This window comes from Curtobacterium sp. S6, assembly GCF_000710345.2.
In the GTDB taxonomy this organism is placed as follows: Bacteria; Actinomycetota; Actinomycetes; order Actinomycetales; family Micrococcaceae; genus Rothia.
In genome coordinates this window covers 228,516-270,928 of record NZ_JHEL01000010.1, presented here as the reverse complement: position 1 = coordinate 270,928, position 42,413 = coordinate 228,516, and the positions used below count along the sequence as shown (strand labels likewise).

37 protein-coding genes and 1 riboswitch (1 of these 38 only partly in view) are annotated in these 42,413 nt (G+C 64.4%); of the genes, 26 read left to right on the top strand and 11 right to left on the bottom strand.

Going from position 1 to position 42,413, the window contains the following annotated elements:
- The first annotated feature begins 512 nt into the window (after nt 1-512).
- From CURSPS6_RS02285 to purU, 5 genes are all read left to right on the top strand, one after another.
- Nucleotides 513-1,259 (top strand): DUF4870 domain-containing protein, encoded by a 747-nt coding sequence (locus CURSPS6_RS02285; protein ID WP_235503656.1) that lies wholly within the window; start codon nt 513-515, stop codon nt 1,257-1,259.
- Between the two features lie 171 nt (nt 1,260-1,430).
- Nucleotides 1,431-2,717 carry an adenylosuccinate synthase gene (locus tag CURSPS6_RS02280; protein ID WP_030013827.1) on the top strand — a complete coding sequence of 429 codons (1,287 nt, stop codon included), beginning with the start codon at nt 1,431-1,433 and terminating at the stop codon, nt 2,715-2,717.
- Between the two features lie 46 nt (nt 2,718-2,763).
- Complete coding sequence (corA, locus tag CURSPS6_RS02275) at nt 2,764-3,744, top strand: magnesium/cobalt transporter CorA (RefSeq protein ID WP_030013824.1); 981 nt, start codon at nt 2,764-2,766, stop codon at nt 3,742-3,744.
- A 76-nt stretch (nt 3,745-3,820) separates the two neighbouring features.
- Complete coding sequence (locus tag CURSPS6_RS02270; protein WP_030013822.1) at nt 3,821-5,008, top strand: acetyl-CoA C-acetyltransferase; 1,188 nt, start codon at nt 3,821-3,823, stop codon at nt 5,006-5,008.
- Between the two features lie 120 nt (nt 5,009-5,128).
- On the top strand, nt 5,129-6,001 hold the full coding sequence (gene purU, locus CURSPS6_RS02265; protein ID WP_030013821.1) for a formyltetrahydrofolate deformylase: 873 nt from the start codon (nt 5,129-5,131) through the stop codon (nt 5,999-6,001).
- A gap of 27 nt (nt 6,002-6,028) precedes the next feature.
- Here the strand turns inward: purU and CURSPS6_RS02260 are convergent, their stop codons facing one another.
- The 3 genes from CURSPS6_RS02260 to CURSPS6_RS02250 form a co-directional block, all read right to left on the bottom strand.
- Entirely contained in the window at nt 6,029-8,122 is a 2,094-nt protein-coding gene (locus CURSPS6_RS02260) for a glucose PTS transporter subunit IIA (RefSeq protein WP_030013819.1), read from the bottom strand.
- Between the two features lie 128 nt (nt 8,123-8,250).
- Complete coding sequence (locus tag CURSPS6_RS02255) at nt 8,251-8,763, bottom strand: PTS sugar transporter subunit IIA (RefSeq protein ID WP_051687534.1); 513 nt, start codon at nt 8,761-8,763, stop codon at nt 8,251-8,253.
- 43 nt (nt 8,764-8,806) lie between these two features.
- The gene (locus CURSPS6_RS02250; RefSeq protein WP_030013816.1) at nt 8,807-10,000 is read right to left on the bottom strand and encodes a cobalamin-independent methionine synthase II family protein; all 1,194 of its coding nucleotides are present in this window, start codon (nt 9,998-10,000) and stop codon (nt 8,807-8,809) included.
- 4 nt (nt 10,001-10,004) lie between these two features.
- Nucleotides 10,005-10,101, bottom strand: a riboswitch (SAM riboswitch).
- 303 nt (nt 10,102-10,404) lie between these two features.
- Here CURSPS6_RS02250 and CURSPS6_RS02245 point away from each other — a divergent pair.
- The 3 genes from CURSPS6_RS02245 to CURSPS6_RS02235 all read left to right on the top strand — a co-directional run bounded on the left by CURSPS6_RS02245 (nt 10,405) and on the right by CURSPS6_RS02235 (nt 15,736).
- Nucleotides 10,405-11,973: an amino acid permease gene (locus tag CURSPS6_RS02245; RefSeq protein ID WP_030013814.1), complete on the top strand. Its 1,569-nt coding sequence runs from the start codon at nt 10,405-10,407 to the stop codon at nt 11,971-11,973.
- Nucleotides 11,974-12,137: 164 nt separating this feature from the next.
- Complete coding sequence (gene ilvD / locus CURSPS6_RS02240; RefSeq protein WP_030013813.1) at nt 12,138-13,979, top strand: dihydroxy-acid dehydratase; 1,842 nt, start codon at nt 12,138-12,140, stop codon at nt 13,977-13,979.
- A 185-nt stretch (nt 13,980-14,164) separates the two neighbouring features.
- A complete protein-coding gene (locus CURSPS6_RS02235) occupies nt 14,165-15,736 on the top strand; it encodes an amino acid permease (RefSeq protein WP_051687533.1) in 1,572 nt (523 codons plus the stop codon).
- Nucleotides 15,737-15,809: 73 nt separating this feature from the next.
- On the opposite strand, the gene CURSPS6_RS02230 is transcribed toward CURSPS6_RS02235, so the two are convergent.
- Nucleotides 15,810-16,397, bottom strand: a complete 588-nt coding sequence (locus tag CURSPS6_RS02230) for a PIN domain-containing protein (protein WP_035810020.1) — start codon at nt 16,395-16,397, stop codon at nt 15,810-15,812.
- Nucleotides 16,398-16,399: 2 nt separating this feature from the next.
- A complete protein-coding gene (locus CURSPS6_RS02225) occupies nt 16,400-16,888 on the bottom strand; it encodes a helix-turn-helix domain-containing protein (protein ID WP_030013810.1) in 489 nt (162 codons plus the stop codon).
- A gap of 487 nt (nt 16,889-17,375) precedes the next feature.
- Here CURSPS6_RS02225 and CURSPS6_RS02220 point away from each other — a divergent pair, with 487 nt between their 5' ends.
- A complete protein-coding gene (locus CURSPS6_RS02220) occupies nt 17,376-18,920 on the top strand; it encodes an amino acid permease (protein WP_051687532.1) in 1,545 nt (514 codons plus the stop codon).
- Between the two features lie 48 nt (nt 18,921-18,968).
- Here the strand turns inward: CURSPS6_RS02220 and CURSPS6_RS02215 are convergent, their stop codons facing one another.
- The gene (locus CURSPS6_RS02215) at nt 18,969-19,400 is read right to left on the bottom strand and encodes an Lrp/AsnC family transcriptional regulator (RefSeq protein WP_030013805.1); all 432 of its coding nucleotides are present in this window, start codon (nt 19,398-19,400) and stop codon (nt 18,969-18,971) included.
- Nucleotides 19,401-19,559: 159 nt separating this feature from the next.
- On the opposite strand from CURSPS6_RS02215, the gene CURSPS6_RS02210 reads away from it, so the two are divergent.
- The 6 genes from CURSPS6_RS02210 (at nt 19,560) to CURSPS6_RS02185 (ending at nt 26,372) form a co-directional block, all read left to right on the top strand.
- Nucleotides 19,560-20,588, top strand: a complete 1,029-nt coding sequence (locus tag CURSPS6_RS02210) for an ornithine cyclodeaminase (RefSeq protein WP_030013804.1) — start codon at nt 19,560-19,562, stop codon at nt 20,586-20,588.
- 145 nt (nt 20,589-20,733) lie between these two features.
- Nucleotides 20,734-22,254, top strand: coding sequence for an amino acid permease (locus tag CURSPS6_RS02205; protein ID WP_030013802.1), 1,521 nt, complete (start codon nt 20,734-20,736; stop codon nt 22,252-22,254).
- A gap of 115 nt (nt 22,255-22,369) precedes the next feature.
- Nucleotides 22,370-23,065, top strand: a complete 696-nt coding sequence (locus tag CURSPS6_RS02200; protein WP_030013800.1) for a GNAT family N-acetyltransferase — start codon at nt 22,370-22,372, stop codon at nt 23,063-23,065.
- Between the two features lie 236 nt (nt 23,066-23,301).
- On the top strand, nt 23,302-24,345 hold the full coding sequence (locus tag CURSPS6_RS02195) for a CAP domain-containing protein (protein ID WP_152978031.1): 1,044 nt from the start codon (nt 23,302-23,304) through the stop codon (nt 24,343-24,345).
- A gap of 28 nt (nt 24,346-24,373) precedes the next feature.
- Complete coding sequence (locus CURSPS6_RS02190) at nt 24,374-25,573, top strand: MFS transporter (protein ID WP_030013797.1); 1,200 nt, start codon at nt 24,374-24,376, stop codon at nt 25,571-25,573.
- 85 nt (nt 25,574-25,658) lie between these two features.
- Entirely contained in the window at nt 25,659-26,372 is a 714-nt protein-coding gene (locus CURSPS6_RS02185) for a hypothetical protein (RefSeq protein WP_030013795.1), read from the top strand.
- 90 nt (nt 26,373-26,462) lie between these two features.
- Here CURSPS6_RS02185 and CURSPS6_RS02180 read toward each other — a convergent pair whose 3' ends face one another.
- Entirely contained in the window at nt 26,463-26,978 is a 516-nt protein-coding gene (locus CURSPS6_RS02180) for a CoA-binding protein (protein ID WP_030013794.1), read from the bottom strand.
- A complete protein-coding gene (locus CURSPS6_RS02175) occupies nt 26,975-28,315 on the bottom strand; it encodes an O-acetylhomoserine aminocarboxypropyltransferase/cysteine synthase family protein (RefSeq protein WP_035810018.1) in 1,341 nt (446 codons plus the stop codon). The genes CURSPS6_RS02180 and CURSPS6_RS02175 overlap by 4 nt, the downstream gene beginning before the upstream one ends.
- A 261-nt stretch (nt 28,316-28,576) precedes the next feature.
- On the opposite strand from CURSPS6_RS02175, the gene CURSPS6_RS02170 reads away from it, so the two are divergent.
- The 4 genes from CURSPS6_RS02170 (at nt 28,577) to CURSPS6_RS02155 (ending at nt 32,319) form a co-directional block, all read left to right on the top strand.
- Nucleotides 28,577-29,218, top strand: a complete 642-nt coding sequence (locus CURSPS6_RS02170) for an ABC transporter permease (RefSeq protein ID WP_030013788.1) — start codon at nt 28,577-28,579, stop codon at nt 29,216-29,218.
- A 115-nt stretch (nt 29,219-29,333) separates the two neighbouring features.
- On the top strand, nt 29,334-30,572 hold the full coding sequence (locus tag CURSPS6_RS02165) for an ABC transporter ATP-binding protein (RefSeq protein ID WP_051687543.1): 1,239 nt from the start codon (nt 29,334-29,336) through the stop codon (nt 30,570-30,572).
- A complete protein-coding gene (locus tag CURSPS6_RS02160; protein WP_030013784.1) occupies nt 30,569-31,330 on the top strand; it encodes an ABC transporter permease in 762 nt (253 codons plus the stop codon). Before CURSPS6_RS02165 ends, CURSPS6_RS02160 begins: the two co-directional genes overlap by 4 nt.
- A gap of 2 nt (nt 31,331-31,332) precedes the next feature.
- Nucleotides 31,333-32,319 (top strand): glycine betaine ABC transporter substrate-binding protein, encoded by a 987-nt coding sequence (locus CURSPS6_RS02155; RefSeq protein WP_030013783.1) that lies wholly within the window; start codon nt 31,333-31,335, stop codon nt 32,317-32,319.
- A gap of 67 nt (nt 32,320-32,386) precedes the next feature.
- Here the strand turns inward: CURSPS6_RS02155 and CURSPS6_RS02150 are convergent, their stop codons facing one another.
- From CURSPS6_RS02150 to CURSPS6_RS02140, 3 genes are all read right to left on the bottom strand, one after another.
- Nucleotides 32,387-32,596 carry a hypothetical protein gene (locus tag CURSPS6_RS02150; RefSeq protein WP_152978030.1) on the bottom strand — a complete coding sequence of 70 codons (210 nt, stop codon included), beginning with the start codon at nt 32,594-32,596 and terminating at the stop codon, nt 32,387-32,389.
- Nucleotides 32,597-33,096: 500 nt separating this feature from the next.
- Nucleotides 33,097-33,678 carry a hypothetical protein gene (locus CURSPS6_RS02145; protein WP_051687529.1) on the bottom strand — a complete coding sequence of 194 codons (582 nt, stop codon included), beginning with the start codon at nt 33,676-33,678 and terminating at the stop codon, nt 33,097-33,099.
- A 54-nt stretch (nt 33,679-33,732) separates the two neighbouring features.
- Nucleotides 33,733-34,500 carry a FadR/GntR family transcriptional regulator gene (locus CURSPS6_RS02140; RefSeq protein ID WP_235503655.1) on the bottom strand — a complete coding sequence of 256 codons (768 nt, stop codon included), beginning with the start codon at nt 34,498-34,500 and terminating at the stop codon, nt 33,733-33,735.
- 120 nt (nt 34,501-34,620) lie between these two features.
- On the opposite strand from CURSPS6_RS02140, the gene CURSPS6_RS02135 reads away from it, so the two are divergent.
- From CURSPS6_RS02135 to CURSPS6_RS02105, 7 genes are all read left to right on the top strand, one after another.
- Nucleotides 34,621-36,219 carry an ABC transporter substrate-binding protein gene (locus tag CURSPS6_RS02135; RefSeq protein ID WP_200910816.1) on the top strand — a complete coding sequence of 533 codons (1,599 nt, stop codon included), beginning with the start codon at nt 34,621-34,623 and terminating at the stop codon, nt 36,217-36,219.
- A gap of 41 nt (nt 36,220-36,260) precedes the next feature.
- On the top strand, nt 36,261-37,214 hold the full coding sequence (locus CURSPS6_RS02130; protein WP_035810016.1) for an ABC transporter permease: 954 nt from the start codon (nt 36,261-36,263) through the stop codon (nt 37,212-37,214).
- A gap of 2 nt (nt 37,215-37,216) precedes the next feature.
- A complete protein-coding gene (locus CURSPS6_RS02125) occupies nt 37,217-39,280 on the top strand; it encodes a dipeptide/oligopeptide/nickel ABC transporter permease/ATP-binding protein (protein ID WP_030013775.1) in 2,064 nt (687 codons plus the stop codon).
- The gene (locus tag CURSPS6_RS02120) at nt 39,277-40,092 is read left to right on the top strand and encodes an ATP-binding cassette domain-containing protein (RefSeq protein WP_030013773.1); all 816 of its coding nucleotides are present in this window, start codon (nt 39,277-39,279) and stop codon (nt 40,090-40,092) included. The genes CURSPS6_RS02125 and CURSPS6_RS02120 overlap by 4 nt, the downstream gene beginning before the upstream one ends.
- A gap of 88 nt (nt 40,093-40,180) precedes the next feature.
- The gene (locus tag CURSPS6_RS02115) at nt 40,181-41,107 is read left to right on the top strand and encodes a dihydrodipicolinate synthase family protein (protein WP_030013772.1); all 927 of its coding nucleotides are present in this window, start codon (nt 40,181-40,183) and stop codon (nt 41,105-41,107) included.
- Nucleotides 41,104-42,093 carry an ROK family protein gene (locus CURSPS6_RS02110; RefSeq protein WP_030013771.1) on the top strand — a complete coding sequence of 330 codons (990 nt, stop codon included), beginning with the start codon at nt 41,104-41,106 and terminating at the stop codon, nt 42,091-42,093. Before CURSPS6_RS02115 ends, CURSPS6_RS02110 begins: the two co-directional genes overlap by 4 nt.
- Nucleotides 42,094-42,145: 52 nt before the next feature.
- Nucleotides 42,146-42,413: the start of an N-acetylmannosamine-6-phosphate 2-epimerase gene (locus CURSPS6_RS02105; protein WP_030013769.1), read on the top strand. Its footprint extends 416 nt past the window's final position; 268 of the gene's 684 nt are visible here — the first part of the coding sequence; its start codon is at nt 42,146-42,148; the stop codon falls past the right edge of the window.

Below are 42,413 nucleotides of genomic sequence, written 5' to 3'. Positions count from 1 at the left end.
CATGCGATGAGCCCCTCACCTGCCGACCTGTCGCCACAGGTAACACCCACCCGAGCCTCCGTTGCGTGTAAACAACGTCATGACCCGCAACACCTAGACCTAAGGTCGCCGCCGTCCACGTCGCGAGGGCCCGCCGCCCACGTCGGTGAAGTGATGCTTTCATGATGTTCTGATCCAATGGTGTGAAGGGTTCCGAGTGATACGGAGTGCAAAAATAAAATGTCTGGCCGATCACAACCGTGTCAATGCCCGAATGAACCCGTTATCGCGTGATTTTTCGGCGTCACAGGCCCCCGATGGAGTGTTTTCCCTAACGACGCGAAAATGGCGGGATGCCGGCTATAGATTGATCATCAATGTTTTCCCCGTAATGTGAATTCGTTCGAGAGCGTTACCGCCGGTAGCGGACTCCGCGGACGGTCCCTCGACCGAGGTGGTGGCGGCGTCATAGCCTAGGAGAAAGCCCTTGTGAGGGGTCATGTCGGAACGATCGACGCGAAATGGAGCTCGCCATGACGAATCAACAGCCCGAGAACTCGATGCCCGACGACTCCTCCGGCGAGCGTCGGCACGGGGCCGACTACGGCCGTGGCGACGCCCAGCTCGGTCCCTCAGGCCAGCCGGGCCCTTCCGGCCAGTCCGGTGGCCCGGGGTACCCCGGAGGTCACGAGGACTCGAGAAGTCAGGGCCAGCCTGGCGGTCAGGGCCACCCGGGCTGGCAAGGTCAGCCCGGCAATCAGGGATATCCCGGAGCCCAGGGACATCCGGGTGCTCAGTGGCAACCCGGTGCCCAGGGCTATCCCGGCGGGCAGGGCCCGGGCGGGCCGCGGGATGGTCGGCCGAACCCCGGATACGGCGAACCGGCGTCCTTCGACGCCTATGGAAACCCCATCCCACACGACGCCCGGACGCTCGCGCTCCTATCTCACCTCTCCACGGTGATCGCCCTCGTGGTGTCCGTGGGCTCCCTGAGTTTCCTCGGCCCGCTGATCTTCTGGCTGATCTACAAGGACAAGCCGGGTTACCAGTTCGTGCGCGTCAGCTCCGCCGAGGCCTTCAATTTCAACGCCATCGTGTGGATCGTGAATATTGCGGGCCTCCTGCTGACCATCGTCACGTTCGGCATCGGCGGCATCATCGCGATTCCGGTGATGATCATCGTCAGCATCCTGGCCCTGATTTGCCACATCATCGGGGCCGTCGAGGCCAACCGGGGCAAGATCTATCGCTATCCGATGCGTATTCGCATCCTGAGCTAGCGGCATCGGGGCCTCCCACCGAGCCTCGGGACACGTAAAACAGAAGATCACTGGGGAACTCGTGACCTCCAGCGGGTATCCTGGACCCTGGCCCGCGGGGAGGACTCCCGGCGCGCTGTTGTCCGCCGTGAAACCCGGCGGAAACCTGTCTACAGGAGTGGATGTTCCCAAATGCCCGCAATCGTAATCGTTGGTGCCCAGTGGGGCGACGAAGGCAAAGGCAAAGCCACCGACCTCCTCGGCGGACGCGTGGACTACGTGGTCAAGCCGAACGGCGGCAATAACGCCGGACACACCGTCGTCGTCGGGGGCGAGAAGTTCGAGCTGAAGCTCCTTCCCGCCGGCATCTTGAGCCCCAATGCGACGCCGATCATCGGCAACGGCGTCGTGGTCAACCCCGAGGCTCTGTTCGAGGAGATCGACGGGCTCGAAGCGCGCGGCGCGGATACCTCGAAGCTCCGCATCTCTGCCAACGCGCACCTGGTGGCGCCCTTCCATCAGACCATGGACAAGGTCACCGAACGTTTCCTGGGCAAGCGAGCCATCGGAACCACCGGGCGCGGCATCGGCCCCGCGTACATGGATAAGATCGGCCGCCTGGGCATCCGCGTGCAGGACATCATGGACGAGTCCATCCTGCGGCAAAAGGTCGAAGGTTCGCTGCGCCAGAAGAACCAGCTCTTGGTCAAGGTGTACAACCGCCATCACGTGGACGCCGACGAGATCGTCGACTACTTCCTCTCCTTCGCCGAGCGCCTCAAGCCGATGATCGTCGATTCGACGCTGGTGCTGAATCAGGCCCTGGACCGGGGGAAGACAATCCTCATGGAGGGCGGCCAGGCCACCTTCCTGGACGTCGACCACGGCACGTACCCGTTCGTGACCTCGTCCAACCCGACGGCCGGCGGCGCATCGGTCGGTTCCGGCATCGGCCCCACCCGCATATCCCGTGTGGTCGGTATCCAAAAGGCTTACACGACGCGCGTCGGCGCGGGGCCTTTTCCCACGGAGCTCTTCGACGAGTGGGGCGAATTCCTGCAGCGGACCGGCGGGGAATTCGGCGTCAACACCGGCCGCCCGAGGCGTTGCGGTTGGTACGACTCCGTGCTCGCGCGCCAGGCCGTGCGGATCAATGGCTTCACCGATCTCTTCCTGACCAAGATGGACGTGCTGACCGGTCTCGAGAAGATCCCCGTCTGCGTGGCCTACGACGTCGACGGCGTGCGCCACGACGAGATCCCCATGACCCAGACCGAATTCCACCACGCGAAGCCGATTTACGAGTACTTCGACGGCTGGACCGAGGATATTTCCCAGGCGACCTCGCTCGAGGACCTGCCGCAGAATGCGCGCGCCTACGTGGAGAAGCTCGAGGAGCTCTCCGGGTGCCGCATCTCGGCGATCGGCGTGGGGCCGGGCCGCGAGAACACCATCGTGGTGCGTGACCTGATCGACTAGTCGGGCGGGGTCCGGAGTCCATTGCGTGCCTCTATAGTTGGTCCTCATGGCCTACCTGATGAATACGCTGATCGACTCCGACGACCGCGTCATGACCCACGATTCAGCGGAGGAGACGGTCTCGGCGTTGCGAGAGCACCCGGGCTCCTCCGCGTGCATCGTGCTGGAAGGCCCCACCGAGGACGAGCTGAAGCACCTGGGGGAGGCTTTCGATCTGCATCCCCTGGCCCTCGAGGACGCCTCCCACGGCCATCAGCGGCCCAAGCTCGAGCGTTACGGGGATTCCCTGTTCCTGGCCGTGCACCCGATCGCCTACACGGATCGCACCGAGAAGCTGACGCTTAACGAGGTGCACGCCTTCACCGGGCCGAACTACTTTTTGGTGACCATGCCCGAGGGAGGTCCGGGGGAGACGGTGGTGCGTCAGATGCAGCGGGCGTTCCGGCGCCCGCACCTGGATCCGCACAATCCGCAGACGCTGCTGTACTTCCTCCTCGACGGCGTCGTGGACGGCTACGAGCCGGTCATCATGGACCTCGAAGAAGATCTGGACAATATCGAAGAGGACCTCTTCGCCGGGGGCAATACCTCGCAACGCATCTACGAGCTGTTCAACGAGGTCGTGAAGTTCCAGCGGGCCACCCGGCCCCTGAGCTACATGTTGGAGTTGCTGATGCGCGGGGCCGAGAAGTACGAGACGCCCGAACAGTTGCACCCACACTTCCGTGACGTGCGCGATCACGTCCTGCGCGCCCTCGAGCACCTCGATAGCCTGCGTTCGGCCCTGCAGAACGCGCTGACGGTCGACGCCACGCTCGTCGGCCAGCGACAGAACGACGCCATGAAGAAGCTCTCCAGCTGGGCGGCGATCCTCGTGGTGCCCACGATCATCGCGGGGATCTACGGAATGAACTTCGAGAACATGCCCGAGCTGAACTGGCCGTTGGGCTATCCGTTCGCCCTGGGGCTGATGGTCGTCATCGCCGGGGGCCTCTACGGGATCTTCAAGAAGAAAAACTGGCTGTAAAGATCTCGGTACCCGTGGTATCGCTTACAGTACGATAAGTGGTGAATTATCAGGGGTCCTAGCGAAGGAGCAAGTCGTGAGCCAGTTGAACGACGTCGTCATCGTGGGCGGCGCTCGCACGCCGCAGGGGAAGATCATGGGTCAGCTCTCGAGCCTCACAGCGGTGGACCTCGGGGCTCACGCCATCCGTGCCGCCGTGGAACGTTCGGGTCTCGAGGCGAGGCATGTGGACCAGGTCTACATGGGTCACGTGATCCAGGCCGGATGCGGGCAGAACCCGGCCAAACAGTCGGCCATGGCGGCCGGCATTTCGCGGGACGTTCCCGCGATGAGCCTGAATAAGGTCTGCCTCTCGGGGCTGGCCGCCGTGACCGAGGCGGCGCGACTGATCCGTTTGGGCGAGGCGCAGGTCGTCGTCGCTGGCGGTCAGGAGTCCATGTCCTCGGCGCCGCACGTCGCCCCCGGGGTGAGGGCCGGCAAATCCTACGGCGACCTACGGCTCGTTGACGCCGTGGCCCGTGACGGCCTGACCGACGCGGAGGACGGCCGCGCGATGGGCGAGATGACCGAAGAGGACAACCTCGCCCGTGGCATCGGCCGGGCCGAGCAGGACGAGATCGCCGCCGCCTCCCACCGGCGTGCCGGATCAGCCGCGAGCTCCGGAATCTTCGCGCAGGAGATCGCGCCGATCACGATCCCCCAGCGTCGAGGAGAGCCGGTCGTGGTCTCCGAGGACCAGGGCATTCGCCCCGATTCGACCCAGGAAACCTTGGGGAAGCTACGCCCCGCGTTCGCTCAGGAAGGCACCATCACCGCCGGTAATTCCTCGCCCCTGTCGGACGGCGCCGCCGCCCTGGTGTTGACCTCCAAGGAATTCGCCGAGGCCCACGGGCTGAGCATATGGGCCGAGGTGGGCGCGGCCGGTCAGACCGCCGGTCCCGACGCGTCCCTGCACTCGCAGCCCTCGCAGGCCACACGATCGGCCCTCGATAAGGCAGGATGGGAAGCTGCCGAGCTTGATTTTTGGGAGATCAACGAGGCCTTCGCCGCGGTGTCCCTGCAATCGGGCCGCGACCTCGGCGTCGAGCAGGAAAAGATCAATATCCACGGCGGAGCTATCGCGCTGGGGCATCCCATTGGCGCCTCGGGCGCGCGTTTGGCCCTGCATGCCGCGCTGGAGCTGAGCCGGCGGGGCAGCGGCAGGGCCGCCGTGTCCCTGTGCGGCGGTGGCGGTCAGGGCGAGGCCCTCCTGTTGTTCCGCTGAAGCCACCCGCGCACCCAGGTCGGCCCCCCCGGGAGCCGGAGGGTGCCGCACCACGACCATGAGCCATCGCGCCGCCCGTCGGGGATCCGACGGGCGGCGCGCCACGAGTACGGAGAACATATGACGCAACCCATCGAGCACCTGAAGGACCAGGCCTGCCTGGTGGTCAAGGGGCCCGATCGCCCCGGCATCGTCGCGGCGGTGGGCACCGCGATCGCGCGCAACGGCGGGAACATCCTGCAAAGCGACCAGTTCACGAGCATCGACGCGGAACCCGTTTTTTACCAGCGCACCGTTTTTCATCGCGTGAATTTCACCGAGTCCATCCGGGACATCGAGGAAGACCTCCACGAGCAGCTCGCCCACGTGGGCCTCGAATGGACGCTGATCGACCGGTCCCGGCCCAAACGCATGATCGTCCTGGCGCCGAAGTCCGATCACTGCCTCCTGGATCTGCTCTGGCGTCAGCAACGCGGCGAGCTCCCGGTCGAGATCCCCATGGTGATCTCCAACCACCCCGACCTGCGCGACGAGGTCGAATACTTCGGCATCGAGTTTCACCATGTGCCGTCGCGGGGCGCGGACAAGTCCGAGGCGGAAGCCGAGATCCTGAACCTGGTGAAGGGGCAGGCCGACTTCATCGTGCTCGCGCGCTACATGCAGATCCTCTCCGAGGACTTCCTGCGCGCGGTCGAGGTCCCGATCATCAACATCCACCACTCCTTCCTTCCGGCCTTTGTGGGCGCCGGCCCGTATCGCATGGCGTGGGAGCGGGGGGTCAAGCTGATCGGCGCGACGGCTCACTACGTGACCCCGGAGCTGGACGCCGGCCCCATCATCGAACAAGACGTCACCCGGGTGAACCACACCTTCTCCCCGGCGGACCTGCAAAAACACGGTGCCTACGTCGAGCGGGCGACGCTCTCGCGGGCCGTCCAGGCCCACGCCGAGGATCGGGTGTTCTGGCACGGGAACCACGCGATCGTCTTCTGACCGACGCCCCACCCGGCGACCCGGCGGTTAAACCCCCGCCGGGTCCCGCTTGCCCAGGCGCACCTTCTTGACCTCGCGTCCCTTCTCGACGTCCGCGTCCCGGAAGCCGAAGAACCAGGTCAGGGCGAAGGAGAGGGCCAGGGCGACGGCCGAGGAGATGAGGTACCCCCAGAAGCTGAAGTCCAGGCCGTCCGGGTTCACGAAGGACGTGAACCCGATCAGTGACCCGGTGAAGCCCCACATGTTTACCTGGAAGATGCCCGTCAGCAGGCCGCCCGCCGCCGCGGCGATCGAGGCCATGATGAAGACCCGGCCGTACTTCAGGTTGATGCCGTACATCGCCGGTTCGGTGATGCCGCAGAAGGCCGAGATAGCCGCCGGTCCGGAAAGCTGCTTGATCTTCTGAATGCGCGAGCGAATGAAGACCGCCGTGACCGCGCCGCCCTGGGCCACCATCGTGACCGAAATCAGGGCGTTGAGCTGCGAATGGCCGCTCGCGGAGAGGTCCTGGGCGACCAGCGGGATCACCGCCCAGTGCAGGCCGAAGATCACCAGGCACTGGTACAGGCCGCCGATGATGAGCCCGGAGATGGCCGGCGAGAGGTCGTAGAGGAACTGGATCCCCTGGGCGATGCCCGAGGAGATCAGGGTGACGATGGGCCCCAGGATCAGGATGATCGCCAGCGATACCACGACGACCTCGATCAAGGGCACCAGGATCATACGGAGGGTTACCGGGATGATCTTTTTGAGCCAGGGCTCGACGATCGACGCGAGCCAGGCCGCGACGATGATCGGGAAGATCGTCGAGGAATAGTCGGCCATGTGGTACGGCAGTCCGAAAAATTCGCCGTTGAGCGACATCCCAGCGACGGATCCGCTTCCCTCGCCCTTGGCCATGTCGATGAGGCTGGGGTAGGTCAGCACGCCACCGACGATCGCGACGATGATCGGGTCCGATCCCAGCCGCCGGGCTGCCGTGTAGCCGACGAAGATCGGCAGGAAGAAGAACACCGCCCCCGACATGGCGTCGATCAGGGTGTAGGTCTGGGAGTCCTCGGTCGTGACGTCGAAGGTCAGCAGCAGCGACAGGATCCCCTTGAGGATTCCGGCCGCGGCGAGCAGGCCGATGATCGGGATCATGGACCCGGTGATCACGCCGATGAGCGAGCTGAACCCCTGTTTGACCCAGCCCCAGGCGGAATCGGGGCGCTCGCCGGCGGGCTCGCTCGCCTGGTCCTCGGCCGCCCCGGCCCCTCCGAGTTGGGCCTCGATCGCGGAGTAAACGTCCTCGACCGCGGGCCCGATGACCACCTGATACTGTCCGGCGCCCTGGACAACGTCGATCACGCCGTCCAGGTCGGCGACCGTGGCGTCGTCCGCCTTCCCGTTGTCCACGAGGTAGAACCGGACGCGGGTGATGCAGTGGGTGACGCTGCGGATGTTTTCGGGCCCACCGACGTTGTGGATGATGTCCCAGGCCAGAGCGTCGTATCCGGTGAGGTCGGTGGGTCTCTGCGAGGGGGATCCGGCGTCGGCCACCGCGCCGTCCGGGGCGTGATCCTGCTCTTCGGAGCCAGGCCGCCGCGTCGATTCGGTGGCCGTCGACTCGCGGGTCGATCCACCGGCCGGCGGCGTCGGGGCTTGAGCCGACGCGGCCGCGACGGGCTGGCCGGCCTCGGTCTGGCCCCGACCGACCGTCAGTCTCCCGAGCCTTTTGGCGGAATTGGTGATCACCAGGATCACGGTCGGGTCTTTGCCCGCCTCGCGGATGGCCTCGATGTCGATGGTGCCGATCGGCCGACCGGCGGTGACGGCGTCGCCCTTGCCGACGCGCAGGTCGAAGGGGCGTCCCTGAAGCTCAACGGTGTCGATGCCTAAGTGAATCAGGAATTCGAGACCGGACGGGGTCGTGAAGCCGAGCGCGTGGCCCGAGTCCGCAACCATGGTCACCGTGCCGCTGACGGGCGCGAGGACCTCACGCCCGTGCGGTTGGCCGATGCCCAGGCCGTCGCCGACCATCTTGCCGGAGAAGACGGGATCGGGGACCTCCGCGATGCCGATGATCTCGCCGGAGATCGGGGCGAGGATCTCGACCGGTTCCTCTGGGAGTTCGCTCATGGTTCTGGCTCCTCGTTGAGTCGTACCCCACGCCCTGTGACGTGGGGTACACCCAAGAGTAGCTTTCCGCAGGCCAGGACGTGAGGCCCCCGGACACGAGGCGAGTCTCGGCGGTGAGGCCGGGGCGTTTAGCCCTTGACGGTCGCGGTGGCCGCGACGTCGCCCGCCGCGGTCTCGCCGCCCTGGACGACCAGGGTTTGCAGGCGATCCGCGGAATTCGTGACGACGATGATCGCCGTCGGGTCCTTGCCGGCGTCCTCGATGGCCCGAAGGTTCATGGTTCCCACGCGCTGCCCGGCCTCGACGCGGTCACCCTTGACGATGTCGATCTCGAAGGGCTCCCCGCGCAGTTCGACCGTGTCGATTCCGAGGTGCAGGAGGACCTCCAGGCCGTCGTCCGTCTTGATGCCCAAAGCGTGCTTGCTCGAGGTGGCGACCGTGATGAGGCCGCTGACCGGCGCGACGACGTCGCCCGACGTGGGATTCTGGACGCCGAAGCCTTCCCCCATCATCTTCTGTGCGAAGACGGGGTCTCCCACGTGCTCGATCCGGATGACCTCGCCGGAGACCGGGCTGAGGATAGAGCTGGGGTGGCCGCCCTCGGCGGAGCCGTCCTGGAACTGAGAGGAAACGGTGTTCATGGCATGAATCCTTCGTGAGGGAATAGATATGTCCTAGACCACTCTAAAACAGTCTTTCGCTCGCGATGCGAGCCCCCTCGACCAGCGACCTGATCTTGGCCTCGGCGATATCCGGGTGCAACCGTCCCCCGAGACCGCAGTCGGTTCCCGCGATGACGTTCTCCCGCCCCACCGCGGAGGCGAATTGCTCGATGCGCTGCGCGACGAGCTCGGGGTGCTCGATCACATTGGTCGAGTGCGAGACCACGCCCGGAACGATGACCTTTCCCTCGGGAAGGGTCACGTCTTCCCACGCTTTCCATTCGTGGGCGTGGCGCACATTGCCCGCTTCGAAGACGTAGGCGCCTGCGTTGATGGTGAAGAGCGACTCGATCAGGTGCTTGATCTCGATATCCGTGCTGTGGGGGCCGTGCCACGATCCCCAGCACAGGTGGAAGCGGACCTGGTCTTCGGGTATGCCGCGCAGGGCATGATTGGCCGCATCGATCGCGAGTCGGTTGAAGGCGAGGTACTCCTCGATCGTCGGCTCGGGCACGAGCTGATCCCAGGCCTCGGCGATCGAGGGATCATCGAGCTGGAGAACGAAACCCGCATCGGTGATGGCCTTGTATTCCTCGTGAAGCACGTCGGCCCAGGCGTAGATGAACTCTTCGTCCGTCGCGTAGTGGCGGTTGCCGATGCGGGAGGCCGAGCCGGGGGATAGGGCGGCGACGAAGGCCTCCGACGCGTCGTGCTTCCTGACCGCGGCATCCAGATTCGAGATGTCCGTGGCGACGGCGTCCTGCCCCTGGTACGTCAGCGGGCCGGTCGCGATCGGAAATTCGCCGTCCGGGTCGTTGCCGAGATCGATCGAGCGGTAGAAGTCGGCAAACCGGTTCCAATCGCGGCGCACGGCAAAGCTGTTGTAGCGGCCGTTGCCGGGTTCGCTGAGAATCTGCCGGAACGAGGCCCCGTCGACGGTCTCCAGACCGCCGGTGCGGGCGAACGAATAGTGCCACCAGGCGCCGTAATCGATGTCGTCGACCATTGCGTGGCCGTATTCCCCATCGTTGACGGTGTCGATGCCCCACTCGACCTGGCGGGCGACGACCTCGTCGACCGAGGCCGACAGCGTGCGACGAAAATCGTCCTGGCTGATCTCGCCGTCTCGTCGAAGGGCGTTGGCCCGGATCAGGTCGTCGGTGCGGGGCAGGGATCCGACGTGGGTCGTGCGGATGCGATCGGTGCTTGTGAGCATGGGTCCTCCATCGTTCCTGGCGTTAGCACCGGCACCCGGTGAGGGCGTGTCGGTTGCTGCGGCGTCGTGGAGCCAGGTCTCTCGGCCGCTCGGGATGGTGATGTACGAACTTCACCCTCCCCGTGTCCGACTCGAGAATCCAGCCGACGAACGACCGTGAGCGCATAAGACAGGCTGTTTCGGCTCCCGCGCGTGTTACGCATTTGTGACCTTTGGGGTTATGGTGCGATTACCAACCATGTCGACGCGGATCACATGGCACATTTCTGTGCCGGTATCGCCGACCGGGGAACCACACCCCGCATGGGGAAAATCATCATTGTCGTCGCAGGTCGACCGGTTCATACCGCCTCGCACAGGAACCGGTGCGGCTCAGCGGCGTCACGTGTCTTAAAAGGGAACTTATGTCTCAAACCTCTCAACAACAGGTTGGTCAGGACCCGGAGGAATCAGCCTTCCACCAGGAACAGGCCGGCTTCCACCAGAGTCTTGGACCACGGCAACTTCAGATGATCGCCATCGGCGGTGCCATCGGTACGGGGTTGTTCCTGGGAGCCGGCGGGCGGCTCGCGTCGGCAGGACCCTCGCTGTTCCTCGACTATGCACTCTGCGGAATCATCGCTTACCTCATCCTCCGCGCGCTCGGTGAACTCGTCGTCCACCGGCCGTCGTCGGGGTCCTTCGTCTCCTACACCCGCGAGTTCTACGGAGAGAAGGCCGCATTCGTCTCGGGATGGATGTATTGGCTGAACTGGGCGACCACGGCGATCGTCGACTCGACCGCCATCGCGATCTACGTCCACTGGTTCGGGCAATACAGCACCTTCATCGACGCGATCCCGCAATGGTCTGTCGCGCTCCTCGTGATCGTGATCGTGGTCCTCATGAACCTGATTTCGGTCAAGGTCTTTGGTGAGATGGAGTTCTGGTTCGCGCTGATCAAGGTCGCGGCCCTGGTGATCTTTCTGGTTTTGGCCATCATCTTCGTGATCTTCGGGACGCCGACCGGTTCGCCGCGCGGGCTCGGCCTGATCTCCGAACACGGCGGCCTCTTCCCGAACGGCATCATGCCGGCCCTGGTCATCATGCAGGGCGTGGTCTTCGCCTACGCGTCCATCGAGTTGGTGGGCACGACCTCGGGCGAAACCAAGAACGCCGAGAAGGTGATCCCCAAGGCGATCAACACCGTGATCCTGCGTATCGCGATCTTTTACGTCGGCGCGATCTTCCTGCTCTGCCTGCTGCTGCCGTACACCGCATTCAGCGAGAACGAATCCCCGTTCGTGACCTTCTTCTCCTCGATCAACGTCGGCGTCGCCGGACCGATCATGGAGCTCGTGGTCATCACCGCGGCCTTGTCCTCGCTCAACGCGGGTCTATATTCCACCGGTCGCATTCTTCACTCGATGTCGATGGCCGGATCTGCGCCCAAGTTTGCCCAGCACCTGACCAAGTCGGGCGTTCCCTACGGCGGCATTCTGTTGACCGCGGCCGTGGCGTTGCTCGGCGTGGTGCTGAACTACTTCGTTCCGGACGAGGCCTTCGAGATCGTGTTGAACGTCGCGTCCCTCGGCATCATCGCCGGGTGGGCTGCCATCACGTTGGCGCACATGAAATTCGTCAAGTTGGCCGGCCAAGGCAAGTACAAGCGGCCCGAGTATCGGGCGCCCGGCGCCCCGTACACCAACTGGATCACCTTGATCTTCCTGGCGGGCGTGATCGTCTTGATCGGTTTCGACTATCCCGTCGGAACCTTCACCTTGGCCTCGATGATCATCATCATCCCGGCGCTGATCATCGGCTGGTTCGCCGTGCGCAAGCGCGTGCGTGCGATCGCGGCCGAGCGCGAGGGGTTCACGGGTCTCTACCCGGTCGTCGCGGATCGGCCCGCCGCCAAGCGGCGTCCGCATCATCACGATGGTCACAGCAACACGACCATCATCCACGAGGAGGACGATCCCGAAGATCGCTGATCTTCCTCTTCCGTGCGGCATCGGCCCCGACCCTGACTCATCAGGAGCGGGGCCGATGTCGTTCCCGGGGCGTGTTTCACCATGCAAGACGACGCACCTAGCCCGTGGGCGCCGACGGGTGCCGGAGTACTCTGGACGAAGCACGCGACCTTGAAGGAGAACTCATGCCTGACTTGCGATCCAGGACATCGACGCACGGACGAAACATGGCCGGTGCGCGCGCCCTATGGCGCGCGACCGGCATGAAGAAGGAAGATTTTGGCAAGCCGATCGTGGCGATCGCCAACTCCTTCACGCAGTTCGTCCCGGGGCACGTCCACCTGAAGAACATGGGCTCCCTCGTCGCCAGCGCGGTCGAGGAGGCCGGCGGCGTCGCCAAGGAATTCAACACGATCGCCGTGGACGACGGCATCGCGATGGGCCACGACGGAATGCTCTACTCCCTGCCCTCGCGCGACATCATCGCCGACTCCGTGGAGTACATGGTCCAAGCGCACCGGGCCGACGCGCTCGTGTGCATCTCCAACTGCGACAAGATCACCCCCGGAATGCTCATGGCCGCGATGCGGCTGAATATCCCGGTGGTCTTCGTCTCCGGCGGCCCGATGGAGTCGGGCAACGCCGTGGAAGGCGTCATCGAACACCGGATCGACCTGGTGGACGCCATGTCCTACGCCGTCGACGAATCGGTGACCGACGAACAGCTCGGCCTGATCGAGGAAAACGCCTGCCCGACCTGCGGCTCGTGCTCGGGCATGTTCACCGCGAATTCGATGAACTGCCTGACCGAGGCCCTGGGGCTTTCCCTGCCCGGCAACGGCACGACGCTGGCCACCCAGGTGGCCCGCCGGGACCTCTTCCTCAACGCCGGACGAACCGTCGTGGAGATCGCCAAGAAGTACTACGAAGAGGACGACGAGTCCGTGCTTCCGCGGAACATCGCGACCAAGAACGCGTTCACCAACGCGATGGCCCTGGACATCGCGATGGGCGGCTCGACCAATACCGTCCTGCATATCCTCGCCGCGGCCCAGGAGGGCGGCGTGGACTTCACCCTCAAGGACATCGACGATCTCTCCCGGCACGTCCCCTGCCTGGCCAAGGTGGCGCCGAATTCGACGCAGTTCCACATCGAGCACGTCCACAAGGCCGGCGGCATCCCGGCGATCCTCGGCGAACTCGACCGTGCCGGGCTCTTCCGGCACGACGGCGTCCGCACGGTCCACGCCGAGTCGGTCGAGTCGTGGCTCAACGAGTGGGACATCCGCCGCGACACCGCCTCCGAGCGGGCGCGTGAACTCTTCCTGGCCGCGCCCGGGGGAGTCCGCACCACGCAAGCATTCTCCACGGCGAATAAGTTCGAGGAGCACGACACCGACCCGGAGTTCGGGTGCATCCACTCGGTCGAGCACGCCTACACCAAGGACGGCGGGCTCGCGATCCTGTTCGGCAATATCGCCGAGGACGGCGCCGTGATCAAGACGGCAGGCATCGACGAAAGCCTGTTCCACTTCCGCGGCAAGGCCTTCGTGGTTGAGTCGCAGGACGAGGCCGTGTTCGAGATCCTGTCCAAGCACGTCGAGCCGGGTGACATCGTCGTGATCCGTTTCGAGGGCCCCAAGGGCGGTCCGGGGATGCAGGAGATGCTGTACCCGACCTCGTACCTCAAGGGCCTCGGCTTGGGCAAGGAGTGCGCGCTCATCACCGACGGCCGGTTCTCCGGGGGAACCTCCGGGTTGTCGATCGGGCACATCTCGCCGGAGGCCGCCTCGGGCGGCGCCGTCGGGCTGATCGAACACGGCGACGAGATCGAGATCGACGTCGCCAACCGCCTTCTCCAGGTGCACGTCTCGGACGAAGAGCTGGCCCGGCGCCGCGAGGCCCGAGGGCCGTTGCCGTGGAAGCCCTCCCAGCCGCGTGAACGTGAGGTCTCCAAGGCTTTGCGCGCGTACGCCTCGATGGTGACCAGCGCCGATAAGGGTGCCGTTCGCGTCGTTCCGGAGTAAACTCTCCGAGGCGGTCCGCAAGGTCCGCACCCCTTTCACAGAAGACACGGTTGTCCACGAGGAAGTTTCCTCGTGGACAACTTGTGTTGTGGCATCGGTTACATGTGATGCACATCTTGGATATGCTGTCGAGCAGAATTCACGGGCCGAGAGGGGTTCGTGCTCTGACACTTTGCGAGGTTCACATGTCTTCACGCGGCTCAGTCGCTTCGGCCAAAGCCCGATCGGCCGAGGGGGCTCAGAATCAGTTCGAGGCCGAGCAGGAAGGCTTCCAGAAGGGTCTCAGCCCCCGGCAGCTTCAGATGATCGCGATCGGCGGTTCCATCGGCACGGGGCTTTTCCTGGGGACGGGTGGGCGCTTGCAGTCCGCCGGCCCGACCCTCTTCATCCTGTACGCGGTCGCGGGCTTTTTCGGTTACCTGATCCTTCGGCAGCTGGGTGAGCTCGTGGTGCATCGCCCGTCCTCCGGCTCGTTCGTCTCGTACTGCCGCGAGTTTTTCGGGGAGAAGTCCGCGTACTTCGTCGGGTGGATGTACTGGCTAAGCTGGGCCACCACGACGATCGTGGATGCGACCGCGATGGCGATCTACGTCAAGTGGTTCGGGCACTACGTTCCGTTCCTGGGGGAGATTCCCCAGTGGGTCCTGGCCTTCGTCGTGATCGTGATCGTGACGGTCATGAACCTGATCTCGGTTAAGGTCTTCGGCGAGATGGAGTTCTGGTTCGCGGTCATTAAGGTCGCCGCCCTCGTGCTCTTCATGATCGTGGGCATCTTCTTCGTGATCTTCGGTTCGCCCTCGGGTGCCCCGACCGGATTCCACCTGATCTCAGAGAGCGGCGGGATGCTCCCCAACGGATTGCTTCCCGCGCTGGTCGTGTCCCAGGGCGTCGTCTTCGCCTATTCCGGTATCGAGCTGGTGGGCACCGCCTCGGGCGAGACCCAGGAGCCCGGTCGCGTGATTCCGCGGGCCATCAACTCGGTCATCGCCCGCATCGCGGTGTTCTATGTCGGATCGGTCCTGTTGCTCTGCCTGCTGCTGCCGTACACGCAGTACAGCGACGACGAATCCCCGTTCGTCACGTTCTTCTCCTCGATCGGCGTGGACGCCGCGGGCCCGATCATGCAGCTCGTGGTCATCACCGCCGCCCTGTCCTCGCTCAACGCGGGCCTGTACTCGACCGGACGGATCGTGCACTCGATGGCGATGGCCGGTTCGGCCCCCAAATTTGCGGGGAAGTTGACCAAGTCCGGCGTGCCGTTCGCGGGCATCCTGCTGACCACCGGCGTCGGTATGCTCGGCGTGGTCCTCAACTACCTCGTCCCCGAGGCGGCCTTCGAGATCGTGCTGAACCTGTCGGCGGTCGGCATCATCGTGGGGTGGGCCGCGATCACCTTGCCGCACCAAAAATTCGTGGCCCTCGCCCGGAAGGGTCTGTACCAACGCCCCAAGTACCGAGCCCCGTTGGCGCCCTTCACTAACTGGCTGACCATGCTCTTCCTGGTCGCGGTGATGGTGCTCATCGCCTTCGACTACCCCGTCGGTACCTTTACCCTGGGGTCGATGGTCGTGATCATCCCGCTCATGATCATTGGGTGGTTCCTCGTGCGCCGCCGGGTTATGGAGGTCGCGGCGCAGCGCGAGGGATACACGGGCGCCTTTCCCGTGGTGGCTCAGTGGCCGACCACGGGTGAGAAGGACGAGCCGTATGACCACGGCCGGTCCAACACCACGATCCGGGTCGACGACGAAGACTGACCTCGCTCGTTTACGGGCTCCCTCGCCTCGGCGGGGAGCCCGTGTACTTCTCTGCCAACATGACCGTGCACAGCTACTTCGACGCAGATGGGCGACGTTGACGGTCCCTGCTCAGTTCCAAGGCCAGGCTCCGCGCGAAGAGGGGCATCCCGCAACCTGTCAGTTTTTCGACGTAGGCGTCCATCGTCATCGGCGGATGATGCGCATCATGCAAGAGGTTGTGGACGGCAGTCGTCACTGATTCCGGGGACAGGTCTAACTGATCGAGGAGGAAGTCGTCTGGGTTTCGGACATCGAGATCGTATGGCGCGACCGATTCCGATGGGAAGTCTTTCTTGTTGAAGGTCACGATCAGTTCGGCTCCGGATCGAACTGCCGCCGCCAGAACATGGCGGTCTTTAGGATCATTGGTCATGGCGTTGGTCAACGGTTCATAGTTTCTGACCATCGCATCGGGGAAGTAAGTTCTCATCGTTGTGACTCGAGAGCGCGCCTTCTCCGGGGGTAAGCCGAGGCCAGAGATCAAATTGCGTTCCGTCTCGTCGAGAATTTCTTCTGACCAGAGTGGACGAAATTGTTTGGCCTCGGCCAGTCTGAGCATCAAGTCCGCGGTCGGCATGGGGATGAGCACGCAGGCGTCGAGCAGTACCGGGAACGACATGTTTACCGCGTTCGGTGGTCGTCAGGCATGGTGAAATACGTTCCGTCCTGGGCGGCTTGCCGGGTTTGATCCGCGAGCGCGCGCCGACGTCGGACCGCCATGTTGTCTTCGTATTCTTGCAAGTCAGCTAGCAGGACCCTGCGATGGCGGCCGACCTTGGTGAAGGGGATTTCACCGGATTCCAGAAGCTTGACGAGCGTTGGCCGGGACATTTGGAGGAAGTCCGCCGCATTCTGGGTCGTCAGTTGAGCATGAGTAGGCATGACGGTGATGCCGTTGCCCTCCGCAAGAGAGGTGACGATGAATTTCAGGGCGTCGTAAACGCGGGCGGGAATCTCATGCTTCTGCCCGTCAGGGGATGACAAGTAGGGGATCTCTCGTGGCGTGCCGTCTGGCGAGTCGGCAAGGAACCGGGCGATCTCTTCGACCTCTTCGGGACGTAAGGAGGAGGGCGAGATAGTTTCACGGGCGTGAATTGGTGTAGTGGTCATGCCCCCAGTATAGCCTATTCGAATTATTCGAAAATGGGAGGGCCTGTCCCCTTGCTCTGCAATGGAACCCGCTGCCAAACCCCGAGTGCCACCGCCCGGACTCGAATAGCACGCCGACGACGCATGGCCTCCAGCTGGCTCACCAATGCCCCCTTCTTCCCCACACGGGTCCGTCAATGTCGACTCGCCAGCGGAAGAATGAACACCCGGTGAGGCGGACGGCACGTGGTTCTCAGGCGGCTGAAGCGAACTGCGGGTCGATGCTTCCTCGGCATGAATCCGCGGGAGTTCCGCGTGGGTTTCTCGGGCGGGTGTGTCGCCGGGTACACTTCTGCAAGCACTCGGATTCGGTGAGGTGTATCACAATGTGGTGACGCCTCGCCGGATACGAGCGCGCGCATTTACCGTGAGCGCCGGTGGCCGTGGGCTCGTCAAGGACGACGTCGCCCCGAGCCGGACGCTCTCATCGGAATAACAGGGGGCTTGCATGACATCGAAAACGACCGCCGGAGGGGATCCGGAATCGGTTCAGGGGACCGCTCAGGAATTTCTGGCCGCGGAGGATGAGGGCCTGCATAAGGGCCTGGGGGCCCGCCAGCTGCAAATGATCGCGATCGGCGGAGCGATCGGGACCGGCCTGTTCCTGGGGGCGGGAGGGCGGCTCCAGAGCGCCGGACCGTCGCTGTTCATCATCTATGGCGTGTGTGGATTCTTTGGGTACCTCATTCTCCGATCCCTGGGGGAGCTGGTGTGTCACCGGCCGTCCTCGGGATCCTTCGTCTCGTACACCCGGGAATTCTTCGGTGAAAAGGCCGCGTACGTTTCCGGCTGGCTGTACTGGCTGAACTGGGCGATGACCGCAGTCGCGGACGCCACCGCGATCGCGATTTACATCAAGTGGTTCGGCCACTACAGCGACTTCGTCGCGGCGATCCCGCAGTGGGTCTCGGCCTTGGCGGTGATCGCGATCGTCGTGGCCACCAACCTCATTTCGGTCAAGGTCTTCGGCGAGATGGAGTTCTGGTTCTCGCTGGTCAAGGTGCTGGCGCTGGTGATCTTCCTCGTCGTCGGCATCATCTTCGTGATCTTTGGATCCCCGAGCGGGGATCCCACGGGCTTCCACCTGATCACCGATCACGGCGGCCTCTTCCCGTCCGGTGGCTTGGCTGCGCTCGTGGTCGTGCAGGGCGTGGTCTTCGCCTACGCGGGTATCGAGCTGGTGGGCACCACGTCGGGTGAGACGCGAAATGCCGAAAAGGTCATCCCGAAGGCGATCAACACCGTGATCCTCCGCATCGCGGTCTTCTACGTGGGTTCGGTCTTGCTGCTGTGCATGCTCTTGCCGTACACCCGGTACAGCGAGGACGAGTCCCCGTTTGTCACGTTCTTCTCCTCGGTCGGCGTGGATGCCGCCGCCCCGATCATGCAGCTCGTGGTGATCACCGCGGCGTTGTCCTCGCTCAATGCGGGCCTGTACTCGACCGGCCGTATTCTGCACTCGATGTCGATGGCCGGATCGGCCCCGAAATTTGCGTCGAAGCTGAACAAATCCGGCGTGCCCTTCGGCGGAATCCTGCTGACCGCGGCGGTTGCTCTGCTCGGCGTCGTGCTGAACTACTTTGTTCCGGAAGCGGCCTTCGAGATCGTGCTGAACATCTCCGCGGTGGGCACCATGGCCTCCTGGGCGGCCATCACGCTGTCCCATCAGAAGTTCGTCAAGCTCTCCAGGCTCGGGCACTACGTCCGACCCGGATATCGCGCGCCACTGGCGCCGTTCAGCAACTGGCTGACCGTGGCGTTCCTCGTGGCGGTGATGGTGTTGATTGCCCTGGATTATCCTGTCGGCACCTACACCTTGGGTGCGATGCTGATCATTATTCCGCTGCTGATCATCGGCTGGTTCGTGGTGCGCCAACGCGTCATGGAGATCGCGGCCGAACGCGAGGGAGTCACGGGAATCTATCCCGTCCTGGCCGTGCCGCCGAGCGTGGAGATTTACCACCACAACGGCAACGACCGCGACGATCGGTGACCGAGGCCGACGCGCCGACGCCGACTCATTTGTGGCGGCGTCGGCGTGTTAGCGCACCACGGAGCTGAGCAAGAGGCTCGTCTCGCTGTTGACGATTCCGTCGATGCCGCGGATGCGTTTGAGGACGGCGTCGAAATCCTGGAGATCCACGCACGTCAGCTCGGCGACCAGGTCCCACCCGCCGTTGGTGGTGTGCAGGGCCAAAATCTCCGGGAGACCCCGCAATTTGTGGATGACGTGGTCGGTCGTGCGGCCCTCGACCTCGATCAGCGCGATCGCGCGGACCTGCGATGCCTCGGCATAGTCCCGCACGCGGACGCTGAAGCCCACGATGATGCCCCGAGTGGTCAGGGAATCGATGCGTTTCGTGACGGTGGCTCGGGAAACCCCGAGTTGCTGCGCGAGGGTGGCGATGGGGGCCCGGCCGTCCTTGCGGAGGGCGGCGATCAGGCGTCGGTCGAGATCCGTGATGCGTTCCATGAACATAATGCTAACCAGATGGGCGCAGAGTGTTCATCGTAGATACAAAATGAAGTAATTATGTCAATTTTGAGTCGATAGTGAGATCGCTAGGCTCATACTTAACACACCGGCGTTGACCGTAGGGTCAACGCCCGATACCACGAGGAAAGGACTCCAATGACGCAGTTCGTTGACGTCAAAAACATGGCCCGCTGGATCCAGCGTGATGGCGTGGAGAAGATCATCGGAAACATGATCGAGTACCTGGAGCGCGACTTCTCCCGGTGGGAAAAGTTCGACAAGATCCCGCGCATCGCCAGCCACACCCCGTTCGGGGTCATCGAGCTCATGCCGACCTCGGACGGTGAGCTGTACTCCTTCAAGTACGTCAACGGCCACCCCTCGAATCCGGCCCGCGGCTTCCAGACCGTCACCGCGTTCGGTGTCCTCGCCGACGTGGATAACGGCTACCCGACCTTCGTGGCCGAAATGACGCTGCTGACCGCGTTGCGCACGGCCGCTACCTCCGGCATGACGGCGCGCAAGCTCGCCCGCCCGGACTCCAAGAAAATGGCCCTCATCGGCGCTGGCTCACAGTCCGAATTCCAGTCCCTGGGGTTCCGTGCGGCTCTCGGCATCGAAGAGCTCTCGGTATACGACATCGATCCGCAGGCCATCGAGAAGGTCAAGCGCAACCTCGAGCCGCTCGGTTTCCGGATCACCGCGGCGGAATCCGTCTCCGAGGCGGTCAAGGACGCCGACGTGATCACGACCTGCACCGCCGATAAGGCCCAGAACACGATCCTCTCCAACGAGAACGTCAAGCCCGGCGTGCACCTCAATGCCGTCGGCGGCGACTGCCCCGGCAAGACCGAGCTCGAGGGCGAGATCCTCAATCGCGGCAAGGTCTTCGTCGAGTTCACCCCGCAGACCCGGATCGAAGGGGAAATCCAGCAGATGGACCCGGACTTCCCGGTCACCGAGTTCTGGCAGGTCCTGAACGGCCAGGCCGAGGGCCGCACCTCGCCGGAGGACATCACGATCTTCGACTCCGTCGGCTTTGCGATCAACGATTTTTCGGCGCTGCGCTGCGTGTGCGACGCGACCGCCGATTCCGACCTGCAGGATTACATTGATTTGGTCGCCGATCCGGACGACCCGAAGGATCTGTTCTCCCTGGTCAACGCGATGAAGCCGGTCGGCTGATTCTTGCCCTGAGGCCCATCGGGACCGTGGTGCACTGTGGTGTGCGCCACGGTCCCTTCTTTTAATGGGTAACATGTTCGACACACCGAGTCGATATTATTCGGCAGTTACTCGCATCCTGGTTACCCAGCAGAAGGACCGACATATGTCATCCAAAGCATCACGCACGGAGGCCGCGCCTCAGGGCGGCACCACAGAGCAGTCTTTCAATGACGAGCAGGCGGGGTTCCATAAGGGGCTCGGTCCGCGCCAGCTTCAGATGATTGCCGTCGGCGGCGCCATCGGTACGGGCCTGTTCCTCGGGGCCGGCGGCCGCCTGCAGACCGCGGGCCCATCCCTCTTCATCGTCTACGCCGTCTGCGGTTTTATGGGGTATCTGATCCTGCGGAGCCTCGGCGAATTGGTGGTGCACCGACCGTCCTCCGGCTCTTTCGTCTCTTACTCCCGCGAATTCTTCGGCGAGAAGGCCGCGTATTTTTCCGGGTGGATGTACTGGCTGTTCTGGGCCACCACGGCCGTGGTCGACGCCACGGCCATCGCGATCTATGTCCGATGGTTCGGTCAGTACCTGCCGTTCTTCGGCGACATTCCGCAGTGGGTCATTGCCTTCTTCGTCGTGGTGATCGTGGTCGCCATGAACCTGATTTCGGTCAAGGTCTTCGGTGAGATGGAGTTTTGGTTCTCCCTGATCAAGGTCGCGGCCCTGGTGATCTTCCTGATCCTGGGCATCATCTTCGTGATCTTCGGAACGCCGACCGGCTCGCCCGTCGGCCTCCACCTGATCACCGACAACGGCGGCGTCTTCCCGCACGGTCTGATGCCCGCGCTGATCATCGCCCAGGGCGTCGTCTTCGCGTACGCCGGTATCGAGCTGGTGGGAACCACCTCGGGCGAGACGAAAAACGCCGAGAAGATCATCCCCAAGGCGATCAACACCGTGATCCTTCGTATCGCCGTGTTTTACGTTGGCTCGATCCTGCTGCTCTGCCTCTTGCTGCCGTACACCTCCTTTAGTGAGACCGAGAGCCCGTTCGTGACCTTCTTCGCCTCGATCGGCGTGGACGCCGCGGGCCCGATCATGCAGCTCGTGGTCATCACCGCCGCCCTGTCCTCGCTCAACGCGGGCCTGTACTCGACCGGCCGCATCATGCACTCCATGGCGATGGCCGGCTCCGCGCCGTCCTTCGCCCGGAACCTGACCAGGTCCGGGGTGCCGTACGGCGGGATCGTCCTGACGGCCATCGTGGCGCTCCTGGGCGTCGTGTTGAACTACTTCGTTCCCGAAAACGCTTTCGAGATCGTGTTGAATTTCGCCTCGATCGGCATCATGAGCGCCTGGCTGACGATCACGCTCTGCCACATGAAGTTCGTGTCGCTGACCAAGCAGGGCAGGTATGTGCGGCCGCACTATCGCGCCCCGCTGGCTCCGTTGACTAACTGGTTGGTCCTCCTGTTCCTCGCGGGCGTCGTGGTGTTGATCGCGCTCGACTATCCGGTCGGAACCTTCACCCTGGGCTCGATGATCATCGTGATTCCCGCCCTGATCATCGGTTGGTTTATGGTTCGACGCCGCGTCATGGACATCGCCGCCGAGCGGGAAGGCGTGACCGGACTCCACCCCGTGGTCGCCCAGCGCCCAGCCGCCAAATCCCGACGGGACCGCTAGGACCGCGAACCCCTAGGTTGCCGACGCCGGCCCCAGCGCCCCGTGCGCGTGGGGCCGGCGTCGTTGCGTATGCTTCCCGTTCGGTCCCCGGGTCACCGAGGGCTACCATGTGGCCATGCGTAACGTCAGCCTCGTATCGGAACGTCTGTCCCTAGACCCGCCCTGCGCCGACGACGTCGCGGCGATCGCCTCGGCGTGCCAAGACCCGGAGATACCGCGGTGGACGGGGCAGGTCCCCACCCCCTACGACGAAGACGACGCCCTCGAGTACATCGAAGGGCTCGTGGCCCCCGGGTGGGCGAGGGGCGATTGCCTGAGCTGGGCCGTGCACCTCAAGGAGGACGGGGTGCGGCCGAATGACGGAAGCCTCATGGAGGTCCCTAAGGAGGCGGCGGAGCAGACGCCGGGGCATGAGAATCTGGGGCTCTTCACCGGGATCGTGAGCTTGAGCCTCTGCGGCTCGGGTGGCGCGTCCATCGGGTTTTGGACCGCGCGCGCCGCCCGCGGCCTCGGCGTGACCCGGGAAGCCTGCGAGCTCGTGCTCGACTTCGCCTTCCGTCCCTCGACGGACGCCTCCGACCACCAACCCCCGGGGCTCGGTCTCCACCGCGTCGAGTGGCGCGCGATGGTCGGCAACGTGGCCTCCGCAGGTCTCGCCCGGCGCATGGGATTCAGCTACGAGGGCCTGCTGAGGCGGGCGTTGCGGGCCGTCGACGGGCGCATCCTGGACGTGTGGATCGCGGGGTTGCTCGTCGAGGATTCCCGCGAGATGAAGGGGTGGCCGGACCACGTCTTCGACGCCGTGGGCTGACCCGCGGCGGGGCGCCCGGACGCCGGGCCGGGGCCCGATGCTCCCGTGACGATTTATGACAAATTTTAGTTTTGTGCCGTCTGACTAGGGAAAACAATCACGGCGAGGATTCGTGGATGAATGAACCCTCCAATTTCGTGACCGTTTCTTTATAAAATTCTGCCTGTCTCGAGAGCGATCACTCATGCACCTTGCCGTGCTCGGGGCGAATTCCACGTGTTAACTATCGTCACCATTTGAACGGAGCCTTGACCATGGGCCACTCGAAGTCCCGCCGGTACGTCCCGCGCCATGCCACCGCTCGACGCGGCATGGTTTCCACGGTGCAGGGGGCTTTCGGCTCTCGAAGCACCCGCGTTGCCATCGCGGCCTCCGCGCTGGCAACCACCGCGCTGACCGGCATGCAGTTGCACAGCGCGACCCCGGCTCACGCGGCTACCCAAGATCTGGTTCGGGTCGGGGATGCGCAGCGCCAGTCCGACACCCAGCGCCTGCTCGACGGCATCAATGCCTACCGCATGTCGCGTGGGCTGAACCCCGTCACGTACTCCGCTCGCCTCAGCGAGATCGAACAGCCACACTCCGACGCCCAGATCGTGGCCGAGAACTACTATCACACCAACGACTTCCTCACGGATGCGAGGGCGGGCCGCTACACCCACGCCAACGAGGTCATCGCGCTGAGCTACCAGCGAGACGTGATGCAGTTGTTGGCGTGGTGGAAGACCTCTCCCGCCCATAACGCCGCGATCCTGAACCCGAACGCACAGGTCATCGGGATCGGATTGAGCTACGCCGACGGGCGGTTGAGCAACACGGGGCAGCCCTGGCAGATCCTCGGCAGCGTGAATCTCTACGGGTACCGCAATGGCGGCGCCCCGGCCGACGCCTCGCCCACGGTGGGCGGCGGGGTCATGCCTCAGTCCTCTTCCTTCACCCCTTACGGGGCCATTGGCGTCACCTACGCGACCAACGGTGGTTCCGGGGCCTTCGGTCGTCCGGTCATGGCCGAGAGCAACGCGACCGGCGGACGTTACCAGATCTTCGAGGATGGCTCGGGGCGTCGGTTCAAGTTCCTCTGGAGCGAGAGGACCGGAGCCTACATCGTCAAGGAATTCGGCGGGATCGGGAAGTTCTGGTCGGCCGCCGATTACGAACGCGGCTACGGATTCCCGGTCTCGAACGAGTACCGGTACGGAAACGAGATGCGGCAGAACTTCTCCAAGGGATACGTCATCGGATGGAATATCTACGACGGGAGCATCCGCGTCTACCGGTGACCCCTTCGGCACCGCTTAACATGGGAGGGTGACCTCCTCTCAGCCCGCCCCGCACCTGACCCGTAGCATTCTCTTCCTGATGTGCTTGGCCACCGGGTTGTGTGCGGGTGGCAACTATTTCAACCAGCCGCTGCTCGACGAAATCTCGCACGCACTGGGCGTCAGCACGGCCACCGCGGCGACGTCGGTGACCGTGGCGCAGGTGTCCTACGCGGTGGGGCTGATCTTCTTGACCCCTCTCGGTGATCTCATGGAACGCCGGAAACTGACGGTCGGGCTGATCGGTCTCACCGCGGTGGGGCAGGCCTTGGCGGGATTCGCTCCCGCCTTCGGGGTCTTCATGATCGGCGTCGCCGTGGCGGGGCTGTTCTCTGTCGCGGCGCAGGTTCTGGTGCCTTACGCCGCGATCCTCGCCCCCGCGGGAAAGGGTGGCAAGGCCGTCGGGACCGTCATGTCGGGCCTGCTGGTGGGCGTGCTTCTGGCCCGCGCGGTGGCCGGGGTCCTCTCCGACATCGGCGGATGGACCCTGATCTATCACGTCTCGGCCGTGCTCATGATCCTTATCGGGATCGGCCTGTGGCGGGTGCTTCCGCCCTCGTATCCCGAGAATCCCCCGAACTATCTCGGCCTCGTCACCTCGATGGCGCGGATGATCCGCCGTCACCCGAGGCTCCGGACGCGCTCGCTGATCTCGGGGATCTCTTTCGCCTCGATGAGCGCGATTTTCGCGACGACCACCCTGTTGCTTGCCGGTGATCCCTTCCGCCTGAGCCCCACGGTGATCGGTCTCGTGGGCCTGACCGGACTTGCGGGCGCCCTGATGGCCAGCGTGGCCGGAGGCATGGTGGACAAGGGGCATGGCCGACGGGGCACTTTGATGGGGCTCGTCGCCTTGGCTCTCGGGTGGGCCGCCTTCTACCTGGGCGGCCACAGCGTGATCTGGTTCTGCGTCGGCATGGTGCTGACGGACGTCGGCATCCAATTGGTGCACATCATCTCGATGAATACGGTCTATACCCTCGACCCGTCGGCTCGAAACCGCCTTAACTCGGTATACATGACCGTTTATTTCGTGGGCGCGGCGGTGGGGTCTGGCGTGGGCGTTTGGGCCTGGAGCGTCGGGGCGTGGCTCGCGGTCTGCATCGCCGGAAGCGTCATGACGGCGCTGTGCGTCGTGATTTGGCTGCGGGACATCGCGCTCGAAAAGCGTGAACGCATCCCGGCCTGAGTCTCACCTGCGTGCCGACTAGGAAAGTTGTGTGCATCACGTAATATAGTGATGCACACTATTTTCCCCACCGTTGAGGTAAATCATGTCGAGACTGAACCACGTATATCGCACCGCCGGATTGGCCGCCATCGGAGTCCTGGCCCTGGCGGGCTGCGGAGCCGGGGGCTCGAGCGCGTCGGGCGACTCTTCCTCGGAGACGTCGATCTGCAAGAAGGACGCCTCGGATAAGACCAGCATCGATTCGGCGCCGAAGGCGGATTGGAAGCCGAGTTCCTTGGACGTCAAGGTTCCGAGTTCCGATGAATACGGCCCCGAAAAAACCGATGACAACAAGGTGCCCTCGTGCTTTGCGCATTCTCCCGAAGGGGGACTGTTTGCCGCGACGCAGTACGGCACCCCGCTGGTGATCGGCGACTACAAGCTGATGAGCGAGATCACCAGCACGCAGGCCATCGATAACTCCGACCGCGACAAGCTGGTCGAGGAGTATAAGGATAAGCCCGCCGAGTACGCCGGTCAGGAAGATCAGCTCAAGGGCAAGATCCAGGTTTCCGGATACAAGGTCACGGATTACACCAAGGACAAGGCCACCTACGAGATCGCCTTCGGCATGGATTCGAAGGAATCCCTCGGCGTTATGACTTTCACGGTGGAGTGGAAGGACAATGACTGGCGCTTCGACGCGAGCGAAGAGAACCAGTCTAAATACGGCTTCAAGGAAGGCGGGAGCACCGACGGCTTCACCAAGTGGGGCCCCGATGCCGAGAGCGGCTCCTCGGCCTCCTCGTCGTCCTAAGGTTGCGGAGCTGGGAACGTGACTCCCGCGCAACAACGAGCCCGGCCCCGGAGAGGAATTCTCCGGGGCCGGGCTTGTCTGTGCCAGGGGCTAGGCGGTTCGCTGCCTCTTGGACGAGATCACGCCGGTGTTGAAGCCGGCCAGGTGAAGTCCTCCGTGGAAGCGCGCGTGCTCGATCTTGATGCACTGGTCCATGACCACGTTGAGTCCGCCCTTTTCGGCGATCGCGGCCGCTTCCTCGTTCCAGGACCCGAGCTGTAACCAGAGGGTCTTGGCGCCGACGGCGACGGCTTCCTCGGCCACGCCGGGGAGGTCGTCGTGGCGTCGGAACACGTCGACGACGTCGGGAACCTCGGGTAGGTCCGCGAGCGAGGCGTAGACCTTCTGGCCGAGAACCTCCTTGCCCTTCTCCGCGAGGATCGGATTGACGAAGTAGACCCGGTACGGCGAGCTCGACAACAGGTACGTCGAGACAAAGTACGAGGCGCGGGCCGGCTTATCGGACATGCCGATGATCGCGACCGATCGGGTGTTGTGCAGGATGTTGAGTCGTTCCGGGGCGCTCGGGCCCTGCCAGGACCGCTCCGAATTCTGTGACTGGGTCATTTCGTGGCCTCCTGCTCGGTCGCGGAATCTCGGGTCAGGCCGGTGGCGGCGGTCAACGCCTGGTCAAGATCCCAAATGATGTCCTCGGGGTCTTCCAGGCCGACGGAGATGCGAATGAGATCCGCACCGACACCTCCCGCCTCGAGCTGTTCGGGGGTGAGCTGCTGGTGGGTCGTCGAGGCGGGGTGAAGCACCAGGGTTCGCGCGTCCCCGATATTCGCCAGGTGGCTCGCGAGCTGCAGGTTCTCGATGAAGCGTCCGCCGACCTCGCGTCCGTTCAGGCCGTTCGCCTCGGCCACGCCGAAGCTGAAGACCGAACCCACGCCCAAAGGCAAGTACTTCTGCGCGCGCTCGTAGTGCGGGTGGTCCGGCAGGCCGGCGTAGTGAACATATGCGATGCGCGGGTCCGTATTGAGCCACTCGACGACGTTGCGGGCGTTGGCCAGGTGTGCGTCCATGCGCTGGGGGAGGGTCTCGAGGCCCTGGATCAGGGAAAAGGCCGACTGTGGGGCCAACGAGGGGCCGATGTCGCGCAGCTGTTCGGAGCGCAATTTGGTCAGGAATCCGTATTCACCGAAATTTCCCCACCAGGAGACGCCGTTGTACGAGGGCACCGGCTCCGTCATCGACGGGAAGTTGCCGTTGCCCCAGTCGAATTTCCCGGATTCCACGACGACGCCGCCCAGGGTTGTGCCGTGACCGCCGATGAACTTGGTCGCGGAGTGAATCACGATGTCCGCGCCGTGCTCGAAGGGCCGGATGAGGTACGGGGTCGAGATCGTGGCGTCCACGATCAGGGGGATTCCTGCCTCGTGGGCGATCTCGGCGAGCCCCTCCAGATCGGCGACCTGGCAGGCCGGATTCGAGACGGCCTCGGTGTAGATCGCGCGGGTGTTCTCCCGGATCTCGGCCTTGAACGCGGCGGGGTCCATCGAGTCGACGAAGCTGGTCTCGACCCCAAACCGACGAAGCGTGACGTCGAGCTGGGTCACGGTGCCGCCGTAGAGCTGCGAGGAGGAGACGATGTGGTCCCCGGCCTGGGTTAGGGCGGCGAAGGTGATGAATTCGGCGGCCATGCCCGAGGACGTGGCGACCGCGCCGATGCCGCCTTCCAGAGACGCGACGCGCTCCTCGAAGGCCGCGACGGTCGGATTGCCGAGCCGCGAGTAGATGTTTCCATACTTCTGGAGCGCGAACAGGTTGGCCGCGTCGTCGGAGTCCTTGAAGACGAAGGAGGTCGACTGGTAGATCGGCACGGCGCGGGCGCCATGTTCCGAGTCGGGTGTTCCGCCGGCGTGCAGGGCGCGGGTGCGGAATCCAAAGCTGTGTTCGGCCATGTGAGTCCTTTTCGGGGTCGATTCTCGCCGTGAAGGGTTTTCCTCCATCGTCCGGGCCGGGGCTGGGCGGGTGCAACTATTGCGATTGTGTCGGTTCGAGGACGAATGTGACGCGCGCCGGCGCCCGGAGTATCCGGGAATATCCACTGACTAGACCAGATGCAGTGACTGCACAAACTTGGCATTCATAAGCACGCTGATTATTGTGGCAGTGGGAGTCTGTGTTCACAGTCTCCGTTGAATCACACCACTAGGAACACCATGAGCGAATTTCTTCGCCAGCGTTGGGGGCAGATCCTCTTCTCCAGCTGGCAACACATGAGCCTCGTGGTGCAGTGTCTGGTGCTGGCTACGATCATCGCTATCGTGCTGGCCGCGCTGTGCTATCGAAGCCGGGGGCTGACCTCCGTGGCCAACAACGTCTCGGCCGTAGGCCTGACCATCCCTTCCTTCGCGCTGATCGGCATCTTGATCGTGCCGCTCGGCTTCGGTGTGGTCCCCGCGGTCGTGGTGGTGACCTTCTTCGCGATCCTCCCCATCCTGCGCAATGCGGTGGTGGGCCTCGCGGGGGTCGACCAAGCCACCATCGAGGCGGCGCGCGGCATCGGCATGGGGCGGTTGAAGACCTTCTTCAAGGTCGAGCTTCCCCTCGCGTGGCCCGTGATTCTGGCCGGGATGCGCGTCTCGGCGCAGATGACCATGGGCATCGCGGCCGTGGCCGCCTACGCCCTCGGCCCCGGACTCGGCGGATACATCTTCTCGGGGCTGTCCCGCCTCGGCGGGGCCAACTCCCTCGAATCCGTGGTGACCGGCGTCGTCGCCGTCATTATCCTCGCCCTCATCCTCGACGTGGTGCTGATCCTCGTCGGCCGACTGACCACCTCAAGGGGTATCCGTGTCTGAGAACCTTCATAGCAACGCCAGTTCCTCCCACGCGGCGGGCCACGACGTCGACACCACCGCCGGTGGACAGGCCCGGTCCGGCGACGGCGCCGCCGACAGCGCCAAGGGCGCGTCCATCCTCATCGAGAACGTCACCAAGCGCTACGGCTCGGGCAAAAAGCCGGCCGTGGACCAGCTGACCCTCGAGATCCCCGCGGGCCAGACGATCATGTTCGTCGGCCCGTCCGGTTGCGGCAAGACCACCACGCTCAAGATGATCAACCGGCTCATCGAGCCCACCGAGGGACGGCTGATCCTCGGGGGCAAGGACGTCACCAAGATCAACGGCGATAAGCTGCGCCGCACCATCGGCTACGTCATCCAGGCGGGTGGGCTCCTGCCGCACCTGACCGTCGCGGCAAACATCGGCTTGGTGCCCAAGATGCTCGGGTGGAGCAAAAAGCGCATTGCCGACCGGGTCGATGAGCTCCTGGATCTGGTGTCCTTGGACGCCGACACCTACCGGGACCGTTACCCGCGTGAGCTCTCGGGCGGTCAGCAGCAGCGCATCGGTGTGGCCCGCGCGCTCGCCGCGGACCCGCCCGTGCTGCTGATGGACGAACCCTTTGGCGCCGTGGACCCCATCACCCGTCAGCGCCTTCAGGACGAGCTGATCAACATCCAGAATGAGCTTCGGAAGACCATCGTGTGCGTGACCCACGACTTCGACGAGGCCGTGAAGCTTGGCGACTGGATCGCCGTGTTCGATGAAGGCGCCCAGATCGTTCAGTACGACACACCGGAACGCATCCTCGCGAATCCGGCGAACGACTTCGTCGCGAACTTCATCGGCTCGGGGGCTGGGCTCAAGCAGCTCGGCCTGGCCCGAGTCGGCGAGGTTGACCTGATCCCGGGAGTCCTCGGGCGACCGGGCCAGGACGCGCAGGAGCTGTTGCGCCACGTCGATATGGCCGGCCTGAACAGCGCCGTGATCCTCGACGAGCGCGAACGCCCGATGCGGTGGCCCTCGAAGGAGGAGCTCGGCCGCATGACCACGGTGCCGAACGACGTCGACCCGAACCTGCCGCTGGTGAGCACCCGGTCGACCCTCAACAACGCCCTCGACACCATGCTCGTGGCGAGCACCGGTGAGGCCATCGTGGAAGGGGCCCGGGGACGCTACGAGGGCATCATCACCGTCGAGACCGTGATGAACGCGATCACCGAACTGCGCACTCACAAGCCGGGGGAGTACACCCCGGTGGGCAACAACACCGGGGAGATCCCGGTGGCCGAGGTCGCGGGCGGCGAGCAGGGCGCCGGGCGCGAGGCTGCCGGGGTCGAGCCCTGGAACGAGGGCGGTGACCGTTCATGAGCCAAGCCGCTGAGACGAGCGCCGTCGATGCTGGCGGGCGCCGGTGGATCGGCCTGGTCATCCAGCCGATCGTCATCATCCTTGCCTTGCTCGCGATCATCTGGTGGCTCACCCACGCGAACCTGACCGATGCGGAGAAAGTGACGCTCGCGCCCAAGGACCTCGTGGATATGACGCTTCAGCACCTGTGGCTGACCGTGGTCGCCGCGGTGGTCGTGCTGGTCCTGGCGATTCCCCTTGGTGTCGTCCTGACCCGCAAGTCGCTGCGCTGGCTCGGGACGCCGATCATGTTTGTGGCCAACCTCGGCCAGGCGGCCCCGCCGGTCGGACTGATCGTGCTGTTCGCCTTTTGGCTGGGATTCGGTTTCCAGGCCTCCGTGATCGCGCTGATCCTCTACGCCTTCCTGCCCGTCCTCAAGAACACGATGGTGGGCCTGGACGCGGTCGATGCCCGGGTCGTCGAATCGGCCAAGGGCATGGGTATGTCCACGATGGGCGTGCTGATGCGGGTCGAGCTTCCGCTGGCCCTGCCCATCATGCTGGCCGGTATTCGCACCGCGCTGGTCCTGCTGGTCGGCACGGCCACTCTGGCGACCTTCGTGGACGGTGGTGGGCTCGGGCTGTTGATCACCACCGGCGTGAACCTCTCCTTGAACAGCGTCCTCATCACGGGATCGCTTCTCGTGGCCCTCCTGGCCTTGACCGTGGACTGGATCGCTCGCGTCTTCGAGCAGGTCGCCCGACCGAAGGGAATCTAACCATGTTCGGAAAAAAGAAGCTCAAGGTCGCGACGCTGGGCGTCGTTGGGCTGATGGCGTTGAGCGGTTGCGGATTGCAGCCGGCCACGTCGACCCTTCCCGAGCTTCAGGAAGGAACCCTGAAGCCCATCGAGGGGGTCAACGACGAGAAGGTCACCGTGACCTCGAAGAACTTCACGGAGCAGCTGGTTCTCGGGAAGATCGCGGTGCTCACCGCCGACGCCGCCGGATTCGACGTGACCGATATGACCAACGTCCCCGGCTCGCAGCCGTCGCGCAACCTGATGACCAGCGGCCAGGCCCAGATCGGTTGGGAGTACACCGGAACGGCCTGGCTGACGTACATGGGCGAGAAGGAAGCGATTCCGGACGCCCAGAAGCAGTGGGAGGCCGTGAAGGACAAGGACGCCGAGAACAACCTGACGTGGGGGAAGCCGGCACCGTTGAACAACACCTACGCTTTTGCGGTGCGGGAGGACTTCGCCAAGAAGAACAACATCAAGAGCCTGGACGACATCGCCAAGGTTCCCGTGGATCAGCGGACCATGTGCGTGGAGTCGGAATTCAATTCCCGCAGCGACGGGCTGAACCCGATGTTGGAGAAATACGGGCTCAAGCGCGGTGCTCCGGATGGCATCCCGAATAGCAATATTTCCGTGATGGATACCGGCACCGTGTACGCGGCGACGGCGAAGGGCGACTGCAATTTCGGTGAGGTCTTCACCACCGACGGCCGCATCCCGGCCCTGAACCTCACGGTGCTGCAGGATACGCGTGAGTTCTTCCCGAAATACAACGGTTCGCCGGTCTTCAACACCGACCTGGTGAAAAAGCACCCCGAATTGGAGGATCGCTTCCAGCAGGTCTCGAAGCTCTTGGACGATAAGACCATGCAGGACCTGAACTACCAGGTGGACGTCGAGGGCAAGGACCCCGGCGACGTCGCCCTGGACTGGATGGACAAGCAGGGATTGGTGAAGAAGGAATAGCGGAGGGTCACCCGCGAGAGAAGCGGCACGGGCCAGTGGGCCCGTGCCGCTTCTGTCGTTCTCGGGTCTAGTTTTTCGGCAATCGGCGTTTCTTGCGTTTTTCGTGAATGCTCCAGAAATTCATGCCAAATGCTAAGAGCGTCCAGAGAAGGAAGAGCATCGCCTGGAAATATCCGCTGCATTCTATGGTCGAGGCGACGTGGATGAGCGATAGCGCCGCGAGGCCCGGATTGAGAAGCTCGATCATGTGTTCCAACGATTCATTACGTTTTGTCATGACGTTGTTTACTTGTCAAACAATCTGGCTTTAGAGAAGTGATCACCAATAGGAACCATGTCATCGTCGCCAATACGGCGATAATTCCTATGAGTGGCCCGCTGGTTTGGAAAGTGGAGGGGAGTTGAATGGCCGCGAGGTACCCGAGCCCGTATATTGCATAGTGCGTCAGGCTGGGTGGCGAGTATATTTTCTTGCGCATCGATACCGCCTGGGCTGAATGGGAAATAATACGTTGGCCGACATGACTGGCCTGAACGAAATTTCAAGCGTCGCCATTGGGGAGCTGGTGGCGGTCAAAGATTTGATCTCCATTGATCCTCCCGGGTCCTCAAAACTATGAGGTAAAAGTATTCCGGGAGGGTGGGGAGGTCAACGGATTTTTCGATTTTCGCCGGTTACCACGCGTCGCTATTGATCGATCCCGGACGTGATGTGGTGAAACGGAACACAGTTCACTTTTGAAACAGTTCGTCACATTCGGTGGTGGGGCTTGATGGCTATGCGGTCTGCCGGCGGAGCAACTCCGTCAGCGCCGCGACCCCCTCGGCCTGTTCGTGCCACCCGGTGCGAATCAGCGCCTTGCTGACCGCCTGTGGGGACACATCCAGGGCCTGCGCGATCGCGCCGTGCTGGCCCCGAACGCCGGGCACCAGCAGGTCGACGACTCGCCATTCCGCCTCGGTCCGGGCGCAGATGAGACGGGATATCAGGCGGGCCAAGCTCGTGGCGGCGTCCGCCAGGGTCGGGTCCGGCCCCTCGACGGCAATGTTCCTCACCGTGGCATGTCCCGTTTCCGGTCGCGGTGAACAGCGTTCCGCCGCCGCCCGGGCGTAGGAGAGGGCGACCTCCGCCGCGTCGTCGAGCTCCGACGGGCAGGCGCCTAGCCCCACGGTGACGCCGGACGAGCGGAGCCCGTTAAGGGCGGCGTCGACGGCCGGGTTCGGGCGTTCGTACGACGCCCCGATTTTTCCCGTGCCGCCGCCGAGGTCTGCCTTGATCATCTCGGCGGCGCCGGGCAGGGCCGCGAGGCGTTCACCGAGGCCGGGAGCCTCGGGGGAGGCGATGAAGAGGGCGTACATAGTCGACCATTATGCCTGGAGGGCGCCGGTTCACCGGGAAGCGCACCCTCGGGCCTAGCTGGTCGCCCGCCGGATGGACTCCCGCAGGGCATCGAAGTGGGAGCCCAAAAGTTGCGAGGCCAATTCCTTGTGCCCGGCCAGAACGGCGTTCAGGATGTCGCGGTGCATCTTGGCATTCTGGAGAGCCACGGGCGCGGACTGGCCGACGCTGTCGCGGATCCTGTCGTAGACCGACCAGAAGACCTCCAGCAGGCGCGTGAGGAGATCGTTGGCGAGGGGTCCGAAGAGGAGCCGGTGGAACTCGTGGTCCAGCTCGGCGCTCATCGTGCCGTCGTGTGCCGCCCGCTCCATGCCGGCCACGCACTCCTCCAGGGATGCGTGATCCTCCGGCGTCATCGCGTCCATTGCGGGCCCGATGAGCGTTGACTCGAGGGCTTGGCGCACCTCGATGACGTCCAGGGCTTCCTTGCCCTCGCGGTGGAGGGACATGCGGGCGTGGAACTCCAAGCCCAGGGCCAGGGCCCGCAGGTTCTTGTGGCCGACGAACATCCCGTAGCCGTGCCGCACCTCGACGATCCCCATGGACTGGAGGACCTTGAGCGATTCGCGCACCGTATTGCGGCCGACGCCGAGCTCGTCGACCAGCTCGTACTCCGTGGGCATCGGGTCGCCGGGGGCCAGCCCTCGGTCGAGGATGATCGCCATGATGTCCTGTTGGAGTTCGTGCATGCGTTCCGTCGCGCCAGCCCGCTTCTTCGGGACTCTTCTCTCGCCGCCCATGTGCCCCCGCTCGTCGTCGTGTTCGTCGTATTCATTGTGCATGGCGCCGCGGCTTTCCAGCGTGAGAAGTGTAAACAGAGTGATGTTGACAACATCTCGCGCTCTTACTACATTGAAGCATCAAGCATAGGACATCCTACATCCGACGTGGCGGAGGCCCACATGAAGCCCCAGTTCTCGACGACGCAGTCGATGACCCCTCACCGCTTCTCGCGGAGAGGTTTTTTGAAGACGGCCGGCGGCCTGAGTGCCGCCCTGGCCTTCACCGCCGGACTCTCGGCCTGCTCGGCAGAGGGCGCCCCGACCAAGCGGCGCATCGAAGCCGGTATCTCTTATACGTTGTCCACCGGGTTCGACCCCATGATCACCACCGGCGCGACGCCGATGGCGGTCAACCTGCACGTCTTCGAGTCTCTCGTGGACCTGCACCCGGCGACCCGCGAGCCGTATCTGGCCCTTGCGGCCAAGATGCCGACTCAGGTGGATCCCACGACCTACGACGTCGAATTGCGTTCGGGTGCGAAGTTCCAGAACGACGCACCGGTGACCGTGGACGACGTCGTCTACTCCTTCCAGCGGGTCCTGGATCCCAAGAACAAGTCGGCGTTGTTCCAGTTCATCTCGTTTATCGACAGCGTGGAACCTCGCGGGGATCGCGGAGTGCGCTTCCACCTGAAGCAGCCCTTCGCGGTCTTCCTGGAACGCCTGTCCTGCGTCAAGATCGTGCCGCGGGCCGAGGTCGAAAAAGACCCGAAGGGCTTCGACGCTCACCCGATCGGTTCGGGCCCCTACACCTTTGTCCGGGCCCTGAAGGATAACCGCATCGAATTCACCAAGTTCGACGCCTACAACGGTCCGTATCCGGCGAGCGTGGACGAGATGACGTGGTTCCTGCTCTCGGACTCCGCCGCCCGCGTGACGGCCCAGGACTCCGACCGCGTGCAGGCGATCGAGGACGTCCCCTATCTGGACTCCGAGTGGCTCTCTCAGCGTTCGGATCTGAAGAAGGTCGCCTCCTTCGGTCTGCTCTTCGCGATGTTCAACCTGCAGAAGCCGCCGTTCGACAAGGTCCAGGTGCGTCAGGCGTTGCATTACGGACTGGACACCCAGAGGGTCATCGACCGGGGCCTGCTCGGAAACGGCACGGCGGCGACGTCCTACATGCAGCCAGAACACCCGGACTACATGCGCGCCAGCACCGTCTACGACTACGACCCCGACAAGGCCGTGCAACTGCTGAAGGCCGCGGGCGTGGACTCCCTGGACTTCACCGTGATGGCCACGGACACCTCGTGGGTCAAGGACGTCATGCCGGTGATCCTCGAATCGTGGAACGCGATCCCCGGCGTGACCGCGGGCCTGAAGGTCATGCAGTCGGGCGCCCTGTACGCGCAAAACATCGATACGGGCCAATACGAGGTCTGCGTGGCCCCGGGCGACCCGTCCGTGTTCGGCAACGATCTCGATCTCCTCCTTTCCTGGTGGTACCGGGGAAAGGGCTGGGCGGACAAGCGCTATCACTGGGCGGGAAGCCCCGAGCACACCCGGACCGTGGAGCTCATGGACCGCGCGGTCGGCACCACCGACCACGACGAAGCCAAGAAGTACTGGAGCCAGGCGATCGACATCATCGCCGAACAGGTCCCGCTGTACCCGCTCTTCCACCGGAAGCTTCCGACCGCCTGGCACGGCAACGAACTCAAGGGCTTCCAGCCCCTGCCGACCACCGGCCTCTCGTTCCTGGGAGTGGAGCGAGCATGACCACCTTGTCCTTCCCGCTCGCGAACCTAGGAGCATAACTCGTGGGGAATATTCTGAGATTATTGGGGCGGCGGCTCATCGCACTGCCCTTCATGATTTTGGGCATCACTCTGTTGGTGTTCATCGTTCTGCAATTCGCCCCCGGGGATCAGGCCACGGCCGCTCTGGGCGAGAACTCGACCCCCGAGGCTCGCGAAGCGTATCGCGAGTCCCACGGGCTGAACGATCCGCTCGTGGTCCAGTACCTCTCGTTCCTGGGACGGCTGCTGACGCTCAACTTCGGGACCACGACGCCGCCGGAGTCGCCGATCTCGGCGATGATCGCCGGCGCCTTCCCGGTGACGTTGCAGCTGACCTTCTGGGGGGTCTTGATCGCCGCCGTGGTATCCCTGGTGCTCGGCATCGTCGCCGCGTTGTGGCGTCATCGGTGGCCCGACCAGGTGATCCGCGTCGTGTCGATCGCCGCGGTCGCGACCCCGTCGTTCTGGCTCGGCATCCTGCTGATCCAGTGGTTCGCGGTCGGTTGGAGGATCCTGCCGTCCGGCGGCTACACCTCGTTCTTCGACGACCCCGGAAAGTATGCCGCGTCCATGATCATGCCGGCCGTGGCTCTGGCGATTCCCGTGTGCGCGTCCCTGATCCGAGTGGTGCGAACCTCGATGGTCGAGGAGCTCGACAAAGACTACGTGCGCACCGCGATCGGCAACGGCGTTCCGCGCGGCGAAGTGCTGCGGACCAACGTGCTCCGCAACGCGCTGGTCACCCCGATCACCGTGCTGGGCCTGCGCATCGGATACCTCCTCGGAGGTGCCGTGGTCATCGAAATGATCTTCTCGATGCCCGGCATGGGTCAGCTGATCCTCAACGGCATCACCAATAAGGACGTCAACCTGGTGCAGGGCGTGGTCATCACCATCGCCGTGACGTTCGTTCTGGTCAACATCGTCGTCGACCTTCTGTACCTGCTCATCAACCCGCGCATTAGGACGGTGTGACCATGAGATACAAGCTCGCCGATCGTCTCTCACAACCGGGGATTCGCTTCCGCAGGATGCCTTGGGGCTCCAAAGTGGCCACGGTATTCCTCATACTCATCGCCCTCGCCGCGATCTTTGCGCCGCTGATCGCGCCGTACGATCCGCTCGCCACGGGGTCCGGGATGCCGGCCGCCCCGAGCGCGCAGCACTGGTTCGGCACCGACCGGCTGAACCGGGACATCCTGTCGAGGATGCTCTACGGCGCGCGGAGCTCGCTGCTCATCGGTCTCGGATCGGTGATTTTGGCCCTGATCCTTGGCGGAATCATCGGGTCGCTGGCCGCGACGGGACGCCGCTGGGTCAACGAGACCACGATGCGCGTCATGGACGTCATCATGGCCTTCCCGGGCATCGCCCTGGCGGCCATGTTGCTCTCGACCCTGGGCAACTCGATTCCGGTGATCATCGTCGCGATCGCGATCATCTACACCCCGCAGCTGGCACGCGTGGTGCGGGCGAACGTGCTGACCCAGTGGAACGAGGATTACGTGCGGGCCGAGCGCATCATCGGCGCACGCCGCGCGTTCATCCTCGTCAAGCACGTGGTGCGCAACTGCGCGGCGCCGGTTCTCGTCTTCGCGACCGTCATGGTCGCCGACGCGATCATCTTCGAAGCCTCCCTCTCCTTCCTGGGCGCGGGCATTCAAGACCCGGATCCCAGCTGGGGCAACGTCATCTCCTACGGCCGCAACGTGGTGTTGGCCGGAGCCTGGTGGGCCACGACCTTCGCCGGTATCACGATCCTGCTGACCGTGCTCGCCCTCAACGTTCTCTCCGAGGGCATGACCGATGCGATGGCCAATCCCAAGTTGAGGAGCAACGCGACCTCCTCGGAGGACCGCGGCGAGCCCACTGCGGAATCGCACCCCAACACCGAAGCCCTGCAGATGCAGCACGCCAACAGCGACATCCCGACCTCGAATATTCAGACGGTACCTCCCGGCGCGCGCAGCCTCCTCGGGGAGCAGCTGGCGGCCCTCTCCCGGGCGGAACGGTCCCGAAGCGACCGTTTCATGCCGGATCCCGAGGCCACACCCCTGCTCGAGGTCAAGAACCTCTCCATCGCGTTCCCCGACCGCTACGGCGAGACCGAGGTGGTCAGCAACGTCAGCTTCACGGTCGCGCACGGCGAGACCATGGGACTGGTGGGCGAGTCGGGGTCCGGAAAGTCCATCACCTCGTTGGCGATCATGGGGCTCCAGGCGCCGAACGCCCGCGTGACCGGATCTATCCTGTTCAACGGCCGGGAACTCGTGCCGAGCGCACCGGGTAGCCGGGCCCTCGACCAGACCTTCGCGGGCTTGCGCGGCGAGCAGATCGCGATGGTCTATCAGGACGCGCTGTCGTCCCTGAACCCGTCCATGCTCATCAAGGACCAGATGCGGCAGTTGACCCGCCGCGGCGGACGCACCACCCCGGAGGAGCTGCTCCGTCTGGTCAACCTCGACCCGGAGCGAACGCTGGCCAGCTATCCGCACGAGCTCTCGGGCGGTCAGCGTCAGCGCGTCCTCATCGCGATGGCCCTGTCCCGCTCGCCGAAGCTCGTGGTCGCGGATGAGCCAACCACCGCGCTCGACGTGACGGTGCAGCGACAGGTCGTGGACCTGCTCCTGGACCTTCAGAAGAAGCTCGGCTTCGCGATGATCTTCGTCAGCCACGACCTCGCGCTGGTCGGTTCTCTCTCGCATCGCGTCACCGTGCTGTACGCCGGTCAGGTGGTCGAGATGGGAACCACCCGTGACGTCCTCTCCGACCCCCGGCACGAATACACGCAGGGCCTCCTCGGCGCCGTGTTGTCCATCGAATCGTCGGCGGAAAGGCTCTACCAGATTCCCGGAACCGTCCCGAGCCCCACGGACTTTGCCTCGGGCGACCGGTTCGCGCCGCGCTCGCAGCGGCCGGACGCTGACCCGAACGCGACGCTGCGGCTCGAGCGGGTCGGTGACCGGGACCATTACTGGGCCACCAACGCCCCGACGTCGGGCGAGGCCAAGGTTCATATCGTTCAAGGAGTCGAATCATGAGCACCGCGGCATCTCAGGTAGAAACCCCCGTGCTGGAACTCAAGGACCTGCGGGTCCACTTCACCACGCGAACCGGCGCCCTCTTCCGACGCAACGTCGTCAAGGCCGTCGACGGAATTTCCGTCTCGGTGCGGAAGGGGCGCACGGTTGGCGTGGTCGGGGAGTCCGGCTCCGGGAAGACGACGCTCGCCAACGTGATCGTGGGTCTCCAGGAACCGACCGGCGGCGAACTGCTGTATCGCGGCCAGCGAGTCGGGACCACCCCGGCGGCACACAAGGAGTTCGGCAAGGCGATCACGATGATCTTCCAAAACGCCTCGACCGCACTGAATCCCCGGATGACAACCCACGACATCATCCGTGACCCCATGGATGTGCACGCGATGGGCTCCACTGCGGACCGGTCGAAGCGAGTGCGGGGACTGCTGGACCTGGTCGGTCTCCCCGGATCCGCGGCCGAAGCCGTCCCGGCGCAGCTCTCGGGAGGTCAGCGCCAGCGCGTGGCCATCGCCCGTGCCTTGGCCCTGAAACCCGAAGTGATCGTCGCCGACGAGCCCACCAGCGCCCTGGACGTCTCCGTCCGGGCGCAGGTCCTGAACCTCCTGATCGACCTCAAGGAGGAATTGGATCTCGGAATGGTCTTCATCTCCCACGACATCCAGACGGTCCGCCACATCTCCGACGACATCCTGGTCATGACCGGAGGTAAGGCCGTGGAACAGGGCCCGGCCGCCGAGGTGTTGACCAACCCCACCACGGACTACACGCGATCTCTGCTGCGGGCGGCCCCGAGCCTTCTGCACACCACCTAGCCTTCGGCCCTTCACGGTCCGAATCATCACGCGGGGAGGGAACTTCGTCCCCGCGCAACGCATCCCCAACGCAAGGAGAATCCTTTCGATGTCAGCACAGCCCGCCTTTCACGGAGTCATCCCGCCGGTCATCACGCCCCGCACCGCCGAGGGCGCGATTGACCGCGAGGGTCTGCAGCGGGTGATTCGCCACCTGCTGGATGGGGGCGTCCACGGCCTGTTCATGCTGGGTTCCTCCGCGGAAACCCCGTACATGAGTAATGACGAGCGACGCGAGGTCGTCGAGCTGACGGCCGAGTACGCCAACGGCTCGGTTCCGGTGATCGTCGGGGCGAACGACCAGACCGCGGTTCGCGTGGCCGACGAAGCCCGGCGAATGACCGATTTCGGTGCGGATGCCGTGGTCGTGTCCAGCCCGTACTACGTCATCACCGATCGCACCGAAATCTTGGACCACTTCCGGTGCGTCCGCGAGGCCGTGGACGTTCCGGTGTTTGCCTACAACGTGCCGGTGCGCACCCACATCCCGTTGAGCGTGGACGTGCTCGCCGAGCTGGCCCAGGAAGGCACCATCGTGGGCGTCAAGGACTCCTCGAACGACGACGTCTCCTTCCGCCAGCTGCGCCTCGCGACCCGCGACCTCGAGAATTTCTCCTTGTTCACCGGTCACGAGGTCGTCTGCGACGGCGCGATGCTCTCCGGCGCCGACGGCCTGGTCCCCGGGCTCGGCAACGTTGACCCGGCCGGATACGTGCGGCTCTACGAGGCCGCCAAGGCCGGCGACTGGGAGGCCGCCCGCCGCGAACAGGACCGCCTGGCCGATCTGTTCACGATCGTGACCTGCGCCGACGCCGCCAAGGTATCCGGCGGGGCCGCCGGGCTCGGGGCCTTCAAGTCAGCCCTCGTGGAGCTTGGCATGATGGAATCGAACGCGATGTCCCGCCCCATGGCGTCCCTCGACGACAAGGCCGTGGCATCCATCCGAAAGATCTTGGAAAGGAACGGACTTCTATGACCCGTGCTGCGGTCGCCCTGGACCTCGGCGGAACCAAAACCGCCGGCGCGCTCGTCACCTCCACGGGAGAAATCCTCGACAGGGCGGCGGAACCGACTCCGGCGGCCCAAGGCCCCGAGGCGGTGCTCGCGACGGCCGCCTCGGTTTCTCGCCAGCTCTTGGAGAAGGCAGCGGCCCAGGGCATCGAGGTGCGCCCGATCCTCGGCATCGGGTCGGCCGGGGTGATCAACCCGAATACCGGGCAGGTCGTCTCGGCGACGCCGAACATCTCCGGCTGGGCCGGGACGCTCCTGGCCGACGAGCTCGCCGCGAGGCTCGCCGACGTTCCGGGACGACCCATCCGCACGGTTCGACCCGTCAACGACGTCCACGCCCACGGGCTGGGTGAGCACATGTTCCGCCTCAACAACGGTGAAGACGCCTCGGGGACGACGATCCTCGTGGCCTTCGGGACCGGAGTCGGCGGCGCCGTGCTGATCGACGGCAAACCCCAGGTCGGACGGCACTTCGTGGCCGGTCACGTGGGGATGATGCCGGCCCCGCATCATCCGGAGATCGAGATCTTCGCCCCCACGGCGGAGGATCCCGAGCACCTCATCTTGGAGGACGCGTGCGGTGGCGTCTCGCTACCCGGCGCGTACCGCACGGCCGGAGGGGCCCGAGAAGTCGCCACGACTCGTGACCTCTTCGAGCAGGCCGCCGACGATCCCACCGCGCAGCGCGTGATCAGGGTTTCCGCGGAGATCGCCGGATCCTTCCTGGCGGGGCTGGTCAACGCGATCGATCCGGACCGGTTGGTGCTCTCGGGCGGTCTGGCCGATTCCGGTCCGCTGTGGTGGGAACCCATGCTCCGCGTCTATGAGCACGTGCGTCTCCCCGGAATAGAGACGGTCCCGGCGCCCGCCTCTTCGGGTGGGTTGGCCGCGCTCCTCGGAGCCGCCTCGCTCGCCTGGGCCGATGACAACCCGGCCGACACCCACCACTAGACACGAGGCCCGTTCGAACCGCGAGGTCGATCGGGCGGAAATGGATCCTGCCATGCTTCTCACCGATAGTGAACTCGAATCGCTCACCGGACGGCTGATCGTCTCGGCCCAGGCCTATCCCGGGGAGGCGATGAGGGACCCACGCACGATGGCTCAGGTCGCGCAGGCGGCGGTTGCCGGCGGGGCGGCCGCAGTTCGCGTGCAGGGCATCGCCGACATCCAGTTCGCTCGCTCGGCGGTGGAGGTCCCGGTCATCGGTCTTTTCAAGGACGGACACGAGGGGGTCTTCATCACCCCGACGCTGCACCACGCGCTCGCAG

What these genes read in the sequence shown, in the direction of transcription:
- CURSPS6_RS02260 (WP_030013819.1), bottom strand. Translation starts at nt 8,122, where the DNA reads ATGAGCGAACTCCCAGAGGAACCGGTCGAGATCCTCGCCCCGATCTCC.
- CURSPS6_RS02185 (WP_030013795.1), top strand. Translation starts at nt 25,659, where the DNA reads ATGTCGAGACTGAACCACGTATATCGCACCGCCGGATTGGCCGCCATC.
- CURSPS6_RS02200 (WP_030013800.1), top strand. Translation starts at nt 22,370, where the DNA reads ATGCGTAACGTCAGCCTCGTATCGGAACGTCTGTCCCTAGACCCGCCC.
- CURSPS6_RS02210 (WP_030013804.1), top strand. Translation starts at nt 19,560, where the DNA reads ATGACGCAGTTCGTTGACGTCAAAAACATGGCCCGCTGGATCCAGCGT.
- CURSPS6_RS02150 (WP_152978030.1), bottom strand. Translation starts at nt 32,596, where the DNA reads ATGACAAAACGTAATGAATCGTTGGAACACATGATCGAGCTTCTCAAT.
- CURSPS6_RS02225 (WP_030013810.1), bottom strand. Translation starts at nt 16,888, where the DNA reads ATGACCACTACACCAATTCACGCCCGTGAAACTATCTCGCCCTCCTCC.
- CURSPS6_RS02230 (WP_035810020.1), bottom strand. Translation starts at nt 16,397, where the DNA reads ATGTCGTTCCCGGTACTGCTCGACGCCTGCGTGCTCATCCCCATGCCG.
- CURSPS6_RS02160 (WP_030013784.1), top strand. Translation starts at nt 30,569, where the DNA reads ATGAGCCAAGCCGCTGAGACGAGCGCCGTCGATGCTGGCGGGCGCCGG.
- CURSPS6_RS02110 (WP_030013771.1), top strand. Translation starts at nt 41,104, where the DNA reads ATGACCCGTGCTGCGGTCGCCCTGGACCTCGGCGGAACCAAAACCGCC.
- CURSPS6_RS02180 (WP_030013794.1), bottom strand. Translation starts at nt 26,978, where the DNA reads ATGACCCAGTCACAGAATTCGGAGCGGTCCTGGCAGGGCCCGAGCGCC.
- CURSPS6_RS02125 (WP_030013775.1), top strand. Translation starts at nt 37,217, where the DNA reads ATGAGATACAAGCTCGCCGATCGTCTCTCACAACCGGGGATTCGCTTC.
- CURSPS6_RS02155 (WP_030013783.1), top strand. Translation starts at nt 31,333, where the DNA reads ATGTTCGGAAAAAAGAAGCTCAAGGTCGCGACGCTGGGCGTCGTTGGG.
- CURSPS6_RS02285 (WP_235503656.1), top strand. Translation starts at nt 513, where the DNA reads ATGACGAATCAACAGCCCGAGAACTCGATGCCCGACGACTCCTCCGGC.
- CURSPS6_RS02235 (WP_051687533.1), top strand. Translation starts at nt 14,165, where the DNA reads ATGTCTTCACGCGGCTCAGTCGCTTCGGCCAAAGCCCGATCGGCCGAG.
- CURSPS6_RS02145 (WP_051687529.1), bottom strand. Translation starts at nt 33,678, where the DNA reads ATGTACGCCCTCTTCATCGCCTCCCCCGAGGCTCCCGGCCTCGGTGAA.
- CURSPS6_RS02120 (WP_030013773.1), top strand. Translation starts at nt 39,277, where the DNA reads ATGAGCACCGCGGCATCTCAGGTAGAAACCCCCGTGCTGGAACTCAAG.
- CURSPS6_RS02220 (WP_051687532.1), top strand. Translation starts at nt 17,376, where the DNA reads ATGACATCGAAAACGACCGCCGGAGGGGATCCGGAATCGGTTCAGGGG.
- CURSPS6_RS02170 (WP_030013788.1), top strand. Translation starts at nt 28,577, where the DNA reads ATGAGCGAATTTCTTCGCCAGCGTTGGGGGCAGATCCTCTTCTCCAGC.
- CURSPS6_RS02280 (WP_030013827.1), top strand. Translation starts at nt 1,431, where the DNA reads ATGCCCGCAATCGTAATCGTTGGTGCCCAGTGGGGCGACGAAGGCAAA.
- ilvD (WP_030013813.1), top strand. Translation starts at nt 12,138, where the DNA reads ATGCCTGACTTGCGATCCAGGACATCGACGCACGGACGAAACATGGCC.
- CURSPS6_RS02175 (WP_035810018.1), bottom strand. Translation starts at nt 28,315, where the DNA reads ATGGCCGAACACAGCTTTGGATTCCGCACCCGCGCCCTGCACGCCGGC.
- purU (WP_030013821.1), top strand. Translation starts at nt 5,129, where the DNA reads ATGACGCAACCCATCGAGCACCTGAAGGACCAGGCCTGCCTGGTGGTC.
- CURSPS6_RS02215 (WP_030013805.1), bottom strand. Translation starts at nt 19,400, where the DNA reads ATGGAACGCATCACGGATCTCGACCGACGCCTGATCGCCGCCCTCCGC.
- CURSPS6_RS02115 (WP_030013772.1), top strand. Translation starts at nt 40,181, where the DNA reads ATGTCAGCACAGCCCGCCTTTCACGGAGTCATCCCGCCGGTCATCACG.
- CURSPS6_RS02205 (WP_030013802.1), top strand. Translation starts at nt 20,734, where the DNA reads ATGTCATCCAAAGCATCACGCACGGAGGCCGCGCCTCAGGGCGGCACC.
- CURSPS6_RS02255 (WP_051687534.1), bottom strand. Translation starts at nt 8,763, where the DNA reads ATGAACACCGTTTCCTCTCAGTTCCAGGACGGCTCCGCCGAGGGCGGC.
- CURSPS6_RS02245 (WP_030013814.1), top strand. Translation starts at nt 10,405, where the DNA reads ATGTCTCAAACCTCTCAACAACAGGTTGGTCAGGACCCGGAGGAATCA.
- CURSPS6_RS02250 (WP_030013816.1), bottom strand. Translation starts at nt 10,000, where the DNA reads ATGCTCACAAGCACCGATCGCATCCGCACGACCCACGTCGGATCCCTG.
- CURSPS6_RS02140 (WP_235503655.1), bottom strand. Translation starts at nt 34,500, where the DNA reads ATGCACAATGAATACGACGAACACGACGACGAGCGGGGGCACATGGGC.
- corA (WP_030013824.1), top strand. Translation starts at nt 2,764, where the DNA reads ATGGCCTACCTGATGAATACGCTGATCGACTCCGACGACCGCGTCATG.
- CURSPS6_RS02135 (WP_200910816.1), top strand. Translation starts at nt 34,621, where the DNA reads ATGAAGCCCCAGTTCTCGACGACGCAGTCGATGACCCCTCACCGCTTC.